This window comes from Paenibacillus sp. VTT E-133280, from assembly GCF_002264385.1.
Classification (GTDB): Bacteria; Bacillota; Bacilli; order Paenibacillales; family Paenibacillaceae; genus Paenibacillus_AQ; species Paenibacillus_AQ nitricinens.
This window is the reverse complement of sequence record NZ_NFUX01000062.1, coordinates 1-44,340: the sequence shown is the minus strand read 5'-3', so window position 1 is coordinate 44,340 and position 44,340 is coordinate 1. Positions and strand designations below refer to the sequence as shown.

At 46.1% G+C, this 44,340-nt stretch carries 40 protein-coding genes and 2 other annotated features; of the genes, 39 read left to right on the top strand and 1 reads right to left on the bottom strand.

The genetic code is table 11. From position 1 onward, the window contains the following. Nucleotides 1-167: 167 nt before the first annotated feature. The 12 genes from hemC (at nt 168) to CA600_RS23215 (ending at nt 18,568) form a co-directional block, all read left to right on the top strand. Entirely contained in the window at nt 168-1,121 is a 954-nt protein-coding gene (gene hemC, locus CA600_RS23270; RefSeq protein WP_094873239.1) for a hydroxymethylbilane synthase, read from the top strand. Nucleotides 1,122-1,126: 5 nt separating this feature from the next. After that, nucleotides 1,127-2,680, top strand: a complete 1,554-nt coding sequence (cobA, locus tag CA600_RS23265) for a uroporphyrinogen-III C-methyltransferase (RefSeq protein ID WP_094873237.1) — start codon at nt 1,127-1,129, stop codon at nt 2,678-2,680. 580 nt (nt 2,681-3,260) lie between these two features. Further along, complete coding sequence (hemB, locus tag CA600_RS23260) at nt 3,261-4,259, top strand: porphobilinogen synthase (RefSeq protein ID WP_094873236.1); 999 nt, start codon at nt 3,261-3,263, stop codon at nt 4,257-4,259. A gap of 78 nt (nt 4,260-4,337) precedes the next feature. Next, on the top strand, nt 4,338-5,639 hold the full coding sequence (gene hemL, locus CA600_RS23255; RefSeq protein WP_094873234.1) for a glutamate-1-semialdehyde 2,1-aminomutase: 1,302 nt from the start codon (nt 4,338-4,340) through the stop codon (nt 5,637-5,639). Further along, nucleotides 5,636-6,571, top strand: a complete 936-nt coding sequence (locus tag CA600_RS23250) for an RluA family pseudouridine synthase (protein ID WP_094873232.1) — start codon at nt 5,636-5,638, stop codon at nt 6,569-6,571. Before hemL ends, CA600_RS23250 begins: the two co-directional genes overlap by 4 nt. Nucleotides 6,572-6,929: 358 nt before the next feature. Further along, nucleotides 6,930-8,297 carry a LysM peptidoglycan-binding domain-containing protein gene (locus CA600_RS23245; protein ID WP_179281713.1) on the top strand — a complete coding sequence of 456 codons (1,368 nt, stop codon included), beginning with the start codon at nt 6,930-6,932 and terminating at the stop codon, nt 8,295-8,297. A 342-nt stretch (nt 8,298-8,639) separates the two neighbouring features. After that, nucleotides 8,640-8,923 (top strand) — a binding site (T-box leader). Between the two features lie 62 nt (nt 8,924-8,985). Further along, nucleotides 8,986-11,685 (top strand): valine--tRNA ligase, encoded by a 2,700-nt coding sequence (locus CA600_RS23240; protein ID WP_094873229.1) that lies wholly within the window; start codon nt 8,986-8,988, stop codon nt 11,683-11,685. Between the two features lie 5 nt (nt 11,686-11,690). Further along, on the top strand, nt 11,691-13,067 hold the full coding sequence (locus tag CA600_RS23235) for a bifunctional folylpolyglutamate synthase/dihydrofolate synthase (protein ID WP_094873228.1): 1,377 nt from the start codon (nt 11,691-11,693) through the stop codon (nt 13,065-13,067). Nucleotides 13,068-13,073: 6 nt separating this feature from the next. Beyond that, entirely contained in the window at nt 13,074-14,453 is a 1,380-nt protein-coding gene (gene murC / locus CA600_RS23230; protein WP_094873226.1) for a UDP-N-acetylmuramate--L-alanine ligase, read from the top strand. A gap of 232 nt (nt 14,454-14,685) precedes the next feature. After that, complete coding sequence (locus CA600_RS23225) at nt 14,686-15,852, top strand: GGDEF domain-containing protein (protein ID WP_094873225.1); 1,167 nt, start codon at nt 14,686-14,688, stop codon at nt 15,850-15,852. A 36-nt stretch (nt 15,853-15,888) separates the two neighbouring features. Next, nucleotides 15,889-17,046 (top strand): GGDEF domain-containing protein, encoded by a 1,158-nt coding sequence (locus CA600_RS23220; RefSeq protein WP_094873223.1) that lies wholly within the window; start codon nt 15,889-15,891, stop codon nt 17,044-17,046. Between the two features lie 337 nt (nt 17,047-17,383). After that, nucleotides 17,384-18,568, top strand: a complete 1,185-nt coding sequence (locus tag CA600_RS23215) for a glycosyltransferase (RefSeq protein ID WP_094873222.1) — start codon at nt 17,384-17,386, stop codon at nt 18,566-18,568. A 93-nt stretch (nt 18,569-18,661) separates the two neighbouring features. Here the strand turns inward: CA600_RS23215 and CA600_RS23210 are convergent, their stop codons facing one another. Beyond that, entirely contained in the window at nt 18,662-19,648 is a 987-nt protein-coding gene (locus CA600_RS23210) for a diaminopimelate dehydrogenase (RefSeq protein WP_094873220.1), read from the bottom strand. Nucleotides 19,649-19,864: 216 nt separating this feature from the next. Between CA600_RS23210 and CA600_RS23205 the strand changes: the two genes are divergently transcribed. From CA600_RS23205 to CA600_RS30990, 27 genes are all read left to right on the top strand, one after another. Further along, nucleotides 19,865-21,100, top strand: coding sequence for an SPOR domain-containing protein (locus tag CA600_RS23205; protein ID WP_094873219.1), 1,236 nt, complete (start codon nt 19,865-19,867; stop codon nt 21,098-21,100). Nucleotides 21,101-21,308: 208 nt separating this feature from the next. Continuing rightward, on the top strand, nt 21,309-21,554 hold the full coding sequence (locus CA600_RS23200; protein ID WP_042191180.1) for a DUF4321 domain-containing protein: 246 nt from the start codon (nt 21,309-21,311) through the stop codon (nt 21,552-21,554). Between the two features lie 34 nt (nt 21,555-21,588). Beyond that, nucleotides 21,589-22,185 (top strand): Maf family protein, encoded by a 597-nt coding sequence (locus CA600_RS23195; RefSeq protein ID WP_094873218.1) that lies wholly within the window; start codon nt 21,589-21,591, stop codon nt 22,183-22,185. A gap of 24 nt (nt 22,186-22,209) precedes the next feature. Further along, nucleotides 22,210-22,899 carry a RadC family protein gene (gene radC / locus CA600_RS23190; protein ID WP_042191176.1) on the top strand — a complete coding sequence of 230 codons (690 nt, stop codon included), beginning with the start codon at nt 22,210-22,212 and terminating at the stop codon, nt 22,897-22,899. Nucleotides 22,900-22,938: 39 nt separating this feature from the next. Beyond that, the gene (locus tag CA600_RS23185; RefSeq protein WP_042130579.1) at nt 22,939-23,973 is read left to right on the top strand and encodes a rod shape-determining protein; all 1,035 of its coding nucleotides are present in this window, start codon (nt 22,939-22,941) and stop codon (nt 23,971-23,973) included. Nucleotides 23,974-24,035: 62 nt separating this feature from the next. Further along, nucleotides 24,036-24,914, top strand: a complete 879-nt coding sequence (mreC, locus tag CA600_RS23180) for a rod shape-determining protein MreC (protein WP_094873216.1) — start codon at nt 24,036-24,038, stop codon at nt 24,912-24,914. Beyond that, entirely contained in the window at nt 24,914-25,444 is a 531-nt protein-coding gene (mreD, locus tag CA600_RS23175; protein ID WP_094873215.1) for a rod shape-determining protein MreD, read from the top strand. Before mreC ends, mreD begins: the two co-directional genes overlap by 1 nt. 80 nt (nt 25,445-25,524) lie before the next feature. Further along, entirely contained in the window at nt 25,525-26,184 is a 660-nt protein-coding gene (gene minC, locus CA600_RS23170; protein ID WP_094873214.1) for a septum site-determining protein MinC, read from the top strand. 5 nt (nt 26,185-26,189) lie between these two features. Next, nucleotides 26,190-26,984, top strand: a complete 795-nt coding sequence (minD, locus tag CA600_RS23165; protein WP_042130573.1) for a septum site-determining protein MinD — start codon at nt 26,190-26,192, stop codon at nt 26,982-26,984. A 176-nt stretch (nt 26,985-27,160) separates the two neighbouring features. After that, complete coding sequence (locus tag CA600_RS23160) at nt 27,161-28,024, top strand: M23 family metallopeptidase (protein ID WP_094873213.1); 864 nt, start codon at nt 27,161-27,163, stop codon at nt 28,022-28,024. Next, nucleotides 28,017-28,859, top strand: coding sequence for a M50 family metallopeptidase (locus tag CA600_RS23155; RefSeq protein ID WP_094873212.1), 843 nt, complete (start codon nt 28,017-28,019; stop codon nt 28,857-28,859). The genes CA600_RS23160 and CA600_RS23155 overlap by 8 nt, the downstream gene beginning before the upstream one ends. 58 nt (nt 28,860-28,917) lie before the next feature. Beyond that, entirely contained in the window at nt 28,918-30,159 is a 1,242-nt protein-coding gene (locus CA600_RS23150; RefSeq protein WP_042194404.1) for an Rne/Rng family ribonuclease, read from the top strand. 63 nt (nt 30,160-30,222) lie between these two features. Next, nucleotides 30,223-30,308 (top strand) — a sequence feature (ribosomal protein L21 leader region). 14 nt (nt 30,309-30,322) lie between these two features. After that, nucleotides 30,323-30,634, top strand: coding sequence for a 50S ribosomal protein L21 (gene rplU, locus CA600_RS23145; RefSeq protein WP_042130566.1), 312 nt, complete (start codon nt 30,323-30,325; stop codon nt 30,632-30,634). 13 nt (nt 30,635-30,647) lie between these two features. Further along, nucleotides 30,648-30,983, top strand: coding sequence for a ribosomal-processing cysteine protease Prp (locus CA600_RS23140; protein ID WP_042130565.1), 336 nt, complete (start codon nt 30,648-30,650; stop codon nt 30,981-30,983). A gap of 17 nt (nt 30,984-31,000) precedes the next feature. Next, nucleotides 31,001-31,312, top strand: a complete 312-nt coding sequence (rpmA, locus tag CA600_RS23135) for a 50S ribosomal protein L27 (protein WP_042130564.1) — start codon at nt 31,001-31,003, stop codon at nt 31,310-31,312. Nucleotides 31,313-31,594: 282 nt separating this feature from the next. Next, nucleotides 31,595-32,335 (top strand): Spo0B domain-containing protein, encoded by a 741-nt coding sequence (locus tag CA600_RS23130; RefSeq protein WP_094873210.1) that lies wholly within the window; start codon nt 31,595-31,597, stop codon nt 32,333-32,335. A 15-nt stretch (nt 32,336-32,350) separates the two neighbouring features. Next, entirely contained in the window at nt 32,351-33,661 is a 1,311-nt protein-coding gene (obgE, locus tag CA600_RS23125; RefSeq protein ID WP_094873209.1) for a GTPase ObgE, read from the top strand. Nucleotides 33,662-33,973: 312 nt separating this feature from the next. After that, nucleotides 33,974-35,293 (top strand): SPFH domain-containing protein, encoded by a 1,320-nt coding sequence (locus CA600_RS23120; RefSeq protein WP_094873207.1) that lies wholly within the window; start codon nt 33,974-33,976, stop codon nt 35,291-35,293. Nucleotides 35,294-35,304: 11 nt separating this feature from the next. Beyond that, nucleotides 35,305-36,051: a hypothetical protein gene (locus tag CA600_RS23115; RefSeq protein WP_094873206.1), complete on the top strand. Its 747-nt coding sequence runs from the start codon at nt 35,305-35,307 to the stop codon at nt 36,049-36,051. A 14-nt stretch (nt 36,052-36,065) separates the two neighbouring features. Continuing rightward, a complete protein-coding gene (locus CA600_RS23110; RefSeq protein ID WP_094873204.1) occupies nt 36,066-36,836 on the top strand; it encodes a zinc ribbon domain-containing protein in 771 nt (256 codons plus the stop codon). A 54-nt stretch (nt 36,837-36,890) separates the two neighbouring features. Beyond that, nucleotides 36,891-38,255 (top strand): hypothetical protein, encoded by a 1,365-nt coding sequence (locus tag CA600_RS23105; protein WP_094873202.1) that lies wholly within the window; start codon nt 36,891-36,893, stop codon nt 38,253-38,255. A gap of 158 nt (nt 38,256-38,413) precedes the next feature. Next, a complete protein-coding gene (locus CA600_RS23100; protein ID WP_060621882.1) occupies nt 38,414-38,851 on the top strand; it encodes an ACT domain-containing protein in 438 nt (145 codons plus the stop codon). 36 nt (nt 38,852-38,887) lie between these two features. After that, nucleotides 38,888-40,174 carry a homoserine dehydrogenase gene (locus tag CA600_RS23095; RefSeq protein WP_094873201.1) on the top strand — a complete coding sequence of 429 codons (1,287 nt, stop codon included), beginning with the start codon at nt 38,888-38,890 and terminating at the stop codon, nt 40,172-40,174. Between the two features lie 59 nt (nt 40,175-40,233). After that, complete coding sequence (thrB, locus tag CA600_RS23090; RefSeq protein ID WP_094873199.1) at nt 40,234-41,214, top strand: homoserine kinase; 981 nt, start codon at nt 40,234-40,236, stop codon at nt 41,212-41,214. Next, entirely contained in the window at nt 41,211-42,098 is an 888-nt protein-coding gene (pheA, locus tag CA600_RS23085; protein ID WP_094873197.1) for a prephenate dehydratase, read from the top strand. The genes thrB and pheA overlap by 4 nt, the downstream gene beginning before the upstream one ends. Nucleotides 42,099-42,102: 4 nt before the next feature. Next, the gene (gene ilvE / locus CA600_RS23080) at nt 42,103-42,984 is read left to right on the top strand and encodes a branched-chain-amino-acid transaminase (RefSeq protein WP_094873196.1); all 882 of its coding nucleotides are present in this window, start codon (nt 42,103-42,105) and stop codon (nt 42,982-42,984) included. A gap of 324 nt (nt 42,985-43,308) precedes the next feature. Next, the coding region (locus CA600_RS30990) for a LysM peptidoglycan-binding domain-containing protein (RefSeq protein WP_143812189.1) at nt 43,309-44,340 on the top strand (1,032 nt) is incomplete at its 3' end.

The following is a 44,340-nucleotide window of genomic DNA, read 5'->3' as shown; positions in this document are numbered from 1 at the left end:
GAAAAGAGAGGCAAAAATGCCTCGGAATTGAGTAATAACCGCCGAAGGAGCCAAATAAATGGCAGATATGCTATTTAATAGTGCGAAGTAGCTTTTGGTTAGTTTGGATTACTATATACGGTCTACGGTGAAGAGTAAGAGGCAGACGTAATCAGGAGGAATGGACAATGCGTAAGATTATTGTGGGGAGTAGACAGAGTGCGCTTGCGTTGACGCAAACGGGGCATGTGATTGCCGATCTGGAGCGATTGAGCGAGGAGCATGGTTTTGGATTCACTTTTGAGGTGAAAAAGATTGTTACCAAAGGGGACCGTATCCTAGATGTCACCTTGTCCAAGGTCGGCGGTAAAGGATTATTCGTGAAGGAAATCGAGCAGGCCATGCTGGAAAAAGAAATCGACATGGCGGTGCACAGCATGAAGGACATGCCCTCCGAGCTGCCGGAGGGGCTGATCAACGGCGCTGTGCCGAAGCGCGTTGATCCGCGCGATGCACTGATCTCTAACGGAGGCGTCTCGCTGGACAAGTTGCCTCCAGGCGCACGCGTAGGCACAAGCAGCCTACGCCGTTCCAGCCAGCTAGCTGCGCTGCGGCCTGATCTGGTCATTGAGCCCGTGCGCGGCAACATTGACTCGCGGCTGGGCAAGCTGGATAGCGGGGAATACGACGCGATCCTGCTTGCTGCAGCGGGGCTGTCGCGCATGGGCTGGCAGGATCGCGTGAGCGCCTATCTGCCGCCGGAAGTTTGCCTGCCCGCTGTAGGGCAGGGCGCACTCGGCATCGAGTGCCGCGAAGATGACGCCGACCTGCGGAAGCTGTTGGCGTTATATAACGACGCCGATACAGCGTTGACGGTGGCAGCGGAGCGCACGTTCCTTGGTGTGCTGAATGGCGGCTGCCAAGTGCCGATTGGTGCTCATGCGGTGCTTGACACAGTTTCCGAAGCTGCTGGTGCGGAGCGCCAAATAATCTCCTTAACCGGAATGGTGGGAACACCTGACGGTTCAACGATTTTGAAAGAAACTTGCACTGGGATAGACCCGGTACAGCTCGGCGAAGAAGTCGCTAAGAAGCTGATCGCAAGAGGAGCGGAGAAGATACTGTCAGACGTTAGGGGATGAGGGGATTGACGGGGAAGGTTTATTTGGTAGGTGCAGGTCCCGGGGACGCAAAGCTTATTACTGTAAAGGGCCTCGAGTGTATTCGAAAAAGCGACGTGCTGGTGTACGATCGGCTGGCAAGTCCTAGATTGCTGAAAAGCATGAAGCCCGGCGGCGAGAAGATTTATGTTGGCAAGCTGCCGGATCGCCACACGATGAAGCAGGAAGAGATTAATCAATTGTTAGTTGATCTGGCTTTACAGGGGAAAACAGTGGTACGGCTGAAGGGTGGGGACCCTACGATTTTTGGCCGCGTAGGTGAAGAAGCGGAGCTGCTGCGCAAAAATGGGATCTATTACGAAATCGTACCGGGCATCACGTCGGCGATCAGCGTACCTGCTTATGCGGGTATACCTGTCACGCACCGCGATCATGCTTCTTCCCTGTCGATTATCACCGGACATGAGAGTCCGGATAAACTGGACCATTCCATTCATTGGGATAAAGTAACGAATGCCACAGGGACGTTAGTGTTCCTGATGGGCGTAGCTAAAATAGGATATATCAGCGCCCAGCTGATCAAGCATGGGCGTCCGCCAGAAACACCGGTGGCACTGGTGCGCTGGGGTACCCGCGCAGATCAGGAGACACTGACGGGAACCCTCGCCGATATTGAGGCGAAGGTGAAGGCGGCGGATTTTCAGCCGCCGGCCGTCATCGTCGTTGGCGACGTGGTGCTGCAGCGTGAGCAGCTGAAGTGGGCCGAGGCAATGCCGTTATTCGGCAAACGCATCGTGGTGACAAGGGCTCGCAGCCAAGCAAGCGAGCTGGTGGATAGGATTGAGGAACTCGGCGGGGAACCCTACGAGTTCCCGGTGATCGAGACGATCATGCCGGATGGCGCAGAGAAGAAGGAGAAGATTGCAGCGGCGTTTGGCGCGCTGGAATCGTACGACTGGGTATTCTTCACTAGCCCGAACGGCGTGGAGTTTTTTTGGCGCCACTTGGCGGAGCAGGGGGCGGACATTCGGGGGCTTCACCGCGCAAGGATTGCAGCGGTGGGGCCAGGCACAGCAGCCGCGCTGGCGCAGCGCGGGGTGATTGCTGAAGAACTTCCGGCGAAGTTTCAGGCGGAAGGTCTGATTGAGACGTTCGGTCCCCGGCTGCTGCCGGGGCAGAACGTGCTGTTGCCGCGCGGCGATCTGGGGCGCGACTGGCTGCCGGACAAGCTGAGAGAGCTTGGCCTTCAAGTCACTGACGTCGATACCTATGAGACGGTTGTGACGGGTGAGGATGACGACGAGCTGTTGAAGCTGCTGGAGGAGGGGCGCGTTCACGCGGTGACTTTTACCAGTTCTTCGACGGTGCGTAATTTCATCCACATTCTGAAAAGAATGGGGCTCGAAGATCCACTTCCACTGCTAGCTAATGTTAAGATAGCCTGCATCGGGCCATTAACCGAGCAGACTGCCGTGGAAGCGGGACTTACTCCGGGTCTGCTACCTGAAGAAGCAACGATTAATAGTCTGGTTCAGGAGCTCTGCCGCTGGAATGCGGAGACTCAACTTCAAAAAGCTTGAATGGACGCGAATCGAACATCGGCTTTATAACATCGTCTGAAGTTGTATCTATCTAGGAAGTCTCACACTGCTATTGTAAGTAACTTAAGTAGCATGAGCTTGGCCTCCGAACGTAGTTACTGTTGAAACTCAGAGTATGATGGACGGCTGAGTTGTAAACTAACTGGTGTGTATGGGTGAGTAAGTCTATGTACGTATAAAGTTCACGTAGCTCTAACTGATATGTTAGATATTGGGTACTTGGATTAATATGCAACCTAGTGGAAATATAGCTTTTTAATCTGGTTACGAGACTGGTTATGAGGTCTGTTAGCATGAGGTCAGATTGAGGTTTAGTTGCACTTTATACACTTAAATTCCCTGAATATTAGCGAAAATCCATTTTAGTTGTAATATGTGCAATTAAATATGCGCTAAAACAAGGGTTTTCGCTCTTTTGTAATAAATAACTGTAGAGAGTGCAACTAAAACTTACAGTTACGATAAAACTTCAAAATAACTGCACAAACTACAACTATGCCGCAGTTAGTCAACGATCGAGGGTTTAGTTATATATTTTATTTTTCAGGAGGATGAACCAATGAGCTTTCCAATTACACGTCACCGCCGTTTACGCGGTTCAGCAGGAATTCGTGGTATGGTGCGGGAGACGGTACTGAATGTGCTGGATTTTTTGCAGCCGATATTTGTGACTTATGGAACAGGTGTGAAGAATGAGATTAGCTCGATGCCGGGCGTGTATCATTTTTCGCTGGATACTTTAAAAGCAGAAGTGGACGAGATTGCCGCCCTAGGCATTCCGGCTGTGTTGTTATTCGGGATTCCTGAAACGAAGGATGCTATCGGTTCTTCCGGTTTTGCAGAGGATGGAATTGTGCAAGAGGCTACGCGCTTGATTAAGCAATGGTACCCTGAGCTATTGGTCGTTGCAGATACCTGCCTTTGTGAATTTACGGATCACGGACATTGCGGAATGGTGCACACGCATACGGTGAACGGCGTCGTGCATGGTGATGTCATTAACGACGCTTCACTGGACCTGCTGACTCGTACGGCGGTATCCCAAGCTAAAGCTGGAGCAGATATTATCGCCCCTTCGAATATGATGGATGGATTCGTACACGCGATTCGTGCGGGACTGGATGAGAATGGCTTTGAGCATGTGCCGATTATGTCGTATTCGGTCAAATATGCTTCGGCATTTTATGGCCCTTTCCGCGAAGCTGCGGATTCAGCACCACAGTTCGGGAATCGCAAAACGTATCAAATGGACCCTGCCAATCTGCGCGAAGCGCTCCGTGAAGCAGAATCCGATGTGCTGGAAGGCGCAGATATGTTGATGGTGAAGCCGGCTCTGGCTTACTTGGACGTGATTCGTACGATCCGTGACCAGTTCGATTTACCTCTCGTGGCTTACAATGTGAGTGGCGAATATTCCATGGTAAAAGCAGCGGCACTGCAAGGCTGGATTGACGAGCAAGCCGTTGTGTTGGAAATGCTGACTGGCATGAAACGCGCCGGAGCAGATATTATTATTACTTATTTCGCAAAAGATGCTGCGCGCTGGCTGCGTGGTTAATCTCTTTCACAACGATATCGCTGCATAGGCAGTTGCCTTATACTTGTGTGATCAAGAACAGAACAGGAGTGAAGATAGATGAGTAATGAGCCAATGGCGCGTAAAGAAGAAGCGTCCCGCAAGGCTTTTGATGAAGCAAAACAATATATTCCCGGTGGGGTAAACAGCCCTGTACGGGCGTTCAAATCCGTAGGATTGACTCCGGTTTATGTGGATCATGGGATCGGATCGCGTATTTATGATATCGACGGCAACAGCTTTATCGACTATGTATGCTCGTGGGGACCGCTAATTATGGGCCATGCGCATCCGGAGGTTGTAAAGGCCTTGCAGGAGACGGCGGTAAAAGGGACAAGCTTTGGTGCACCAACTTTACTTGAAACTGAAATGGCAAAAACGGTTGTTGAACGTGTAGCCTCAGTAGATATCGTACGTATGGTTAACTCCGGAACGGAAGCGACGATGAGTGCGATTCGTTTGGCACGTGGTTACACGGGACGCAGCAAAATCTTGAAGTTCGAAGGCTCGTATCACGGTCACGCAGATAGTCTGCTTATCAAGGCGGGTTCCGGGGTAGCCACATTAGGTTTGCCGGATAGCCCAGGTGTTCCCGAAGGTGTGGCAGTCAATACGATTACTGTTCCATACAATGACTTGGAATCCACTCAGATTGCTTTCGAACGTTTCGGCAGTGAGATTGCCGCAGTGATCGTAGAGCCGATTGCCGGCAATATGGGTGTTGTACCACCACTTCCGGGATTTCTAGAAGGACTTCGCAAATTAACTTCAGACCACGGATCTTTGCTTATTTTTGATGAGGTAATGACAGGCTTCCGTGTCAATCGTGGCTGTGCGCAAGGCTTGTTTAACATTACTCCGGATATTACCTGCTTCGGTAAAGTCATCGGTGGAGGACTTCCAGTAGGCGCTTATGGCGGCAAAAGAGAGATCATGGAGCAAATCGCTCCTACGGGACCGATCTATCAGGCTGGCACACTTAGTGGTAATCCATTGGCAATGGCGGCAGGACTCACTACGCTGAAGCTGCTGACATCGGAAGTTTATGATCGTCTGGAGCAATTAGGTGCGCGTCTGGAAGCGGGATTGAAAAAGAATGCAATCGAAACTGGTGTTCCGCTGACGATTAACCGCGTGGGTTCGATGGTCTGTCCGTTCTTCACGGAAGGGCCTGTAACGGATTTTGAGACGGCCAAGACAAGCAACACGGATCTTTTCCGTCGTTATTTTGGTCATATGCTGAGCCAAGGCATCAGCGTGCCACCTTCACAGTTTGAAGGCATGTTCGTGTCGGCTGCGCATAGTGAGCAGGATATTGATGATACCATTGAGGGCCATTATAATGCCCTGAAGGCCCTTTGAGTACTGGAGCCGGAGAACGAACCGGTGGCGGAGCTTGGACAAGACGTGGAGAGTGGCTGGAAGTAACACCCGGCAAAATCATTACTGGAGCCGAGGATGCTGAAGCTGCCATTGATAAGTGGCTGCTGGAAACCGTAGGCATGCCTGAGAAGCTTCATCTGCGTCTGCGCCGCGAGGGGGGGATTCAGTGGAAGGGAGATCGACTTCGACTGGCACTTTTTCCGGATCGTGAAGCGGGCATTGAACCCGTATGGGAAGCGCTTGAAGTGCTGTATGAGGATGATTTTTGCCTGGTTGCCCACAAGCCGGCAGGCATGGCGGTTCATCCGGATGGCAGTGGCTTAGGTGTAACGCTGGATCACCTTGTAGCAGCGCATTATGTTGCTTCCGGTGATAGTGTAGCTGTAAGGCATATTCACCGCCTCGACAAGGATACAACTGGCCCGGTGATGTACGCCAAGAATGAATTCGCTCAGCTTGTCCTAGACGAGAATATGCGTGAAAAAAGCATCTCGCGGCTCTACGCCGCGATCGTAGAAGGCATAGTGCCATCTGCGCTTAAAGTGATCGATGCGCCGATTGGACGCGATCGTCATCATGCGGCGCGGAGAAGAGTCTCACCGGGCGGGCAATTCGCCGTGACTCGAATCCTCGGACGCGAAGCACTGCATGGCGGGAGCCTGGTGCATGTGCAGCTTGAGACCGGAAGGACGCATCAGATTCGCGTCCATCTCAGCCATATGGGTCATCCCTTGTATGGGGATGCGCTATACGGCGGCCCGGTCTGGGCTTCCAGCGCTAGTGGCCGACATGCGCTCCATGGCGAGCTGCTGTCTTTCCGCCACCCTTGGAGCGGTGAAATGCTCGAAGTGAGCGATCCGTGGCCGGAGGATATGCTGCAGCTGCGGGAGCTGCTGTCTGAAGCGCCTTGACGGTAACGTTATAAACCTGAGAACCGTGGAATCAGCAAATGCTGGTTTCACGGTTTTTTTTATCTATTTTTCGTAGAGTATATAATTTTCTGTTTTTTCAGAAAGAAGCATCTATCCATGTCCTAATAGCAAAAGCAGCATATAATACTTTGTTCATGCGGAGTAGTGCATCTATTGGTCGTCAGATAGGTTCAAATAGCCCCTGAATTCAGGAAATTAATAGCATCCTGTCCGGTTAGGGCTACCAAAGTTGTCATGCCTTTCTTTTTGAAGCATATACATGTGGGGAGTAACATTTTGGGCTTATGCTCTGGGCCTGTCTCAGGGTTAGATTATGCCAAGAAGGAGGACATATCCCGTGTTTGATCAGTCCCACGGCTTGCGGTTTGATATTTATGAACGCATTCACCTATCGGAAGAGCTTCCGGGAATAGCTGAGCTGGAGGAGGTTGAACTACTTCCGGAAATCCAGGTGATTCAGCGGGAGGATCGTGCCGAGTTATATGGTCAGCTGTTGCTTACCGGACTCTACCGGAGTGAAGATGACCGGACACAACGTCTGGAGCACGCCATTCCCGTTGAAATCACTGTTCCGCTTACACGCGTCAGCTCGATTGAAGATATTGGGGTGGAGATCGAGAATTTTGATATTGATCTGCTCACGATGCGTACTGTGAATATAACAGGCGTATTATCCCTGCGGGGAATCGGTGGTGCGGAACCTCAACCACAGCCGGCCTGGCAGCAGGAAGAGTACACAGTGGCTTATTCCCCTCTCAGTGATGACAGGGTAGAAGCAACAGCGGAGCATCAAGAACATGACAATGACGCACTTTATGAAAATTCTCAGTGGACCTTTGGTGAGGATGCATCGGAGGTTGCTGTAGAAGAACATGAGCACGCTGAAGCGAATGAACAGGAAACAGAAGAATCATTGGTCTCAAGTGGAACTGGTCAATCGTCCCCTATAGTGAATTTCTCATCCGCTCATGAGAAGGACAAGGGCGCGAAAGCTAGGACGCATAGTCTGGATTTGGAAACAGAGGATTCCAAAGCCGGAATAGCGGATTACTGGTTTAAAGCGGAGTCACAGAATGAAGCTGAGGCCACTCCGCTGGATCATGTTAGCCAGGCGAGTCAAGCGGATCAGGAGCAAGAAGCGGAATATACTTTTGCTTCAAGAGAAACCGCTGTTCCAGCAGCGATTACCGACGCAGACAAAGATATCGCTGTATTTGCTTCTGAAAACGTAGCAAACCATGCGCTTCACACACAAGAAGAGAATGCGCAGCCGATCAGTGAGAATACGAACGAAGGCTTAGTTTCTCAGGAGACTGTGCCACATACCGAGGAGAAACAAGATCTTAAGATTGCGCTAGGAAGCAAGCAAGAAGCGGAGGCTCCAGCCAAAGAACATCTCACCTTCTCTTCATTACTCAGCTCTAGTCGTTCTCGTAAAGAACAAGAGGCTCTCCTATCTGAAGGAAATGCATCGGCTGCAGCGATCATTCCAGAGGCCGGAAATAATACGGAGTGGAAGAGCAGATTCATTACCGGAGCAGATGGCGCTAACCTATTCCGTAAGGTTCGCCTTTGCATCGTACAGCGTGAAGAAACGTTGGATACAATCGCAGAGAAGTATCAGCTAAGTGCGCGGGAGCTGGGAATGTATAATCGATTGTCCGGGCAGAGTGTAGAAGAAGGGCAAGTGTTGTACATTCCATAAATGAATTACAATGCATATTCACATGAATAGATGAATCCCGGTCTGTTAGTAGATCGGGATTTTTGTCAAAATATAAGAATATATAAGTTTCACGTTATACATTATCCTTATATTTCTCGAATAAACGCTTACCGTCCGTAAAAGGACGTCGAAGGCGTTTATTCTTGTGTGACCGGAGAACGTTAGAATACGGGGTATCTAATCAATGCAGTGTGAGGAATCGAATGAAAATTCGACATATGCCCGCTATAAGTCGAAATTCCGCTCAAAGTCCCGCTGTAGAAGCCTATTCAGGTTGACTAGGGATGACTCAAAATGTATTATGGAGTAAGCAATATCTAAGTAAAGACTGGGAACGGGAAGAGTAGGCGGTCAGCCCTTCAGAGAGCGGAATGCAAGTGCTGTGACATTCCGTAGGATACAGCCACCGAAGTCGCCCCGGAGTCGCCCTTCTGAGCTTGTCTTCATGGATATGAAAGATAAGTTAGGATGTGGCCGGTAGCAGCCGTTATCTGTACGAGTGTCGCGCTAAGCTTCTGAACCGTAAGGTGAGAGAAGTGCAGGTTTATTTTTCATTGGCGCGAAACAAAGGTGGTACCGCGAAAGAATGGCCTTTCGTCCTTTGAGACGAGGGGTCTTTTTGTTTTTTAGAAACCAACTACAAGTAACCAAGTGGAGGTATCAGAGAATGGCTGACCCAAACAATCTAACAGCGGCAGAGGCTGCCGCTGCAAATGATTCTAAGAATGAAATGCCAACCACGTATGATCCGAAATCGGCAGAAACCAAGTGGTATTCCTACTGGACAGAGGGTGGATATTTCCGTGCAGGCGGGCGTCCAGATGCAAAAGCATACAGCATTGTAATCCCGCCACCAAACGTAACGGGAATGCTGCACATTGGTCATGCGCTTGATTTTACGCTTCAGGATATCCTGATTCGTACGAAACGGATGCAGGGCTTCGACACGTTGTGGCTACCAGGTACGGACCATGCCGGTATCGCAACGCAGACAAAGGTAGAGCAAAAGCTGCGTGAGCAGGGGATTTCTAGACATGATCTCGGCCGCGAGAAGTTCCTGGAGCAGGTGTGGGAGTGGAAAGATAAATATGCGAACACCATTCATGAGCAGTGGGCTAAGATGGGGCTTTCCCTTGACTATTCCCGCGAACGTTTTACCCTGGATGAAGGGTTATCGAAAGCTGTACGCGAGGTATTCGTTAAGCTCTATAATAAAGGCCTGATCTACCGCGGCAAACGTATTATCAACTGGGATCCGGCGGCTCGTACAGCATTGTCGGATATCGAGGTTGAATATAAAGAAGTTAATGGTCACTTGTATCACCTGCGTTACCCGCTCAAAGACGGTAGCGGATTTATCACAGTGGCGACTACACGTCCGGAGACGATGCTGGGTGATACAGCGGTTGCTGTTCATCCGGAAGACGATCGTTACAAAGATCTAATCGGCAAAACGTTGATCCTGCCGATTATTGGCCGTGAGATTCCGATTATCGCTGATGATTATGTAGACAAAGAGTTTGGTAGTGGTGCGGTTAAGATTACACCCGCTCATGATCCGAATGACTTCGAAATGGGTCAACGTCACAACTTACCGCAGATTAACGTAATGGATGAGAGCGGTACGATGAATGAAGAAGCAGGACCTTACCAAGGTCAAGACCGGAGTGTATGTCGTAAGGCCATTACTGCTGACCTGAAGGAGCAAGGCGTCCTGATCAATATCGAAGATCATGTGCATCAAGTAGGACACAGTGAGCGCTCTGGAGCGGTTGTTGAGCCGTACTTGTCTACACAATGGTTCGTAAAGATGCAGCCGCTGGCTGAAGCTGCCATCAATGCACAGAAGGATGGGAACGGGGTTAACTTCGTACCGGACCGTTTCGAGAGAACTTACCTGAACTGGATCGAGAACGTACGTGATTGGTGTATTTCCCGTCAGCTGTGGTGGGGACATCGTATTCCAGCATGGTATTCCGAGTCTACTGGTGAATTGGTTGTAGCGAATGATGAGGAAGAAGCGCGCCGGATCAGTGGCTTAACCGACTTGAAACAGGACGAAGATGTACTGGATACCTGGTTCAGCTCTAATCTGTGGCCTTTTGCCACACTAGGATGGCCGGATGAGGACAGTGCGGATTTCAAACGCTACTACCCGAACGATGTGCTCGTAACGGGCTACGATATTATTTATTTCTGGGTAGCACGGATGATCTTCTCTGCCCTCGAATTCACCGGAGAAAAACCATTCTCAGATGTATTGATGCATGGTTTGGTAAGGGATTCTGAAGGTCAAAAAATGTCCAAATCGCTCGGAAACGGTGTAGACCCCCTTGAAGTCATCGAGAAGTATGGCGCAGATGCAATGCGCTACATGATTTCTACCGGAAGCACAGCTGGACAGGATCTCCGCTTCCGCTGGGAAAAGGTTGAGCAGGCGCGTAATTTCGCCAATAAGATCTGGAATGCATCACGCTTCGCGCTGATGAATTTGGAAGGCGTAAGCTTTGAGAATATTGACATTTCGGGTGAGCTAAGTACTGCTGATCGCTGGATTTTGCACCGTCTGAACGAAACTTCTCGTGAGATTACGCGTCTAATTGACTCGTACGAGTTCGGTGAGACCGGTCGCCAGCTGTACAACTTCATTTGGGACGATCTATGTGACTGGTATATTGAGTTCGCGAAGCTGTCACTTTACGGATCAGATGCCGCGGCCAAAGCGAAGACACAGTCTGTACTTGCCTATGTACTAGACCGCACAATGCGCTTGATCCATCCGTTTATGCCGTTTATTTCGGAAGAAATATGGCAGCATCTTCCGCATGAAGGGGAGACGATTACGCTGGCTGCATGGCCGGAGTATGATGCGGCTCTGGAGAATCCGCAAGCCGTAGCGGAAATGAACCTGCTGATGGATGTAATCCGGGCCGTTCGTAATATCCGGGCTGAAGTGAATGTGCCGATGAGCAAAAAGGTTGAATTGATCATCAAAGCGGGTAATGAAGAGACGCTGAGTATTATCACCCGTAACGACAACTATATTGGACGCTTCTGTAATACGTCTTCCTTCGAAGCTGGCCTGAATCCAGAAACGCCGGATAAGGTAATGTCCGCTGTAGTAACAGGAGCGGAACTGCTTCTGCCATTGTCGGGACTCATTGATATTGAACAAGAAATCGCTCGTCTGGAAAAAGAAGTACAGGCGCTGAACAGCGAAGTAGAACGCGTAGAGAAAAAACTGAGCAATCAAGGCTTCGTGGCCAAAGCTCCTGCTAAAGTTATCGAAGAGGAACGGGCGAAACAGGCAGATTATTCTGCTAAGCGTGAGAAAGTACTTGCCCGCATCGTAGAGCTGAGAGGATAAGAGACATGGATGACCTAAATCGGGGCGGAAGTACCGCCCCTCTTGCGACATACACCGAAGCGGTTGCTTGGATCAAGAGCCTAATCCCTTTTGGGATAAGGCCAGGTTTAGATAGAATCGAGATGTTGATGGACAAGCTTGGGAATCCGCACCGTCGTCTGAAGTTTATTCATGTGGCGGGTACGAATGGCAAAGGTTCAACTTGTGCTTTTTTGACTAGTGCACTTATACAAAGCGGCTATTCAGTAGGCACCTTTACATCTCCGTATATTACAAAGTTCACGAACAGGTTCCAATATAATAATACGGACATCTCTGAAGAAACGCTTGTCGAGCTGGTTAACCAATTACGTCCACTAGTCCAAGAAATTTCGGAAACGGAGTTTGGCTCACCTACGATGTTCGAGGTAACTACAGCTGTGGCCATTCTATTTTTTGCGGGCGTCTCTTGTCCTGATGTTGTCGTATGGGAGACCGGGCTTGGGGGAAGGCTGGATGTAACGAACATCGTGACTCCGATTGTTTCTGTGATTACTAATGTTGGTCATGATCACATGGATATTTTGGGAGATACGCTAGAGAAGATTGCCATGGAGAAAGCCGGAATTATCAAGACGGGCGTACCTGTTGTTAGCTGCGTAACTCAGCCGGAAGTCGTGGCAGTTCTGAAAGAGAAAGCAGCGGCTTGCCGCTCTACGCTTTATCTTGCCGGAGAAGATTTTAGCTATAAGGCTAATGAAATCCGTGAGGATGTGCAGACTTTTCATTTTAAGGGTCCCTTTCGTTCGCTTGAACTTGGGATCGTAATGAAAGGCGAGCACCAGATTAGTAATGCGGCAGCTGCCATGATGGTACTTGAGGTTCTGCGTCAGTATATGGCCTTTATGCTTGAGGATGAAGATGTGCTTGAAGGTTTGCGCCACGCATTTTGGGCTGGAAGACTGGAAGAGGTAAGCAAGTCTCCAAGGATCGTACTGGATGGAGCACATAATCCGGAAGGTGCGGAGAGTCTTGCAAAAAGTCTGCCTCAGCTCTACCAATACGGTAAATTAAATTTACTTATGGGAATGCTGTCAAATAAGCATCATGAATCCTACTTTAAGCATATACTGCCTATAGTGGATACGCTCATCCTGACCGAACCGGATTTCCAGAACAAAATGGACGCGGAGAATCTGCAAGTTATCGCAGAAAGTCTGCGGGAGAAATATGCCAAGGAAAACTTGGCAATCATAGTAGAACATAATTGGGGAAAAGCGCTGCAGCTACTGAAGTCGATTACAGCGGAGGATGACCTTGCCGTCGTATCTGGTACGCTGTATTTAATCTCTGACGTACGCGGTACACTTTTGCAGCAACCCGATACTGAAAAAGGCTGGTGACGACTGTTGGATACTACTGAACGTGTGCATTTTATAGGGATCGGCGGCTACGGAATGAGCGCGATTGCCCGGGTAATGCTAGAAATGGGATATACAGTTACGGGCTCCGATGTGGCTGCCCAGGAATTAACGGAAAAATTGATTGCTAAAGGTGCCAAGATTTATATCGGGCATACAGCAGAACAAGTAAAAGGTGCGGATCTAGTCGTATACTCTACGGCTTTGTCTAGTGATAACGTGGAATGGGTGGAAGCTGAGCGTCTTAAGATTCCCATTCTGCATCGTTCGCAAATGTTAGCCCGTTTATTGAATGAACGTAAAGGGGTAGCCGTTGCTGGTGCACACGGAAAAACTACTACCTCCTCCATGATTGCACTTGTGATGGAAGAGTGTGATGTTGATCCAACGTATATTATCGGCGGAGAAATTATGAACGTGGGTACGAATGCAAAGGCGGGACAAGGTGAGTTTGTAGTAGCGGAAGCAGATGAGAGCGATGGCTCTTTCCTGCACTATCACCCTTGGCTTGGGATCGTTACGAATGTTGAAGCGGATCACTTAGAAAATTACGACGGGGACTTTAACCGTCTTAAGGCTGCATACGTACAGTTCATGAACCAAACTCGCGAAGATGGAACGGCTATAGTATGCGCTGACGACGAGAATGTGATTTCTCTTTTACCTGAAGTAACAGGTAAGGTAATTACTTATGGCATCAAGTCGAACACTGCAGATTATATTGCCACTGATATTATTCTAGGCGATCGTCAAGTATCGTACACGATGAATCATAATGGAGAAGTGCTTGGACGGATTGAACTCTCAGTTCCCGGACAGTACAATCTTTATAATTCAATGGCAGCGGTAATCGCCTGTTTGAAATCAGGGGTTTCTTTTGAGAAAATTGCTGAAGCGATTGTGAAATTTCATGGTGCGAAGCGCCGTTTTCAAGTGCTCGGAGAAGTCAATGACATTCTGGTCATTGATGATTATGCGCATCACCCTACAGAGATTCAGGCAACGATCAGTGCTGCCAAGGCAACAGGGAAACGGATTATTGCGGTATTCCAGCCTCAGCGCTATACACGTACTTTCTTCCTGTTAGATGCTTTCAGCCGTGCCTTTAGCGAAGCCGACGAAGTCATCATCACTGATATTTACTCTCCGGCTGGAGAGAAACAAATCGAAGGTGTTACTTCTGCGAAGCTGGTTGAGCTAATCGTTAAGAACAGTAATGCGGGCGCGAGACATCTGCCAACTAAAGAAGATGTGCTTGCTGATCTGACCCCTCGTATTGCTCCAGGTGATCTGGTGATTACGATGGGCGCAGGCGATATCTGGAAGGTCGGATACGCACTGGCGGACGGTTTGAAGAAGAAGCATTAAGTTTACAAATTGAGGCAAATTCGAGGATATTTATATTCTCTATTCAATAGCACTTCCCCAAAATTCCGTTCAGATAATCCTTGTGTTTATCTGAACGGAACTTAGAGGGAAGTGTTTTTTTGGTATTGTTAACGTATTTACTGATATAGTTATAAAGTGCTATAGTGCTGGTTGAAGAGGATTGAATTTTTAACATATATTTGTGGAGATATTTTCGCATAGGTGGTGACGTATGAGCTCCCTGTTTGAAATTAGAACACTGATTTATTTGTTTATTTTCGGAAATTTATTTATATTGCTGCTTATCACCAATTATCGGAGTACTGCTGTTAAAGATACAGCCTCCACCTTGTTCATCCGATCAAAGGAAGTGCAGCTACTCTTTTGGTGTTCGATTTTATTATGGGATTATCTCCCTCATGCGTTGTCCATTCCGCTTAGCAATGCTCTGATCCTTGGAGGGTGCTGTCTAGAAATTACAGCGTTACTGCTGATGATGGGAGTATTGGGGCCAAGAATAAAGCGATATTACATCATCCTTTCGGTATTGAGCACCATTAGTTTTAGTATCATCGCATTATTTTTTAATCATTCCAACTTGCGCATTGCTTGTACTTCACTTTGGTCTATCCTATTTATAGTTTATCCAGCTTATCATCTAACTGTGAATAAAAAGGCTACCCCTCTTCAAAAAATATTAGGCGTATTATTTTATGTATTTGCAGCGATTATGCTGATGCGGGCGCTTGTTGCATTGATTTGGGAGCCTGAAATGAATGTGTTCTCAATAAATCTTACGCAATATTTGTATTATTTGGGGATGTATTTATTATTTATCGTAGGGGCTGCCGGTTTTATTCTTCTCTCCAATGAGCATTCCTTCGTCAAACTAAAAAGAATAGCCAGTTATGATGATTTAACAGGGATCCTAAACCGTGGAGCATTTCTTCAGGAAGCGGAGATAAAGCTTGAAAAGGCATTTCGAGCACAGGAGTACTTCTCGTTTTTACTATTGGATTTGGATTATTTTAAAAAGGTCAACGATACTTATGGTCATGATACCGGTGACATTGTGCTGGAAGACTTCGCATCGACGATTAAAGATAATCTCGGAAATGGAGATTTGTTTGGCAGACTAGGGGGCGAGGAATTCGCAGTCATACTCTGTGGGGCAGATGAGCAAAGCTGCGATCAGAAAGCTGAAGCGCTTCGTGAGGCGATAATGAATACTTCCACTAATAAGGTTCAACAGGGGTACACAGTTAGTATAGGTGTAATTACGATCATGCCTGATCAGGAGATCTCGATAAATAAGTTGTACAAGCTAAGCGACAAGGCATTATATCAGGCCAAACAAGAGGGAAGAAATAGAGTCATCAGATACCGATATGTATACTGAGAGTCAGGAATACTAGGGGAGGTGAACTTCACTTATATGCATCTGGATCTCCAGACACTGCTGGTGTGTCTCTTTTTGTGGCAATCGTTCACGGTACTGCTTATCGTGGTGTATCGTTTGCGGTATGCGCAGGAACAGACTTCTTCATTGTTTATCACAGCAAAATATTTGCAACTAGCAGCCTTGATCCTCATATTACTGAAGGATGTTATAGATACACCACTTAGTCTACCGATCATAGCACTTCTTGCTCTGGCTGGGGGCACGCTCGAAAGCTTGGCGCTTCTAATGCTTCTCAGAGTATTCGGGAGCAAGGTGGAGCGATATTATTCTATATTATTCGGAGTATCCATTCTCGTTGTGGTGCTTATGTATTTGTTGATGCCAGAGGATCCGCTCGTTATTCCAGTCGCTTGTCTGGCCGGAGTTCTGATTATAGCCTATCCTGCTTATATACTATGTCTGAAGGTCATGGAGACTTCGCTGCAAATAATAATGGGACTGCTATATGGTCTTGTCATCTTATCGTTGGCGGGTAGAGCTTTGGAACCGCTGTATTCTGTATTAGGAATCAATACACAGGTTGCACAATTTCTTGATTTATTCTTTTATCTCGGGATTTATTTGTATATGTTTCTAGGAACCGCGGGAATGATGCTGCTTTATAGAGAGGATTCCTTTGCAGAAATGGAGCGGGTAGCAACTTATGATGAGTTGACCGGAATTTTGAATCGCAGGTCGTTCGTTCTGCGTGCTCAGCCTTTAATAGCTGCTTCAGCCATGAAGAAGCTGCCCTATTCTTTTTTACTGCTGGATGTCGATCACTTTAAGAGCATAAATGATAATTACGGCCATAATACAGGGGACCAAGTACTGACTGATTTGGCGTCTAAAATAGAGCAACAGCTTGGACATGGTGATCTAGTCGGAAGATTTGGGGGAGAAGAGTTCGCAGTACTCCTGCACAGAGCCGATGAGAAGAGTAGTGATGTTATTGCTGAAGGAATGCGCACAGCTGTTATTGGTTCAATGATTCATGGCGTACCGCTGCACTACACGATAAGTATTGGAGTCATCACGATAGAATCGGGCGAACGTTTGTCTCTAAATAATCTCTACAAACTTTGTGATAATGCATTGTATAAAGCTAAGAGAAAGGGCCGGAACTGCGTTGTTAGAAGCTACGAAATATAAAAGTGTCTTTCTTTCGTCATTAGATGAGGAAGACGCTTTTTTTGTTTGCATAGGGAATAGTTCAGAATACCTAACAAGTTTAAAATTTCAGAATAGAAAATTCATGTTCGTGTATTACTGGGAAAATAGTTTTTTTGCTTTAATCTTCAAAAAAATGGCGATTTATATAGGTTTATCGCAATGATTTCCGAATAAAGTATGAAAATATATAAAAAATTTAAAGGTTTCCCTATAAATCGACAAAAATTTTATGTGAAATGAGTTACTATTGAACTGCATCTAAAGTTGCAGTGATAAGTAGAGAGGATTTATATAAAAAATTCAAGGAGCCAGAGTCATGCGAGAAAGAATGCTGTTCCTTTCAGCTCAGAATCAAAGCGCAGAGGATCTAGAAGGAGAAATGAGAACAGGGAGTATTCTCGAGATTTTGCTAGGGAAATTTGATATTGATTTGCTGACCTATGCCAGTACGCTCAAGGATATATCTACAAATGATGGAACTGCACTAAAGGTTCATTACATTAACGGGTGCATTACCTCGTGGAGATCTATGCTACGTCCCTTACATATATTACAGAATTTCACTAATCGGAGTCATGCGGAAAAAGACATGAAGAGTACAATCATGGAACTTTGTAGATCGAATAATTACAGACACGTGTTTATATCGCATAGCTTGCTGGGAAATTGCATTGATATGGTTCGTAATCTGCTTCCTGAGGCCAGTGTTATTACAGATACGTATCGTTTTGAGAGCGGGCTTGCTGTTGGAAAAGAAATTGGGAAGCCGAGCAGCAGTAATCCTTATTATAAACTAAATGAGGCTTTGGTTCGGCGGAATAAGCGAAGACTAATGAATAAAACGGGTGTTCTCTTGGCAACCTCGGAATGGGATGCCCTTTCATTCAAATCTCTATCCTTTGCGGATGCCCGTAAAGTGCATGTTGTTCCTCATTTCATAAAAATGAATGAATATGACACTTTTACTGAGCCTGTTGCAAAAGAAAATTCAATGGTTCTGCACTGGAATATGAACACCAGACAGGGGATTAAGGCTGCTCAAAGCTTCTTTAAGAAAAGCTACCCTTTGATTAAAGAACAAGTGCCTGATATCAAGTGTTACATTACCAGCCCTGAGGTTCATACGGATGTGTTGACGCTTATAAAGGATGATGTATCGGTCATTATCACTGGACCTTTGAAACCGTCTGCTGATTATATACGTCGTGCTAAAGCGGTTCTTGTGCCTATCCTTGAAGGTTGTGAAGTCTCCAGAAACATTCTGGAATCATGGGCACTCAAAACGCCGGTGGTTACTAGTTCTACAGTATGCGAGCGATTGAACTGTGAGCATAACCGTAATATTTTGCTTGCTAATACCTCAGTTGATGTTGTTGCTAGCGTAATAACATTGTTAAAGAATCCTGAGATAGCAACGATTATTGCTGATCGGGCGCATCGCACATTGTTGAAGGACTACGAAGTGAATTATGTGAAGAATAAGATTCTTAGTCTTGTGTAAAAGGTGCGCCAGAGAAGGCTCTGCCTGCAGTATATAAATAACCCGCGAGGACTTTTTAGAGTCCTGCGCGGGTTATTTCGTTCTTGTATGATTTTACAGCAGGTTGCGGCGTAATTCTTCTGGAGATTTCGGAGATAACATTCCAAGTGGAATATCGAATACTGTACGTGCTCCGCTCTGTCCTTGTTGACTCATACGCTGAGCGGCTCTGGCATAGGCCACGAGAACACTGGCTGTAAATTCTGGATTGCTCTCCAGCTTCAGGCCGAATTCAACAATCTGCTTCGTGCCTTCCCCTGTTACACCACTACGAATAACAAATCCACCATGCGGAATACCGCTATGTTCAGCAGCTAGTTCTTCTTCAGTGATGAAAGTAACCGTAGTGTCATAATCAGCAAAATAGTTCGGCATATTCACGATTTCTTCGCGAATGCGTTCTTGATCTGCCCCTGCCTCAGCCACTACAAAACACTCTCTAAGGTGTTTTTGGCGAGTGGTAAGCTCTGGTGTTTCGCCAGCGCGAATGGCCTCAATAACCTCTTGTACTGGAACGGTATATTGTACACCGGCTTTAACTCCATCTACTCTGCGGATCGCATCGGAGTGGCCTTGGCTAACGCCTTTGCCCCAGAAGGTGTATTCTTTACCTTGTGGAAGAATGGCTTCTGCGAGCAGACGATTCATTGAGAATAAGCCTGGATCCCAACCAGTAGAAATTACGCTGAGTGTTCCGCCTTGTTTAGCTGCGGCGTCAACGGTCTCGTAGAACTCGGGGATTTTGGCATGTGTATCAAAGCTGTCCACGGTATTAAACATCCGGGCAATGGCCGGTGTTTGTTCTGGCAGATCGGTAGCCGATCCTCCGCATAGAATCATAACATCCACTTTACCCTTATATTGTTCGACGGCAGAGATGTGCTCGAACTTCACACCGGCTTCTCCGGCTTCCAGTTGCCCAGGTTCTCTGCGCGTAAAGATCGCAACTAGCTCAATATCTTCACTTTGGTTGATAGCTTTACGTACACCTTTGCCTAAGTTTCCGTAGCCTACAATAGCTGCTTGAATTTTTTGTTTCAGAAGAAGCCCTCCTAATCAGTAGTGAACTAAAGCATCATTTCTAGTTTACCTAGTATAGTGTACACTTTTAGCTCTTTTTATATAGTATATAAAAGGTACATGTAATGTAAACTGAATCTGCATAATCTTTCATAATTCCTATGGCATAAAAATAGCATATCTCTCTATTGTCTATCATATATTTACTTATAGATTAGATGAGGTGAGGTGTAACTGTTGAATAACGGAAGAATGACATTCCGATTTGACGTGAACAAGGACGAGCCTAAACCAAAGCCTAAAGTGGTGGAGCGCTGGTCAAATGGCGGGTTGGGCACAGCTGAAGAGTACGCTGAAGGACTGCGTAAAGAGGTGGGTCCAGCACAGCAAACGTGGCTTTATGAGCCTGATTTTCGTTCTACGCATGAGGCACCACCGGAAGATTCCTATGACTATTACTCGGGTACTGTAGATCCGCGGCAGGAAGAATGGGACGAACAGGATAAGGATTTTAAATATACACAGCAATCGTATCTTCTGTCAGATATGGTTTCGGATAGCAGAGATGAATTAGAAAATGTATCCACGGGCAATTATGGAGGCTCCTATCATACTCGGCGTCCTTCGTATTGGTGGAAGTTAGCTCTTTCTGTTACAGGAGCGATCGGTACAGGGGTTCTGCTTGGTTATGCTGCACTTTCTTTTTTTTACGGAGGGAATATGGACAGCAACGCTGGAAATGGGACAGCAGATATGGCGGCTACTTCGGTTCAGTCTAGTGGAGCTAAAGATCATGCAGGTGTAGGTACATCTGGTTTACCAGTGGCGGGTACTGAAAATGCCGGGAAGAACACCATCCCAGTTCAAGTAGCCGCGCAAAGCTATTATCTGTTGCAGTACGGAGTATTCAGTACACCTGCAGGCGCTGAAGAGGCTCGCCAGGAGCTGCTAACCGCCGGATTGGCAGCGGGTATGGATCCTGCCGACGGCAATCGTGTGTACGCTGGAATGTCATCCGACCGTGAACAGGCCAAGCTACTAAGCAGCGGACTAAAGAATCAGGGGATTGAGCTGTATGTGAGAGAGGTGGCACTTCCCGGGGCAGAACAGCTTGTCTATACCGGTAATGCAGAGGAAGTGAAGAACTATTTCTCCGTGAGCGGGCAGCTGCTCAGTGAACTAAGCAGTCAATCTGCTTCTTTACTAAGCGCTGGCCAAACAAGTACGACAGCAAATACCCCCGCTATGAGTGATCTCCACCTGCAATGGAGTGAAGCAGTAAAAGTGCTGGAACAAGGCGTATCTCCTGAAGCCAAAATTATTTGCGCAGCGTTAGAGAAATCAATGAGCCAAGGGATATCTGCATGGAGTGAATATAACAAGAACAAGGCTCAGGGCCTGCTTTGGGAAGTGCAAGAATCAATGCTGAGCTTTTTGACTAGCCAAAAACAGCTGTTAACTTCAATGAATTAATTGATAAATTGTTGACTTTCAAAACAGCAAGCCTCCAGATGTGGGGGCTTGCTGTTTTGGTGCGCCAATGGATACGGAGGATGGTATCGCTCCGCAACTTTTAGTGCAAATGGTGGTAAACATTACCGTAAGGGATTTTACGTTTGTATTGATCACAATTTCACCGTATAATAATTAGGGTGTCAAAAAATGGCGAGGGAAGACTGAGATGAAGAAGAAAAATGTAGGAACACTGCTGTTATTTCTAATTCTAGGCTGGCTGGCTGGAGCCTGGATCGCCAAGCTGCTGCAGCCGGTAAAGGCTCTTTCTTTTCTAACAACATCGACTGTGCTTAAGTGGTCTCCGCGAGCCGATTTGGACATCATAACCTATGACATCACTATTCATTTGAAATTGTGCATGCTAAGTCTCGTTGGTATTATTACAGCTGTATGGCTGTACCGAAGACTGTAACTCTCGTTACTGATCAAGAAGGGACGTTTACAACGTGGACAACTCACAACACATTATTTTAGCCTCAGGTTCACCGCGTCGACGAGAGCTTTTGTCATTACTGGGCTTGCCTTTTGAGGTCATTACCAGCGAAGCTGACGAAAGCACACCACCGGACTTTACGCCGGAGCAAATTGTGCGCAGTTTGGCTCTGCGAAAAGCAGAGGCCGTAGTGGCTGCAGCAGGAGCGCGTAACACAGTAATCGTTGGTAGTGATACGATTGTTGTACTAGATGACACTGTACTAGGCAAACCGGTGGACGAGCTGGATAGTAAATCGATGCTTACCAGACTTCAGGGCCGGAATCATAAGGTATACACGGGTGTAGCCTGCATTGGACTTCCGCATGGAAAGACTATAGTGGAGCACCGTGTTACTTCCGTAACGATGAGAGCAATGACTGAGGATGAAATTATTGCTTATATAGCTACGGGAGAGCCCGCTGATAAGGCTGGCTCTTATGCGATACAAGGGCTTGGCTCCACCTTGGTGGAACGAATTGAAGGCTGTTATTTTAATGTTGTCGGATTGCCGCTGTCGCTTCTTGGCGAAATGCTGTCCGAGTTCGGTATAACTGTATTGAACCGGTAGGAAGCTTGGGAAAGAGGGATAGGGATGGAGTCGCAATCAGTAATGCTGCGGGACCTCCCCCATGAAGAACGACCAAGAGAGCGCATGATGCATTATGGGGCGGAATCATTAAGTCAAGCGGAGTTGTTAGCCATTCTGCTGCGTACGGGAACACGCCGTGAATCGGCTATTCATATTGCACAGCAGATGCTGGGGAAAATCGGTGGCCTGCGTGGGCTAGTTGACCTTAGCATCGAAGAACTGACCGAAATCAAAGGTATCGGCCCTGCCAAGGCCGTGCAACTAAAAGCAGGCATCGAACTTGGGAGGCGCCTCGCGAACTCCAGGTTTAACATGCCGGTCATTATCCGTTGTCCTGAGGACGCTGCGGAGATTCTGACCGAGCAATTGCGTTATTTGCAGAAGGAGCATTTTGTCTGCTTATTTCTGAATACGAAGAATCACGTAATTGGACAAGAAACGTTGTCTATGGGCAGTCTTAATGCTTCGATTGTTCATCCTCGTGAGGTATTCCGAGCAGCAATAAAATGTAGTAGTGCCTCTATCATATGCGCACATAATCATCCTAGTGGTGATCCAACGCCAAGTCCGGAGGATATCTCCTTGACCTCAAGACTGCTTCAGGCAGGCGAGATTGTCGGGATTGACGTGTTAGATCATCTAATTATCGGTGATAGCAGCTTTGTGAGCTTGAAAGAAAAAGGACATATGTAATATAAATGTGAAGATTTACTTAGGAAAAGGAGAATTAGCATGTTGGGTAGTTTTACGAAAGATTTAGGAATTGACTTGGGGACAGCGAATACGCTTGTCTATGTACGCGGTAAGGGGATCGTTGTAAGAGAGCCTTCCGTTGTAGCCATTAACACTGACACTAAGACGATTGAAGCCGTGGGTGAATCCGCTAAGAAGATGATTGGTCGTACACCGGGAAACATCCGTGCGATCCGTCCGATGAAGGATGGCGTTATCGCTGATTTTGACACCACGGCTACGATGATAAAATATTTTATTCGTCAAGCACAGAAACAACGTTCTATGTTCCAACGTCACCCTAATGTAATGGTCTGCGTACCATCCGGCATTACTGCTGTAGAGCAACGTGCCGTAGAAGATGCTACTAGACAAGCTGGTGCTCGCGAAGCTTACATTATCGAGGAACCTTTTGCTGCAGCGATTGGTGCAGATCTACCGGTATGGGAGCCAACAGGAAGTATGGTTGTTGATATCGGCGGAGGTACCACTGAAGTTGCTGTAATTTCACTCGGCGGTATTGTTACTAGTCGTTCCGTACGTGTTGCGGGTGATGAAGCGGATGAGTCCATCATTCAGTACATCAAACGTCAGTACAATCTGATGATTGGTGAACGTACTTCGGAACAGCTTAAAATGGATGTAGGTTCTGCATTGCCACTTGAGAAAGCTGAGACTATGGAAATTCGCGGACGCGATCTCGTTACAGGTCTGCCAAAGACGCTTACAATTACTTCTGATGAGATCTGTGAAGCATTGTCCGATACAGTGAATTCTATTATTGAAGCTGTTAAAGTAACCTTGGAAAAATGTCCGCCGGAGCTCGCAGCAGATATTATGGATCGCGGGATTGTCTTGACAGGTGGAGGAGCCTTGCTTCGTAACCTGGATAAACTGCTTGCGCGTGAAACTGGAATGCCAGTTATTGTCGCTGAGAACCCTCTGGATTGTGTAGCTATTGGAACAGGAAAGGCGCTTGAAAATATTCATTTGTTCAAGAGTCGCAGCAGTTCCAGTCTTCGCTCTAAGAGATAAGCCTATGTATTGCCACTTGTGTACGTCAACCCCTGTTATGGGAGAAATACTGTTGTTAGAGGGTGTTGAAACTGTTTAAACTCTTAAGCAATAAACGTCTGTTTATTCTGTTGATTACACTGGTGCTGTTCATTGTGGTGATGGGCTTCAGCTTGGCATCAAGGAGTTCCTTGTCCTGGCCGGAGAATTTTCTTAGAGATACTACTGGTTTCGTGCAAAAAATGTTCTACAAGCCCGCTGGATATGTAGCGGGCTTGTTTGAAGATATCGGAAATCTGAAAGATCTTTCTAAGGAAAATGAGCAGCTGAAGATTCTAGCCGCCCAATATGCACGTGATAAAGCGCAATACAATTTCATTCAGGTAGAAAATGAGCAATTGAAGGAACAGTTGAAGTTCACAAAAGCTCAGGAGGAATTGTATAAATATCAATACCATATTGCGCAGGTGGTTAGCCAGACTACAGAACCTAGTAATAGTACGATTGTAATCGATTTAGGCGCCAAAGATGGCGTGAGACCAAATATGTCTGTGATTTCGGTGGATGGTTTGGTGGGTGTGATTAGTCAAGTCAGCAATTTCACCTCTACGGTGAAGCTGATGACCATGATGGATACGAATGACCCTAATTCTCAGCCGCCAATTGCGGCAACCGCTATTACCAAAGAGGGCAAAACCTTTGGTATGATTGAAAGCTATGATCCGAAGACAAACAAGTTATTGATGAACAAGATCCCGCCAGGTGATCCTATCGCGCCGAAGGACGTTATCGTTTCTTCCGGTATTGGGGGATTGTATCCACGGGGGTTGACCATCGGTACGGTTGAAAGTGTTGAGGTTGGTGAATTTGGATTAACCTCCACAGCAGTGATTAAGCCTTCAGCAGAATTTCAAGACTGGAAGCAGCTGATTGTTGTTTTTACGGAGGAGCGTGCTGAATAGTGAATATGCGCAGATCTGTTCTTGTTCTGTTATTGTTCCTCTTGTTTATTCTGGAGGGAACCATTCTGCCTTGGCTGATTCCAGATGTTTGGCAGATGCGAATTATTCCGAATCTAGTGTTCGTTGTACTATTGTTCGTGGCTGTATATCATCATCGTCATACAGCGCTTATACTGGGTCTAACTTTCGGAATATTACATGATGTGGTTTTCTATGGCAGAATTCTAGGAGCACATTCTTTTGCGATGGGTCTGTCGGCTTATTTAATCGGCCTTCTGTTTCAGATTCCGCGTGCTCCACTGCCTCTTATGATGACTGTGATTCTGCTCGGAAGCTTGCTAGAGGATAGTGTGTTATTTGGTATTTATAGTGTATTCAATCTAAATCAGGAGCCCTATAGCTGGGCGATTTTGAATCATATGCTGCCAACGATGCTCTTTCATTTTGCTATTGCTCTGATCCTCTACATACCGTTACGACGCCAGCTTGAGCTGATCAAGAAAGAGAAGAGTACGGAAGAAGCGGCATAAAGAAGCTTCTATTTTCTTTCTTTATAAAGCAGGAATTTAAGGGGCCCGGCACGAATGAATGAGGATAGGGGGCCAGGCATATGACAGTAAAATCCAAGCATGTAAGGATTAAGGGCATCAAGGATGGCCTGATATTCCTGCTAGACGACAAGTGTCCCTTCGAAGATCTTCTGAGCGAGCTTCGCTATAAGCTGGAGCACAGCCATCAAAATATTTTGACTGGACCGATTGTCCATGTAGATATTAAGCTGGGCAATCGTCCCGTAACTGAGGAAGATAAGGAAGCTGTGCTGGAGATTCTGAAGGGACAGGGAAATCTACTGATTCGTTCCATAGAGGCGCTTCCAGTGCCCGGCAGTGAGGATAATGACGCGTTGTTTCTAATGAGCGGGATTCTTCGTTCCGGCCAGGTGCTGCACCATGATGGAAATCTTTTATATCTGGGGGATGTGAACCCAGGAGGAACCATTACCTGTTCAGGCGATATCTATATTCTAGGATCACTTAGAGGTATGGCGCATGCTGGAGTAGATGGAAATGAAGAGGCGATTATCGCTGCTTCATTAATGTCTCCAACACAACTGCGAATTGCTGATATTATCAGTCGTCCTCCCGATGAGTGGGAAACCCGAGAAAGCAGTATGGAGTTTGCATATTTAATGAACGGAGCTATGCAAATCGATAAAATTCATAATTTAGTCAAAGTACGTCAGGATTTAAATGTGTTTAAAGGGGTGTAGCCTCCATGGGAGAAGCGATAGTCGTAACCTCGGGCAAAGGCGGAGTTGGCAAAACAACCACAACAGCCAATATTGGAACCGCACTTGCACTGCAGGGTAAAAAAGTATGTCTCGTCGATACCGACATTGGACTGCGTAATCTGGATGTAGTAATGGGGCTTGAGAATCGTATTATTTATGATCTTGTGGATGTAGCGGAGGGGCGTTGTCGCCTAAATCAAGCACTCGTTAAAGACAAACGCTTTGATGAGTTGTATATGTTGCCCGCAGCTCAAACGAAGGATAAAACGTCCGTCACTCCTGAACAAGTAAAAGATATTATTCTGGAACTGAAGAAGGAATATGAATATATTTTGATTGATTGTCCAGCAGGGATTGAACATGGCTTCCGCAATGCGATTGCCGGTGCGGATAAAGCGATCGTGGTTACCACACCAGAGCATGCTGCTGTGCGGGATGCCGATCGTATTATCGGACTGCTTGAACAGTCGCATGTGGAATCGCCAAAGCTGGTGGTAAATCGTATTCGCCCAGGTCTTGTAAAGTCTGGGGATATGCTTGATATTGAGGATATTTTACAGGTGCTGAATATTGATCTTATCGGAATTGTTCCAGACGATGAACTGGTCATTAAAGCCGCAAATAGTGGAGAGCCTACAGTTATGAATCCCGATTCGTCAGCAGCTATTGCCTACCGCAATATTGCACGTCGAATTTTAGGTGATGCTGTGCCGCTAATGCAGCTTGATCGGAAACCGGGAGCATTTAAGAAATTTAAGAAATTTTTCGGTATGGCTTAATTTTGCACCAAGCAATCTTACTATAGAAGCATTAACGATCCCACCACTAGAGAAATCTATGGGTGGGATTTATTTTTTATTGGCAATTAAGTGCTCTACCCTGGGTGGGCTTGTTCTAAAGAGACTTCCGTGCTTCATAAAATGGAAGTAAAACAAGCCCGTCCGGAGGGATAAATATGGATCTCAAATCAGATATCAAGAATCGCCGCAAGGAGCGTATTCGTAGTTTGCTGGAGGAAATCCCGGATATAGAAACCGCGGAGGTGCCTCCGTTACTCGTTATGCCTGAAAAGAGTACGAGCTTCAAGGAGTGGGGTACGGGATTTAAGCGGAATGAGGAGCAATCATCTATAGAGCCTGATCCAGAAGTGATGTGGAAAGAGAGACGTGGGGGCTGGGAGGAACCAGGAGGAGGAGGTTCTAAATTTTCTTCCGGTTTTATTCGAAGGGTTATAGCCAGTGTGCTTGTGTTTGGAGCGGTGTGGGGAGTTTTTGCAGTTCACCAGCCATGGTCCTATAAAGTCCAAGCCTTTATTAGTGATAACTTGAGTAATGATATGGATTTCACAGCAGTGCGGGTCTGGTATGAGGACAATTTTAATGGTGCACCGGCGTTCATACCGATATTTGGTGACAAAGACGAACCTGCTCAAAAGGCAGCAGCCCAACATGAGCTTAGTGCTCCGGTAGCTGGAAGCATTGTGGAGCCATTTGCTTCCACGCTAAAAGGTGTAGAAATTATGCCTCAAATCGATTCAACCTCAAATGTGACGGTGAAGAGTATAGACATGGGACGTGTTCTTTCTATCTCCAAAGAATTGAATGGTGGCATACGGATTGCGGTTCAACATTCTGGAGGAATAACAGCAGAATACGGACATTTAAATGGCACTAAACTGGAGATTGATGACTGGATTCAGAGTGGAGATGAACTCGGGTGGATGCTGGAGAAAGAGGGCTCCTCAGCTCCAACGCTATTTTTTGCAGTGATGAAAGACAAGACTTATATTGATCCTACAGAAGTGGTATCGTTTGATTAGGATCTTAGGGATCGATCTGTCACTACATCCATTGTTCGTAATCATTATGTTGTTTTCTGTACTCACAGGACAATTTCTGGAGCTCATTACTTTATTTACGATCGTCCTCATTCATGAAATAGGACATGTGGTGGCTGCCCTTTTAGTTGGCGTTACAGTTAAATCGGTTCAGCTTCTTCCGTTTGGCGGAGTTGCGGTGATTGAGGATCATGGGCGGCTCACCGCTAGTCGTGAGATTGGCATTGCACTTGCCGGTCCGCTGCAAAATGGAATCATGATTGTTATGGCTCTTGGGCTTCAGCAAGCAGGTTATGGTAATCAGGAATTTTTAATCTATTTCATAAATGCCAATGCCATTATTGCGCTCTTTAATCTTTTGCCTGTTCTGCCACTTGACGGAGGCAAAGTACTTCAGGCTACAGTTAGTTTATTTCTTCCTTATTATTATACTTTGCTATGGAGCGGGCGAGTGAGCGTTGCTGCAAGCATTTTTGTGATTGTTTATGCGCTATTGCCTCTTGGAACGGGCGGAGGCTTGAGGCTGAATATGGTTATGATCGGTGCTTTTTTACTGTATTCAAATCTCACGGATCATCGGAATTTACCGTACCGATTCGTTGCATTTTTGATGAATAGGGAGGCAGTTTATGAGTATCATTTGCGGACAGGAAGTGTGGCTCGTCCAATTGTTGCTTTATCTGCGAAACCTTTAGATGCTATATTGCGTCTATTTAAACGTAATCAATATCATTTTATCTACGTATTAAACGGCGAAGGAAATGTTGTTGCTGTTGTGCCGGAACAGCGCTTAATATCTACCTACTTCGGAATGTAGTGTAATTATGCAGAACGTTAGAAGGGATGAATGAATGAACGAAACCAGAGGTGAAGCCATGAAACAGATGATCGTTCACTGCACGCAGCACATTACCCGAATGGCTCTTCTGGAGAACGGAAGGCTTGTGGAGTACGCGGCTGAACGCGATCAGCAGCAAGGGCTGGTCGGAAGTTATTATAAAGGCCGTGTGATTAACGTACTTCCAGGTATGCAGGCTGCTTTTGTTGACATTGGACAGAAGAAGAATGCTTTTTTATATGTTGATGATGTATTGCACCCTCATTTGGATAGACAGCCGGATGTGAAGCCTTCTATAGAGACGCTTTTGCAGCCGGGTCAGGATATTGTTGTACAAGTAAGAAAAGAGCCTAGTGGAGGCAAAGGTGCGCGTGTAACGACCCATTATACATTGCCCGGTCGCTGGATGGTGTACATGCCTTTTGCCGATTATGTTGGGGTATCCAAAAAAATAAGCCGCGATGCAGAACGTAGCCGGCTCAAAGGAATTGGTGAACGTCTGAGAATGAAAGAAGAGGGGGTTATTATGCGGACCGTCTCTCAGGATGAGCCGCATGAAGCAGTGGAAGGTGATCTTTCATTTTTACGTGCGCAATGGGATAACATTACACGTCGGGCACAAACAGCAGAAGCCCCAGCTCTATTGCATCGTGATCTTAGTATTGTTCAGCGCTTTATAAGAGATGCTTTTAATCCACAGCGTGATCAGTTGATTATAGATTCTCCAGTTGCAGTTAAGGAAGCCAAAGCATTTCTGGATGACATGGCGCCGGATGGGTACAAGCCTGTGAGTTTATATAATGGACCGGAGTCCATTTTTACAGCTTATGGGGTGCAGGAACAGCTGCACAAGAGCTTCAGCCGCAAGATCACGCTGGAGGGCGGAGCGACAATGATCTGGGATGAGACGGAGGCGCTCACCGTTATTGACGTAAACACCGCGCAATATATTGGAGGAGCATCGCTTGAAGAGACGGTGACGAATACGAATTTGCTTGCAGCAGAGGAAATAGGTCGTCTGATCCGTTTACGAGATACGGGCGGAATTATTATCGTTGATTTTATTGATATGGAAGAAGAAATACACCGTAAAATGGTTACCGAGCGTCTGGAGAAAGTGATCTGCAAGGATCGAACCAAAACCCATATTCTCGGTTGGACAAGACTTGGACTCCTCGAGATGACCCGGAAGAAGGCAAGACATGATTCAGCCAGCTTCGCACCTATCCTTTGTCAGTGCTGCGGAGGGACTGGGAAAGTTGGAGAATGGATGGAATGAGTTGACGATGGGCGATAAGTATGATAATATCTTCAAGTATGTGTTTGATTCATTCGATTCCTGCACATGCTGTAACCGCTCCGATCGGGTACATAAGTGCAGTTCCCACGGGAATCTGCCACCTAGACTAGGCGAGTCTGAGACATGAGGAGGTGCAAGTAAAATGTATGCAATTATCGAAACTGGCGGTAAACAATACAAAGTCCAAGAGGGCGATGTTTTGTTCATTGAGAAGTTGGAAGCTGAAGACGGCGCAAGTGTAACTTTTGACCGTGTATTGGCTGTTTCTAACGAAGGTGGTCTGACTGCAGGAACTCCGCTCGTAAGCGGCGCGTCTGTAACAGCTAAAGTCGAGAAACATGGTAAAGGCGCTAAGGTTGTAGTTTACAAATACAAACCTAAGAAGAACTACCACAAGAAACAAGGCCATCGTCAACCGTACACGAAAGTAACTATCGAGAAGATTCAAGCGTAAGAAGGTGCGTGGAATGATTAACGTACGGATTACACGATCTTCGGATCTAGGAACTATCGTTGGCTTTGAGGTAAAAGGGCACGCGGGTTATGCCAAGCGTGGCGAAGATATCGTATGTGCCGGAGTTTCGGCCGTAACGGTTGGAACCGTCAATTCGATTGAGACTTTGACCGGAATCTCCATGGATACGTCCATGAAGAACGGATTCCTAAGTGGAACATTAAGTTCCATTGATGATTTCGATACTTCCGCGAAGGTGCAATTGCTGCTTGAATCCATGGTCGTGATGCTAAATGATATCGCAGAATCATACGGAAAGTATCTTCAAATAGAGCAAGTGAATATTTAAAGAAGGAGGTTGACAACATGTTGAAATTGAATCTTCAATTGTTCGCATCGAAAAAAGGTGTAGGTTCCACAAAAAACGGACGGGATTCCCATTCCAAACGTCTTGGCGTGAAACGTGCTGACGGTCAAGCAGTAACCGGCGGTAACATCTTGGTTCGTCAACGCGGAACAAAAATTCACCCAGGCACTAACGTAGGCATCGGTAAAGATGATACGTTGTTCGCATTGGTGGATGGCGTAGTGAAGTTCGAACGTTGGGGCCGCGATCGCAAAAAAGTGAGCGTATACCCAGTTGATGTCGCTCCGGTAGCAGCGGCACTGGAAGCGTAAGCTTACGGAACCATATTTGCATGTAGAAGCCTCCGGCATGAGTGCCGGAGGCTTTTTTGTAGAATATTCAGAAGTGTTTGTGGATACCTCTTTGAGCACTTTAGAAATGTATACCTTCAGAGTTTTAAGAAAGCATAAACATCCTTAGACATATGTGAAATCTCACGGTTATCTCTGGTGAACTACAGGGAACTGCTGTGTTATACTAGGAAATGGTAATTGATGAGGATAATAATCTAAACGAAGTCATGAATTTTGCGAACTGAGGGACGGGGAGAAAGAATGAAATCCTGGAAAAGTGCAATCTGGGCAGTCATGTTATCCGTAATGCTTCCTTTAGGACTCGTGTATTGGCATACCTCCCTTTTGACGTGTCTGTTGCTTGGAATTTGGGTAGCAGCAATAGTTGCTTTCAGTTTGATTTGGAATCAGCGTCATTGGGAACGGGAACTGCGTATACAAGAGAACACTCTGCAACAGGCGGCGATTCGGACACTGAATCATCATCGTCATGATTGGATGAATGATTTGCAGATTCTTTACGGATATATTCAGCTTGGAAAGCCTGATAAATCCGTGGAGTGTGTGGAAAGAATAAAGGAACGCATAGCGCTTGATAGTCGTATCGCTAAGCTGGGCATTCCTTCATTGGTCTTCTATATCCAATCTTTCCGAACTTACCGGACTAGTCTGGAACTGGAAGTTCAAGTGGAGGAAGGATTGCAACTGGAGGAGAAGCTAAACCGGGAAGCAGGAGATGAGCTGACTTCAGTGATCATGCAGACCGTACGAGCTTATCAATATAACGGACTGGCTCCTCAGGGTGAAACGCGCAAGCTGCGTCTTGGCTTTATTCAGGATGGAGGAGACATTCTTATCTCCTTCGAAGGTGAGGGAGAGCATGGAAATCCCGAGCAGCTCAAAGGGCAAATTTATAATATAGTACAAGGGAAAATCATGAAAGCGGAGCAGTTTAAGCCCAGCAAGGCTTATGTAGAGCTGCGTTTGCCGCTTGAGATGTGAGGAAGGTGAACATTAATGTTCGTAGATAAAGCTAAGATTTATGTTAAGGGCGGAGACGGCGGGGATGGTATCGTTGCGTTTCGTCGGGAAAAGTATGTACCGGATGGTGGCCCAGCAGGTGGTGACGGTGGCCGTGGTGGCGACGTTATCTTCCGCGTAGATGAGGGCTTGCGTACGCTGATGGATTTCCGTTATCAGCGCCATTTTAAAGCAGACAAAGGGATTAAAGGACGTAACAGAAGTCAGCATGGGGCGAACGCTGATCATATGATCGTGCGGATTCCACCTGGAACCATGTTAATTGACGATGATACTCAAGAGATCATCGCCGATTTGACTCGTCATGGTCAGCAAGTTGTTGTTGCCCGTGGGGGTCGTGGGGGTCGTGGGAATGCTCGTTTTGCAACAGCGGCTAATAAGGCTCCAGAGCTAGCAGAGAACGGCGAAGAGGGTCAAGAGCGGTATATTGTTATGGAACTTAAGGTTATGGCTGATGTGGGACTTGTAGGCTTCCCGAGTGTGGGCAAATCTACGCTACTGTCGGTTGTATCCGCAGCTCAGCCAAAGATTGGTGCATACCATTTCACAACGATTACACCGAACTTAGGTGTAGTAGATGTTGGGGATGGACGAAGCTTTGTAATGGCGGATCTGCCAGGATTAATTGAGGGAGCTAGTGAGGGCATAGGGCTTGGTCATGAATTCCTGCGTCACGTTGAACGTACACGGATCATTATTCACGTAGTGGATATGTCTGGTTCAGAGGGGCGTGATCCCTTCGAGGATTGGGTTCTCATTAATGACGAGCTGAAGCAATATAATGCGGCTCTAATTGATCGACCTCAGATCGTGGCTGCGAATAAAATGGATATGCCAGAGTCAGAGGAGAATCTCATCTCTTTCCGAGAACACGTAGCTGAACTGCGTCCGGATCTTGAGATTATGCCAATCTCCTCGCTTACCCGTCAGGGTGTTCAGGAACTGTTATATCGTGCAACGGATATTCTTGATAGTATTCCGGTGGCACCGATAGTTGAAGAAGTATCAGGAACAACTGAACGTAAGGTTTATAAGCTAGAAGCGGAAGATGATAACACATTCACCATTACACGTGATAATGAAACATATGTGGTCAACAGCCCTCGTATCGAGAAAATGTTGAAACGTATGCAGCTTAGCACACATGATGCGATTCTAAAGCTCGCCCGGACTTTGCGGCATATGGGTGTAGATGCAGAGCTTCGTAAACGTGGAGCTGTAGAGGGGACTATTGTCCGTATTGGTGAGTTCGAATTCGAGTTCGTAGAGAATAGTAGTTACTATTAATATTTAGCTGATTACAAAGCGCGATTTGTGTTCTCCTGTAAAGGAAGACACAAATCGCGCTTTTTTTTAAATATAAGGAAGTATAAGTTTCACACAATACTATATGTTTTATATTTCTCGCTTAAACGCTTATCGTCCTTATAAGGACGTCAAAGATGTTTATACTTGTTTCCATATTGAGCATATTTTTTTCATGAAAAGAACCCAAAACACGATATATATCGTATACAATAAATATCGAAATACACAATTTCCCATCCGGGAATGCATACGTTATTCATATATCATAGATGATGAAAGAGGGAATAGCAGATGGCAATTATAGAAGTGGTGAAGTACGACGGTCCTCCGGGGATTTTCGCATGGAAATATCCTAACCAAGAGCTAGGGACGTGGACTCAGCTAATCGTTAATGAATCTCAGGAAGCGATCCTATTCAAGGGCGGACAAGTGCTTGATTCCTTTACGGCAGGGCGGCACACCCTGAGCACCGCCAATATTCCTATTTTATCTAATATCGTCAACCTTCCTTTCGGTGGGAAGTCGCCGTTCACAGCAGAAGTATGGTATGTGAACAAGACCAATTCGATGAATGTTAAATGGGGAACCAGCGCACCTTTACAACTCCAGGATCCTAAATACAAAATAATGATTTCTGTTCGTTCCTTCGGACAGTTTGGTGTAAAGGTTGATAATCCGCGCAAATTTTTGTTGCAGCTTGTTGGAACGCTTCCTCAGTTTGATCACGATACGCTCGTAAATTATTTCCGCGGCTTGCTTATGTCGAATATAAATGAACTGATCTCATCCTACCTTGTACATAAGCAAATCAGTATATTGGAGATTAATGCCTATGTTGCAGAGATCTCAAAGCATATCCAGGGGCGGCTAGCATCAACTTTTCTGGATAATGGACTTGAGCTGAATAATTTCTATATTGATTCCATTAATATTCCTGATGATGATCCGGCAACGATTCGACTAAAGGAAGCTTTAGCTAAAAAAGCAGAAATGGATATTATCGGCTTCAACTATCAGCAGGAGCGTGGCTTTAACACGATGGAAAAAGCAGCAGGTAATCCTGGTAATCTTGGAGTAGGCATGATGAACACCGGGATGGGGCTTGGACTTGGTATGGGGTTCGCTGGACCGGCTATGGATATGGTGAATCGTATGACCCGAGGGATGAGTTTTGATTCAGGGACTACAGTGGTGCGCCAAGAGCGCTCCTGTTCGAAGTGTGGGGTTATGAATTCTGTTGAAGGAAGGTTCTGCAGTGGCTGTGGGCATGCTCTGGAGAGCATTCAGCAAAGCGCATCGTCCGGAAACAAGATCAATTGTTTGGAATGTGGACATGAATTGAAAGCAGGAGCCAAGTTCTGTCCTGGTTGTGGCAATCCTTATCGTGCTTGTCCAACCTGCGGAGCAGATAATCCTGAGGGTACATCTTCCTGTGTGTCTTGTGGAAAAGAAATGCCTAAAGCCTGTGGTAAATGTGGAGAAATGGTATCACCAGGGGTGAAATTCTGCCCTCACTGTGGAGATAGCTTGGTTATTAAATGCGGAGGTTGTGGGCATGAGCTGAATCCTGGACAAAAATTTTGTGCAGAGTGTGGAACAAAAGCAGGCTGAAGGAGGACGTTATGAACAAGGGCAAAAGCTATATTCGTATCATCACCATTATTTATGTGGCTGCTATAATACTAACGGTATTCTCCTTTATAGGGTTAGGCTTCTCTGAATCACTGTTTCGATTCGTGACTTCGCTAGTTGCTGTTCTGCTGGCGGAGAGTGTGGTGTATGGCTATTGTATTTTTTGGCTCCGTACTGCAGGTAGTGTGCAGCGGACCTCACCCGTTCTTCTCAGCGGTGCATTCATCACGGGGATTTATGCGGCTGGAGTATTCGCATCGGCTATTGTCTTCGATTGGCTACTGGAGCTGTCTCCTCTGTGGTATGCTGCCGTTCAACTGCTGATTCTTTTAATGGGTGGAATCACGCTGGCTGTGATCGGGATTTATGGATGGAATGCCGGAAGTGAAGAACAGCAAAGGCAGAGGTCTATGCAAGCTTTTCGGCAGCATCAGAGTGAAATAAACGAGATCAGTGCGCTGGCAAGCAGCTGGAAGAATCCCGAAACTGAACAGCTTATAAAAGTGCTCAATAATTTACGGGATCAATTCAAGTTCAGTGATCCTATATCAGATCCATCTTTGTATGCTACTGAGGACATCATGAATCAGCAGATCGCCCTGTTGCATGATCATGTGAAGCTTCTGCTTATGACAAATGAGCCACATGAGAACTGGCAAGCTGAAATCAACGAAATGGCCGACAGTATTAAGGCTACACTTGAACGGCGAAATCGGGAATTAGCAGCCCTTAAATAGGAGGAAATAACTACATGAACAGATTGAACATACAAGAGCCGTCACCGGGCCCAGCGGGGAGTACAGCGGTTCCTCTAATTAAATTAGATCGGACTGGGTTTGATTATCTCATTCTTGCGGCAGCTTATCTATTCACGCCCATTGGACTCGTTCTTGCATTGTTACGTTTGATGCTAACTCATTATAAAAATCATCGGAGACCAACCAATCTAAATCTGATCATGCATGTATTTATCGGAGGATTTGTTGAGCTCTCTATTGCAATGTTTGTGGATACCATGAGTGGAAACACTGGAACTTCCGAATTGTTAACGATCCAGATTTTCCTTGCAGTCATATTTTTGATTCCGGCACTTATTCTTGCGAATGTGACAGCAAAAGCTAAACATACGCTTTCTAAGCTTAACACTTCTTATATAGAGCTGATTCTGATTAAAAATATCCAATATGTCGGCAGTATATCTGAACGGATAGGTCAAAGCGAAAGCGATGTACGGAGAGATGTCCAGTATCTCAAGAATAAAGGATTACTGGATATTGATATTGTACTTTCCGAGGGGCGCCAGACGCCAGATCCGTCCATGGCAGCACCTAATCTTGTACATTCTGGAAGGACATCAGGCTTCGGAGCCCAAGCTTCGGGTCAGCAGATTCATTCTCAGCCGCAGTCCTCACCGCTGCTGCCTAAGTCCATCCGTTGTCCGGGCTGCGGAGCACAGAATACGGTTCAGCCTAGTCAGTCAAAGAGCTGTGATTATTGTGGAACAATGATATCGTACAGTTAATGCCAAGGTTCTCCCTGAGCATTGTAGATATAACTTAACTAGGGGAGATAGAAGATGAGTAAATTGGATATACGAAGGCAGCCACCAACAACAGGCAAACCGATATATAAGCACGAATATGAGCGGACGGCGTTTGATTATACGATTATTGTGTTTGCGTATGTATTTGCTCCAGTGGGGTTTATACTGGCTGTCATTCGATTATTATCTACACATTCCAAGAGACAGCGCAAAGCAAGCAATATTAACCTGTTTTATCATGCATGTATGGGTGCCTTTTTAGAATTGGCGATCTATTTCATTATTAGCAAGCTGCTTGGTCAAATCGATTATTTCGCACTCTTGATCAGGCTGGTAATCATCTACAGCATTTTTAGGATACCCGCAATCAAATTCAGGGTTAGGGCCGTAGGATGGAGAGAGGGATTCACTTATCTTTGCAATGATTATATCGCATTGGTTCTTGTAGACGGCATCAGGCATATCGGTAGCCTGTCCGATATTCGCGGATTCAGTGAAGAGAACGTCCGAGACGTTTTGGAGTATTTAAAAGATCAGGGGATACTTTCTCCAGATATTGTTTATTATGAAGGACGTGTAGACAATCCATTTGTAAAATTGCCGCCGATGCTCATTTATTCCAAACGGACACAGGCACTGGTGCGTGCGCCTGAGAATAACCTTCGCTACCGTAACAAGCGAGACCGGACAGTTTTTGATCGAATCATCATAGCGGTTGCCTATTTATTTGCTCCGCTTGGGTTTGTGCTTGCGATCCTTAGTTTTGTAAGCACTCATTATAAGAATGAGCGAAAATCATTTAACTACAAATTGCTCTATCATGTATGTATGGGATCTTTTATGGAACTATCCGTCCTCTTCGCCGTGGGGACCTATAAAGGGGATTTTAAGTGGTCCACTTTATTGATCATTCTGGTGGTCCTCTACGTGATCTTCATAATTCCGGCCGACAGCTTCGCAAGTCGGGCTACCTTGGCAACCGAGAACTTTGATTTTCTGTGTAAGAAGTATCTCATGCTGATCATAGTGGATGATGTTAGACATATTGGAAATTTAGCTGATATCGTCAAACAAAGTGAAGATGATGTACGTAGAGACCTAAGGTATTTGGTGAGATGGGGGTTACTTGCTTCTGATATTGTCTATTATGAAGGACGCGTTAAGCTCTTCGATAAACAACCGCCCAATCTTGTTCATCCTGAACGGGTACAGCCCTACGGGGCACAGAACCAACAGCCATCATCACCTGGGCGGCAGTCATTACCGGAGATCTGGTCTAAGCCACCTGTCCAACTGCCGAAGTCCATCGTTTGTCCGAGCTGCGGTGCTAAGAGTAGGGTGCTGCCGGGTCAGGACAAGATCTGTGATTATTGCGGGACGACGATTCCATACAGTTAGCGTACATACGATTGCCTGCTGCCCCCGGGAATCCGGGGCTTTTGCTGCACCGAACCCCCTGGCCTCAGAGTATACATATAAAGTTATTGCATTTTATAAGTCTTTTCCGATATAATGTCCACTAAGAAAACACAAAAGTCTTTGAGGTGAGGACGTTCGTGAAAGAACGCTATTATTTGGTCCGGGAGGACATATTACCTGATGCCGTACTTAAGACTATGCAGGTGAAGCAATTACTTGAAGCTGGGGATGCGAAGACCGTACATGAAGGTGTAGAACAGGTAGGATTAAGCCGAAGTGCTTTTTATAAATACAAGGATGGCATTCACCTGATCCATCAGTTAGAACGTGAGCGAATTGTTACGATCTCTATGGATTTAGAACATGAATCCGGGATGCTCTCCAAGGTTCTGGGATCTGTGGCGGGGCATGGGGCTAACGTGCTGACGATTCATCAGAGTATTCCGCTACAAGGACGAGCGAATGTGGTGATCTCCGTGGAAATCTCACATTTGAATGAGGAGCTCGGAGAGATGCTGGATAGTCTGAAGGATATTCCGGGAGTGAAGCGCGCCCTAATCGTTGGGCAGGGATAGAGAAGTTATATACGTAAAACTTTTAGGAGGATACAGATGAAGCCGGTTAAAGTAGGATTGCTGGGTCTGGGAACAGTTGGTACAGGTGTAGTTCGTATCGTGGAAGGAAATCAGGAGGATTTAAGCAGTCAAGTTGGCTCTCCAATACTCATTGAGCGTATAGCGGTGAATAATTCCAATAAGCCACGTGATATTGAAGTTGATCCTGCCAAAATAACAACGGATCCATGGGAGGTTATTCGTGACCCTGAGATTGATGTAATCGTTGAAGTGATGGGCGGTATCGATGGAACAAAGGAATATATTCTTGAAGCTTTGGACCACGGTAAGCATATCGTCACTGCGAACAAAGATTTGATGGCGCTGCATGGTTCAGAGATTCTGGCTAAGGCGCAAGAAAAGCAATGTGATGTCTTTTATGAGGCTAGTGTTGCGGGTGGTATTCCGATTATTCGGACGCTTATCGAAGGCTTTTCTTCCGATAAGATCATGAAGATTATAGGGATTGTGAATGGAACAACTAATTACATACTAACCAAAATGAGTCAAGAAGGCGCATCCTATAGTGATGTGTTAAAAGAAGCGCAGGATCTGGGTTATGCAGAGTCTGATCCAACTTCCGATGTTGAAGGGCTGGATGCTGCCCGCAAAATGGCGATTCTCGGAACCTTAGGTTTCCGCACTAACGTAGAGCTTCATGATGTCAGTGTGAGCGGGATTTCAGAAGTGAGTAAAGCCGATATCGCTTTTGCAAAGCGTCTCGGTTACGAAATTAAGCTGGTAGGCATTGCTGAACGTCAGGATGAAGCATTCAGTATCAGTGTTCAGCCAACCTTGATTCGGGCAAGTCATCCATTGGCTTCCGTTAATGGTGTGTTCAACGCAGTGTATGTTTATGGTGAAGCTGTCGGAGAGACTATGTTCTATGGTGCGGGAGCGGGCGCTATGCCAACTGCAACCTCGGTCGTCGCTGATTTGGTAGCTGTTATCAAGAACCTTAAGCTGGGTGTCAATGGATTGAAGCAGATCGTACCTTATAAGCAGAAAAAGCTTAAGAGTGATGAGGATATTTTTTATAAGAACTTCCTTCTTTTGCACGTTGACGATAAAGCAGGCGTATTGGCCAAGATTACTCAAGTGTTTGCCGAGTACGATGTGAGTCTGGATTCGGTAGTTCAGCAAGCCAATCCAAATAATCCTGACGCGGAAATTATTATTGTTACTCATAATGCGAGTAAAGCGAGTATGAACAAAGTGCTGCGTCACTTTAAGGAACTGAAAGTCATCCACCGGATCAAGAGCCATTATCGTGTAGAAGGCTAGAACTGTAGCTAGGGTATACTTTTTATATTTAAACAATGAGTAAGGAGATTGCACCTGTTATGAGTACTTATGGAGTAGCAAGGGTTAAAGTACCTGCTAGTACAGCTAATCTTGGTCCGGGCTTCGATACTCTCGGCATGGCTTTGCCGCTGTATGCCTGGATTGAGATGGAGGAAGCCAAGGAGACTGTTTTTCATCTTTATGGTGATGAGATGAAGGGAGTGGCTCAGGATAAGAGTAATTTACTCTATAAGGTCGCTCAAATGGTATTTGCAGAGGCAGGCGTTACGGTGCCTGAAATATCTATATCGATGTACTCTGAGATTCCGCTTACACGTGGGCTCGGCAGCAGTGCTTCAGCCATCATCGGGGGTATGGTCGCTGCTAATACGATGATCGGTTCTCCACTGGATGATGCCAAACTGTTTGATATGGCTACCCAGCTTGAGAAGCATCCCGACAATGTAGGGGCTTCCTTGTTTGGTGGCATCATTACCGCAGTGTGGGACGGTGATCATGCGGATTACGTTCGCCTAGAACCTCCACAAGATCTAGAGGTTCTAGTGGTTATTCCTGAATTCGAGCTGGAGACCACAAAAGCACGGGGAGTGCTTCCAACAGAAATCTCAGTTAGTGATGCTGTGTACAACATCAGCAGAACCTCTTTAATGACAGCCTCCTTTGCATCAGGTCGGCTTGACCTGATCAGCAGAGCGATGCAGGATCGTCTGCATCAGCCCTATCGAGCAGCACTTATTCCAGGCATGGAGAAGCTGCTCGCGGAAGCGCCTAACCACGGTGCTTTAGGAATCGCACTTAGCGGTGCCGGTCCTACCCTGCTGTGTTTAGTTGATCGCCATGAGACTCGTAAGCAAGAGCTTGAGGCTTTCCTGATAAATACGATGCAAGAACACGGCATCTCTGCTCAGACTTGCTGGCTTATGCCTTGTACTTCAGGTGTTACATCAAAGCTTCTTGAAATAAACGAGATGCAAAACGATTCATTTTTGGATATGATAAAAGGAGAAGTACGGTTATGAAATCAATAGCGGTATTGCCGCAGGGCTCGGTATCTCACGAAGCGCTGCTGCATTTGTTTAAAGGTGAACCTGTGAATATTGTGCATCACAAGTTAATTTCCGATGTCTTTCTCTCAACGGCTGGTGGCGCCACTGACTACAGCGTTATCCCGATTGAGAACACGATTGAAGGCTCAGTTAGTCTACACATTGATTGGCTCATTAATGAGGTCGATCTGCCTATGCAGGCTGAATGGATCTTTCCTTCGATACAGAATCTCATTGGTCACCCGCTGGAATTCAGAGATGCTGACGGGAATAAGGATTTCACTAGAATGAAAAAAATCCTTTCGCATCCGGTTGCCATGGCACAATGCATGCAATTTGTTCGGAAGCATGCACCTTGGGCTGAACTGGAGTCGGTCGGAAGTACCTCGGAAGCTGTCGAAATCGTTAAGAACAATCCTGGCAAGGGCTGGGCTGCAATAGGTACGGCTCTTGGCGCTGCTACTCATGGGCTAGAGATTGTAGATCGGAAAGTTACAGATCACAATAACAACTACACACGATTTGTTCTTGTTGGCCCGCAGAAGGCAGATCTTCCACGGAGCAGCAATGGGGTAAAGACGAGTGTCCTTGTAACGTTGCCGGAGGATTTTCCAGGTGCTTTACATCAGGTCCTCGCTGCCTTTTCTTGGCGGAAGCTGAATTTATCGCGTATTGAATCACGACCAACGAAAAAGAAGTTGGGTACTTATTATTTTTATATTGATGTGCTGGAACCGATAGAATCAGTCTTGCTGCCAGGAGCGATTGAAGAGATTAGCGCTTTAGGCTGTCAGGTTCGGATTCTGGGCTCGTATCCCACATACACCTATGAGGAAGAGAAAGCGGAGGTGCAGTAAATTCATGGCTGAACAATGGATCTATCTGGATGGACAACACGTAACTAAGGAAAATGCAAAGGTATCCGTTTTTGATCACGGTTTTTTGTATGGAGACGGCATATTCGAAGGTATTCGTATCTACAACGGTAATATTTTTAAATGTAAAGAGCATTTGGACAGACTATATGATTCGGCGAAGTCGATCATGCTGGACATTCCGCTCACTTATGACGAGATGCTGGAAGCTATGGCTGAAACGATTCGCCTTAACGACATGCGTAACGGCTATATTCGTCTGATCGTATCCCGTGGTCCTGGTAACTTGGGTCTTGACCCACGTCGTTGTCCTAAAGCCAGCGTAATCATTATCGTTGAACAACTGGCTATTTACCCAGAAGAAGCGTACATCAACGGGCTTCGTGCTGTTTCTGTATCCCAACGTCGTAATATTCCGGATGCACTGAATCCGAAGATTAAATCGCTTAACTATCTCAATAATATTCTAGTGAAAATTCAATCCAATCTGGCAGAAGCCGATGAAGCGATTATGATGAATGCCCAAGGATATGTTACTGAGGGATCTGGCGATAATATTTTCATTATCAAAAATGGTGTGGTCTTCACTCCTCCTTGCTATTTGGGAGCGCTTGAAGGAATCACACGTCTGGCGATCATCGAGTTATGTGAGAAATTGGGTATTAAGCTAAAAGAAGAACCGTTCACTATGCATGATGTTTACATAGCGGACGAGGTATTCTTCACAGGTACTGCTGCTGAAGTTATTGCTGCGCGTGAAATTGACGGCCGAATCATTGGTGAAGGACAAGCGGGTCCAATCACTTTGAAATTACTTGAAGAGTTCCGCAACGTTGTTGACAAAGATGGCTACAAGGTTTGGGAATAACAGTTAATCGTACAATGTGCTCTTTACGTGCTAGTCGTGTAATGAGTATTGAATAGGCATTAGATATCCTTTCATGCATATGAAGAAGATGGCCGGAGGTCTCTGGTAAATCTTTTCATGTCTCATGAAAGGATTTTTTTTATTTCAGGGATGTCATTCGCCCATGGGCTGCATAAGATGTAGTAACGAAGGAGGCGGCTGTACCGCATATAACTTTGTAAGAGAGCAATGTTCCATCCAAAGGGTGTTTGCTTTCAAAGCCAGTTTTGCTGTGTAGCTGTAAGAAAGCAATACTCCACAAAACTTTTAGGAGGTTAATGCTACGTGAAAATACACATTGTCAAACAAGGCGATAGTCTGTATGCATTATCGCAAAAGTACGGAGTGCCGTTACAAAAAATTATTGAAGCTAATCCACAGATCAGTAATCCGAATGTGCTGGCACTTGGTGAAAAAGTAAAAATACCTACGGCTCCTGTATCCGTACCGGATAACAGTGAAGTTTACTACAAGCATACAGTCAAACAAGGAGATACCTTATGGAAATTATCTAAGGCTTGGGGAATCCCCTTAAAGGATATGGTTGAAGCAAACCCCCAGCTAAAGAATCCGAATGTATTGATGTTAGGGGAAGTAGTCAACATTCCTAAAAAAACATCAAACGCTTCACCCGTACAGCCAGGCTACATGCCTTCTAATGCTTCTGAGAAAACACAAGTTGGCGGGAAGGAATATACGGGTCCAAAAGAACAGCCAGTTGCTGAAGTAGTTCCTGCACCAAAACCGGAAACTAAACCAGAGGTCAAACCAGAAACTAAACCGGAAGCAAAAGCAGAAAATAAGCCTGAGGCAAAAGCAGAAAATAAACCCGAAGCTAAAGCGGAAACTAAACCTGCACCTAAATCATCGCCCAATGTCTCACCTTTGTATAATTCTGCACCACACCCATCAATGAACATCGCCCCTATTAATACTCAAAATGCTGCACCAAATCCTGCGCCGAATATGCAGATGGAAGTTGCTCCTGTGCAAGAAATTGAAATGCAGAGCTTATTCGTTCAGATTACAGTTCCAAATCAAGAGCCTGTAGCTCATCATGAGGCAGCAAAAGCTGAGATGAAGCCATTGGCTTACCAAGAGGAAAAGGCAGATTCTTGTGACAATATGGGATATCCAGGCCTAGGAGGAAATCCTTATCTCTATGATTCCTATCAAAATAGCCCTAATATGAATATGAATTGGGCACCAAGTTATGTTCAACCGGCGTCATATGGACCTGAGTGCATGTCTCCATACAACTATTCAGAAAATATGTATTCACCTAACATGAGTCCAGAACAATGGAATCCGAACGCT

Excerpts from the sequence above, each read along its gene's own strand:
- hemC (WP_094873239.1), top strand. The coding sequence starts at position 168 with ATGCGTAAGATTATTGTGGGGAGTAGACAGAGTGCGCTTGCGTTGACG.
- hemB (WP_094873236.1), top strand. The coding sequence starts at position 3,261 with ATGAGCTTTCCAATTACACGTCACCGCCGTTTACGCGGTTCAGCAGGA.
- hemL (WP_094873234.1), top strand. The coding sequence starts at position 4,338 with ATGAGTAATGAGCCAATGGCGCGTAAAGAAGAAGCGTCCCGCAAGGCT.
- CA600_RS23240 (WP_094873229.1), top strand. The coding sequence starts at position 8,986 with ATGGCTGACCCAAACAATCTAACAGCGGCAGAGGCTGCCGCTGCAAAT.
- CA600_RS23235 (WP_094873228.1), top strand. The coding sequence starts at position 11,691 with ATGGATGACCTAAATCGGGGCGGAAGTACCGCCCCTCTTGCGACATAC.
- CA600_RS23225 (WP_094873225.1), top strand. The coding sequence starts at position 14,686 with ATGAGCTCCCTGTTTGAAATTAGAACACTGATTTATTTGTTTATTTTC.
- CA600_RS23220 (WP_094873223.1), top strand. The coding sequence starts at position 15,889 with ATGCATCTGGATCTCCAGACACTGCTGGTGTGTCTCTTTTTGTGGCAA.
- CA600_RS23215 (WP_094873222.1), top strand. The coding sequence starts at position 17,384 with ATGCGAGAAAGAATGCTGTTCCTTTCAGCTCAGAATCAAAGCGCAGAG.
- CA600_RS23200 (WP_042191180.1), top strand. The coding sequence starts at position 21,309 with ATGAAGAAGAAAAATGTAGGAACACTGCTGTTATTTCTAATTCTAGGC.
- radC (WP_042191176.1), top strand. The coding sequence starts at position 22,210 with ATGGAGTCGCAATCAGTAATGCTGCGGGACCTCCCCCATGAAGAACGA.
- CA600_RS23185 (WP_042130579.1), top strand. The coding sequence starts at position 22,939 with ATGTTGGGTAGTTTTACGAAAGATTTAGGAATTGACTTGGGGACAGCG.
- minC (WP_094873214.1), top strand. The coding sequence starts at position 25,525 with ATGACAGTAAAATCCAAGCATGTAAGGATTAAGGGCATCAAGGATGGC.
- minD (WP_042130573.1), top strand. The coding sequence starts at position 26,190 with ATGGGAGAAGCGATAGTCGTAACCTCGGGCAAAGGCGGAGTTGGCAAA.
- CA600_RS23160 (WP_094873213.1), top strand. The coding sequence starts at position 27,161 with ATGGATCTCAAATCAGATATCAAGAATCGCCGCAAGGAGCGTATTCGT.
- CA600_RS23150 (WP_042194404.1), top strand. The coding sequence starts at position 28,918 with ATGAAACAGATGATCGTTCACTGCACGCAGCACATTACCCGAATGGCT.
- rplU (WP_042130566.1), top strand. The coding sequence starts at position 30,323 with ATGTATGCAATTATCGAAACTGGCGGTAAACAATACAAAGTCCAAGAG.
- CA600_RS23140 (WP_042130565.1), top strand. The coding sequence starts at position 30,648 with ATGATTAACGTACGGATTACACGATCTTCGGATCTAGGAACTATCGTT.
- rpmA (WP_042130564.1), top strand. The coding sequence starts at position 31,001 with ATGTTGAAATTGAATCTTCAATTGTTCGCATCGAAAAAAGGTGTAGGT.
- CA600_RS23130 (WP_094873210.1), top strand. The coding sequence starts at position 31,595 with ATGAAATCCTGGAAAAGTGCAATCTGGGCAGTCATGTTATCCGTAATG.
- obgE (WP_094873209.1), top strand. The coding sequence starts at position 32,351 with ATGTTCGTAGATAAAGCTAAGATTTATGTTAAGGGCGGAGACGGCGGG.
- CA600_RS23120 (WP_094873207.1), top strand. The coding sequence starts at position 33,974 with ATGGCAATTATAGAAGTGGTGAAGTACGACGGTCCTCCGGGGATTTTC.
- CA600_RS23115 (WP_094873206.1), top strand. The coding sequence starts at position 35,305 with ATGAACAAGGGCAAAAGCTATATTCGTATCATCACCATTATTTATGTG.
- CA600_RS23110 (WP_094873204.1), top strand. The coding sequence starts at position 36,066 with ATGAACAGATTGAACATACAAGAGCCGTCACCGGGCCCAGCGGGGAGT.
- CA600_RS23105 (WP_094873202.1), top strand. The coding sequence starts at position 36,891 with ATGAGTAAATTGGATATACGAAGGCAGCCACCAACAACAGGCAAACCG.
- CA600_RS23095 (WP_094873201.1), top strand. The coding sequence starts at position 38,888 with ATGAAGCCGGTTAAAGTAGGATTGCTGGGTCTGGGAACAGTTGGTACA.
- thrB (WP_094873199.1), top strand. The coding sequence starts at position 40,234 with ATGAGTACTTATGGAGTAGCAAGGGTTAAAGTACCTGCTAGTACAGCT.
- pheA (WP_094873197.1), top strand. The coding sequence starts at position 41,211 with ATGAAATCAATAGCGGTATTGCCGCAGGGCTCGGTATCTCACGAAGCG.
- ilvE (WP_094873196.1), top strand. The coding sequence starts at position 42,103 with ATGGCTGAACAATGGATCTATCTGGATGGACAACACGTAACTAAGGAA.